44 protein-coding genes and 1 pseudogene (1 of these 45 running past the window's edge) are annotated in these 57,671 nt (G+C 73.1%); 20 read left to right on the forward strand and 25 right to left on the reverse strand.

The annotated features are described in order from the left end of the window. From V2J52_RS15030 to mtrA, 4 genes and pseudogenes are all read right to left on the reverse strand, one after another. Positions 1-377 (reverse strand): annotated as a pseudogene (locus V2J52_RS15030) (ComF family protein); the annotation flags it as partial. A gap of 124 nt (positions 378-501) precedes the next feature. Then, positions 502-2,214 (reverse strand): LpqB family beta-propeller domain-containing protein, encoded by a 1,713-nt coding sequence (locus V2J52_RS15035; protein ID WP_331228545.1) that lies wholly within the window; start codon positions 2,212-2,214, stop codon positions 502-504. Next, positions 2,211-3,830, reverse strand: coding sequence for an MtrAB system histidine kinase MtrB (gene mtrB / locus V2J52_RS15040; RefSeq protein ID WP_331228546.1), 1,620 nt, complete (start codon positions 3,828-3,830; stop codon positions 2,211-2,213). The genes V2J52_RS15035 and mtrB overlap by 4 nt, the downstream gene beginning before the upstream one ends. Positions 3,831-3,886: 56 nt before the next feature. After that, a complete protein-coding gene (mtrA, locus tag V2J52_RS15045; protein ID WP_331228547.1) occupies positions 3,887-4,570 on the reverse strand; it encodes an MtrAB system response regulator MtrA in 684 nt (227 codons plus the stop codon). Positions 4,571-4,694: 124 nt separating this feature from the next. Here mtrA and V2J52_RS15050 point away from each other — a divergent pair, with 124 nt between their 5' ends. The 6 genes from V2J52_RS15050 to V2J52_RS15075 all read left to right on the forward strand — a co-directional run bounded on the left by V2J52_RS15050 (position 4,695) and on the right by V2J52_RS15075 (position 10,718). Further along, on the forward strand, positions 4,695-5,876 hold the full coding sequence (locus V2J52_RS15050; protein WP_331228548.1) for a DUF7847 domain-containing protein: 1,182 nt from the start codon (positions 4,695-4,697) through the stop codon (positions 5,874-5,876). Then, entirely contained in the window at positions 5,873-6,550 is a 678-nt protein-coding gene (locus V2J52_RS15055) for a DUF4129 domain-containing protein (RefSeq protein ID WP_331228549.1), read from the forward strand. Before V2J52_RS15050 ends, V2J52_RS15055 begins: the two co-directional genes overlap by 4 nt. After that, entirely contained in the window at positions 6,547-7,779 is a 1,233-nt protein-coding gene (locus tag V2J52_RS15060) for a DUF4350 domain-containing protein (protein WP_331228550.1), read from the forward strand. The genes V2J52_RS15055 and V2J52_RS15060 overlap by 4 nt, the downstream gene beginning before the upstream one ends. Then, a complete protein-coding gene (locus V2J52_RS15065; RefSeq protein ID WP_331228551.1) occupies positions 7,776-8,879 on the forward strand; it encodes an AAA family ATPase in 1,104 nt (367 codons plus the stop codon). The genes V2J52_RS15060 and V2J52_RS15065 overlap by 4 nt, the downstream gene beginning before the upstream one ends. 222 nt (positions 8,880-9,101) lie before the next feature. Continuing rightward, entirely contained in the window at positions 9,102-10,394 is a 1,293-nt protein-coding gene (locus tag V2J52_RS15070) for a DUF58 domain-containing protein (RefSeq protein ID WP_331228552.1), read from the forward strand. Beyond that, positions 10,395-10,718, forward strand: coding sequence for a DMT family transporter (locus tag V2J52_RS15075; RefSeq protein WP_331228553.1), 324 nt, complete (start codon positions 10,395-10,397; stop codon positions 10,716-10,718). 80 nt (positions 10,719-10,798) lie between these two features. Here the strand turns inward: V2J52_RS15075 and V2J52_RS15080 are convergent, their stop codons facing one another. The 3 genes from V2J52_RS15080 to V2J52_RS15090 form a co-directional block, all read right to left on the reverse strand. After that, entirely contained in the window at positions 10,799-11,530 is a 732-nt protein-coding gene (locus V2J52_RS15080) for a hypothetical protein (RefSeq protein WP_331228554.1), read from the reverse strand. 98 nt (positions 11,531-11,628) lie between these two features. Further along, complete coding sequence (locus V2J52_RS15085; RefSeq protein WP_331228555.1) at positions 11,629-12,258, reverse strand: SatD family protein; 630 nt, start codon at positions 12,256-12,258, stop codon at positions 11,629-11,631. Positions 12,259-12,396: 138 nt separating this feature from the next. After that, positions 12,397-13,392 carry a stage II sporulation protein M gene (locus tag V2J52_RS15090; protein WP_331228556.1) on the reverse strand — a complete coding sequence of 332 codons (996 nt, stop codon included), beginning with the start codon at positions 13,390-13,392 and terminating at the stop codon, positions 12,397-12,399. A gap of 18 nt (positions 13,393-13,410) precedes the next feature. Between V2J52_RS15090 and V2J52_RS15095 the strand changes: the two genes are divergently transcribed. The 3 genes from V2J52_RS15095 (at position 13,411) to V2J52_RS15105 (ending at position 16,544) form a co-directional block, all read left to right on the forward strand. Then, complete coding sequence (locus V2J52_RS15095) at positions 13,411-14,274, forward strand: RDD family protein (protein ID WP_331228557.1); 864 nt, start codon at positions 13,411-13,413, stop codon at positions 14,272-14,274. A 308-nt stretch (positions 14,275-14,582) separates the two neighbouring features. Beyond that, positions 14,583-15,638 (forward strand): phosphotransferase, encoded by a 1,056-nt coding sequence (locus V2J52_RS15100; protein ID WP_331228558.1) that lies wholly within the window; start codon positions 14,583-14,585, stop codon positions 15,636-15,638. Positions 15,639-15,707: 69 nt separating this feature from the next. Next, complete coding sequence (locus V2J52_RS15105; protein ID WP_331228559.1) at positions 15,708-16,544, forward strand: carbohydrate deacetylase; 837 nt, start codon at positions 15,708-15,710, stop codon at positions 16,542-16,544. 4 nt (positions 16,545-16,548) lie between these two features. Here the strand turns inward: V2J52_RS15105 and V2J52_RS15110 are convergent, their stop codons facing one another. The 3 genes from V2J52_RS15110 to V2J52_RS15120 are packed head-to-tail and all read right to left on the reverse strand — an operon-like array spanning position 16,549 to position 21,258. Continuing rightward, positions 16,549-19,287 carry a multicopper oxidase domain-containing protein gene (locus tag V2J52_RS15110; RefSeq protein WP_331228560.1) on the reverse strand — a complete coding sequence of 913 codons (2,739 nt, stop codon included), beginning with the start codon at positions 19,285-19,287 and terminating at the stop codon, positions 16,549-16,551. Beyond that, complete coding sequence (locus V2J52_RS15115) at positions 19,284-20,483, reverse strand: DUF8744 domain-containing protein (RefSeq protein WP_331228561.1); 1,200 nt, start codon at positions 20,481-20,483, stop codon at positions 19,284-19,286. The genes V2J52_RS15110 and V2J52_RS15115 overlap by 4 nt, the downstream gene beginning before the upstream one ends. Continuing rightward, entirely contained in the window at positions 20,476-21,258 is a 783-nt protein-coding gene (locus tag V2J52_RS15120; protein WP_331228562.1) for a helix-turn-helix transcriptional regulator, read from the reverse strand. Before V2J52_RS15120 ends, V2J52_RS15115 begins: the two co-directional genes overlap by 8 nt. Positions 21,259-21,380: 122 nt before the next feature. On the opposite strand from V2J52_RS15120, the gene V2J52_RS15125 reads away from it, so the two are divergent. The 6 genes from V2J52_RS15125 to V2J52_RS15150 all read left to right on the forward strand — a co-directional run bounded on the left by V2J52_RS15125 (position 21,381) and on the right by V2J52_RS15150 (position 28,638). Then, complete coding sequence (locus V2J52_RS15125; RefSeq protein ID WP_331228563.1) at positions 21,381-21,860, forward strand: transporter substrate-binding domain-containing protein; 480 nt, start codon at positions 21,381-21,383, stop codon at positions 21,858-21,860. After that, the gene (locus V2J52_RS15130; RefSeq protein WP_331228564.1) at positions 21,857-22,861 is read left to right on the forward strand and encodes a cation efflux transmembrane domain-containing protein; all 1,005 of its coding nucleotides are present in this window, start codon (positions 21,857-21,859) and stop codon (positions 22,859-22,861) included. The genes V2J52_RS15125 and V2J52_RS15130 overlap by 4 nt, the downstream gene beginning before the upstream one ends. 85 nt (positions 22,862-22,946) lie before the next feature. Beyond that, positions 22,947-25,136: a glycoside hydrolase family 3 protein gene (locus tag V2J52_RS15135; RefSeq protein ID WP_331228565.1), complete on the forward strand. Its 2,190-nt coding sequence runs from the start codon at positions 22,947-22,949 to the stop codon at positions 25,134-25,136. A gap of 253 nt (positions 25,137-25,389) precedes the next feature. Then, positions 25,390-26,673, forward strand: a complete 1,284-nt coding sequence (locus V2J52_RS15140) for a quaternary amine ABC transporter ATP-binding protein (RefSeq protein WP_491062135.1) — start codon at positions 25,390-25,392, stop codon at positions 26,671-26,673. Then, on the forward strand, positions 26,670-27,677 hold the full coding sequence (locus tag V2J52_RS15145) for an ABC transporter permease (protein WP_331228567.1): 1,008 nt from the start codon (positions 26,670-26,672) through the stop codon (positions 27,675-27,677). Before V2J52_RS15140 ends, V2J52_RS15145 begins: the two co-directional genes overlap by 4 nt. A 46-nt stretch (positions 27,678-27,723) precedes the next feature. Beyond that, positions 27,724-28,638 (forward strand): glycine betaine ABC transporter substrate-binding protein, encoded by a 915-nt coding sequence (locus V2J52_RS15150; RefSeq protein ID WP_331228568.1) that lies wholly within the window; start codon positions 27,724-27,726, stop codon positions 28,636-28,638. Positions 28,639-28,760: 122 nt separating this feature from the next. On the opposite strand, the gene V2J52_RS15155 is transcribed toward V2J52_RS15150, so the two are convergent. From V2J52_RS15155 to V2J52_RS15170, 4 genes are all read right to left on the reverse strand, one after another. Further along, complete coding sequence (locus V2J52_RS15155) at positions 28,761-30,614, reverse strand: glycosyl hydrolase family 28-related protein (RefSeq protein ID WP_331228569.1); 1,854 nt, start codon at positions 30,612-30,614, stop codon at positions 28,761-28,763. Further along, positions 30,607-31,554, reverse strand: a complete 948-nt coding sequence (locus tag V2J52_RS15160; protein WP_331228570.1) for a cation diffusion facilitator family transporter — start codon at positions 31,552-31,554, stop codon at positions 30,607-30,609. The genes V2J52_RS15155 and V2J52_RS15160 overlap by 8 nt, the downstream gene beginning before the upstream one ends. 101 nt (positions 31,555-31,655) lie before the next feature. Then, positions 31,656-31,865: a Trm112 family protein gene (locus V2J52_RS15165; protein ID WP_331228571.1), complete on the reverse strand. Its 210-nt coding sequence runs from the start codon at positions 31,863-31,865 to the stop codon at positions 31,656-31,658. A gap of 109 nt (positions 31,866-31,974) precedes the next feature. Further along, positions 31,975-32,376 carry a DUF3499 domain-containing protein gene (locus V2J52_RS15170; RefSeq protein WP_331228572.1) on the reverse strand — a complete coding sequence of 134 codons (402 nt, stop codon included), beginning with the start codon at positions 32,374-32,376 and terminating at the stop codon, positions 31,975-31,977. An 80-nt stretch (positions 32,377-32,456) separates the two neighbouring features. Here V2J52_RS15170 and V2J52_RS15175 point away from each other — a divergent pair, with 80 nt between their 5' ends. Next, a complete protein-coding gene (locus tag V2J52_RS15175) occupies positions 32,457-32,891 on the forward strand; it encodes a metallopeptidase family protein (RefSeq protein WP_331228573.1) in 435 nt (144 codons plus the stop codon). Positions 32,892-32,926: 35 nt separating this feature from the next. Here V2J52_RS15175 and V2J52_RS15180 read toward each other — a convergent pair whose 3' ends face one another. The 6 genes from V2J52_RS15180 to V2J52_RS15205 form a co-directional block, all read right to left on the reverse strand. Continuing rightward, a complete protein-coding gene (locus V2J52_RS15180; RefSeq protein WP_331228574.1) occupies positions 32,927-34,507 on the reverse strand; it encodes a DUF5719 family protein in 1,581 nt (526 codons plus the stop codon). Next, positions 34,504-38,352, reverse strand: a complete 3,849-nt coding sequence (locus tag V2J52_RS15185) for a glycosyltransferase (RefSeq protein ID WP_331228575.1) — start codon at positions 38,350-38,352, stop codon at positions 34,504-34,506. The genes V2J52_RS15180 and V2J52_RS15185 overlap by 4 nt, the downstream gene beginning before the upstream one ends. Positions 38,353-38,364: 12 nt before the next feature. After that, a complete protein-coding gene (locus V2J52_RS15190; RefSeq protein WP_491062137.1) occupies positions 38,365-38,682 on the reverse strand; it encodes a WhiB family transcriptional regulator in 318 nt (105 codons plus the stop codon). Between the two features lie 180 nt (positions 38,683-38,862). Then, entirely contained in the window at positions 38,863-39,984 is a 1,122-nt protein-coding gene (locus V2J52_RS15195) for a COG1470 family protein (protein ID WP_331228577.1), read from the reverse strand. 87 nt (positions 39,985-40,071) lie between these two features. Continuing rightward, positions 40,072-41,673: a ThuA domain-containing protein gene (locus V2J52_RS15200; RefSeq protein ID WP_331228578.1), complete on the reverse strand. Its 1,602-nt coding sequence runs from the start codon at positions 41,671-41,673 to the stop codon at positions 40,072-40,074. 178 nt (positions 41,674-41,851) lie between these two features. Continuing rightward, positions 41,852-45,013, reverse strand: a complete 3,162-nt coding sequence (locus V2J52_RS15205) for a beta-glucosidase (RefSeq protein ID WP_331228579.1) — start codon at positions 45,011-45,013, stop codon at positions 41,852-41,854. Positions 45,014-45,439: 426 nt separating this feature from the next. On the opposite strand from V2J52_RS15205, the gene V2J52_RS15210 reads away from it, so the two are divergent. After that, complete coding sequence (locus tag V2J52_RS15210; RefSeq protein ID WP_331228580.1) at positions 45,440-46,288, forward strand: TIGR03089 family protein; 849 nt, start codon at positions 45,440-45,442, stop codon at positions 46,286-46,288. Positions 46,289-46,331: 43 nt separating this feature from the next. Then, positions 46,332-47,105, forward strand: coding sequence for a glycosyltransferase family 2 protein (locus tag V2J52_RS15215; protein ID WP_491062193.1), 774 nt, complete (start codon positions 46,332-46,334; stop codon positions 47,103-47,105). Here the strand turns inward: V2J52_RS15215 and V2J52_RS15220 are convergent. The 4 genes from V2J52_RS15220 to V2J52_RS15235 are packed head-to-tail and all read right to left on the reverse strand — an operon-like array spanning position 47,098 to position 51,398. Beyond that, positions 47,098-48,243: a glycosyltransferase gene (locus tag V2J52_RS15220; RefSeq protein ID WP_331228582.1), complete on the reverse strand. Its 1,146-nt coding sequence runs from the start codon at positions 48,241-48,243 to the stop codon at positions 47,098-47,100. The genes V2J52_RS15215 and V2J52_RS15220 overlap by 8 nt on opposite strands. Further along, positions 48,240-49,265, reverse strand: a complete 1,026-nt coding sequence (locus V2J52_RS15225) for an ABC transporter ATP-binding protein (protein ID WP_331228583.1) — start codon at positions 49,263-49,265, stop codon at positions 48,240-48,242. Before V2J52_RS15225 ends, V2J52_RS15220 begins: the two co-directional genes overlap by 4 nt. Continuing rightward, positions 49,252-50,139, reverse strand: coding sequence for an ABC transporter permease (locus V2J52_RS15230; RefSeq protein WP_331228584.1), 888 nt, complete (start codon positions 50,137-50,139; stop codon positions 49,252-49,254). The genes V2J52_RS15225 and V2J52_RS15230 overlap by 14 nt, the downstream gene beginning before the upstream one ends. After that, positions 50,136-51,398: a nucleotide sugar dehydrogenase gene (locus tag V2J52_RS15235; RefSeq protein ID WP_331228585.1), complete on the reverse strand. Its 1,263-nt coding sequence runs from the start codon at positions 51,396-51,398 to the stop codon at positions 50,136-50,138. The genes V2J52_RS15230 and V2J52_RS15235 overlap by 4 nt, the downstream gene beginning before the upstream one ends. Before the next feature lie 314 nt (positions 51,399-51,712). On the opposite strand from V2J52_RS15235, the gene V2J52_RS15240 reads away from it, so the two are divergent. Continuing rightward, a complete protein-coding gene (locus V2J52_RS15240) occupies positions 51,713-54,862 on the forward strand; it encodes a glycosyltransferase (protein WP_331228586.1) in 3,150 nt (1,049 codons plus the stop codon). Further along, positions 54,859-56,337: a glycosyltransferase family A protein gene (locus V2J52_RS15245; protein ID WP_331228587.1), complete on the forward strand. Its 1,479-nt coding sequence runs from the start codon at positions 54,859-54,861 to the stop codon at positions 56,335-56,337. The genes V2J52_RS15240 and V2J52_RS15245 overlap by 4 nt, the downstream gene beginning before the upstream one ends. A gap of 42 nt (positions 56,338-56,379) precedes the next feature. On the opposite strand, the gene V2J52_RS15250 is transcribed toward V2J52_RS15245, so the two are convergent. Then, positions 56,380-57,671, reverse strand: the 3' portion of a protein-coding gene (locus V2J52_RS15250; protein WP_331228619.1) for a glycosyltransferase family 2 protein. The gene runs 985 nt beyond the window's last position; the window shows 1,292 of its 2,277 coding nt (coding positions 986-2,277); its start codon lies off the right edge, out of view; it ends in the stop codon at positions 56,380-56,382.

The raw sequence follows: 57,671 nt of genomic DNA on the forward strand, positions 1-57,671 counted from the left end.
GACGGCGCCGGCACGACGAGCACCGCGCCGTCGCCGTCGAGGAGGAGCCCGGGGTCCTCGGCCCACCGCGCAGCCGCCAGCCGGGCGCGGTCGAGCACTGCCCGGGCGACCGCTGGCCGACCGGTGCGCTTCCAGGCGAGCACGATGCCGCGCACCGGGCCGGCGTAATCGGCGAGCGACCAGGCCGCCAGCAGCGGCCCGGCGTCCCCCGGCACCGTGAGCAGCGGGGCATCGGCGTCGCAGCGCACCGGTGTGGCCGAGATGAGCTCGCGGCACCGCGCGCAGACCGCGACGTCCCAGGCGCCGCAGCCGGCGCACTCGACCGGCAGCAGCAGGTCGGCGCCGTCGCGGCCCACCTCCCGCAGCAGGGTCCTCATCCCAGCAGCCTGACGCTCGAGGTGCGGCGCCACCGGCCCCGCGGCGGACGCTGGGGACGCCACCGGCGTCGCGTGGTGCTGTGGTGCGGCCCGGCCGGCTGCGGCCGTGCCGGGTCCGACCGGCTCAGCCGGGGAAGGCCGGGTCGCGGGCGCCGACGAGCGTCGGCGTCCAGCCCAGGCCGTTGCGGGCGAAGAGCTGGCCGTCCTCGGTGCCCAGCACCAGGCTACGGTCACCGGTGGCCGCGGTGATGGTCTGCGCACCCTCGACCGCCGGCAGGTCGGTGCTCGGCCCGCCGATGGTCACCAGGTGCACCGACGGCACGGGGTCGGTGCCGCTGGTGCCGAGGATCGCGACGGTCGTCTCGTCGACCCAGGTCACCACCGAGGCGCTGAGGAGCATGTCGCCGACGCCCACCGGCTCCCCGAGTGCCACCGGCGCCCCGCCGGCGTCGCGGACGACGGCCGTGACGTCCGCGCGGGAGACGCCGTCGGTCTCGGAGACGACGACGGCGCGCGCGCCGTCACGAGAGATGCGCATCGAGAGCACCGAGGCGTCGGTGAGCCAGCTGGCGGTGACGTCGACGGCGGTGCCGTTCGGCTGCAGCGCCCGCACCGTGCCGTCGCTGCGCCGCGGGGTGGTCCACACCCACCCGAGCCGGTCGATGGACGGCGCGACGAGGTCGGTGCCGGTGTCGAGCAGAACGGCCTCCTGCTGCGTGGTCGGCCGGGTGATGAGGCGGTCGGTGCCGTCGAGCAGCACGATCGACCCCGGGGTCTCGTCGTAGGGCAGCGCGGGCGAGCGGGGGTCGAAGCCCTCGAGCGCGACGCCGTCGGGCAGCGGCAGCAGCTCGGTGCCGTTGAAGCGCAGCAGCTCGTCGTCGGCGACCACCACCGGGTTGCCGGTGACGTAGAGCGGCCGCAGCGGGCCGGGGACGTCCTCGTCCTGCGGCAGCGGGTTGCCGCCGACGGTGATCCGCACGGTGTGCGCCATCCGCAGCGTCCGCAGCGACTCCTCCAGCTGGGCGCGGAACAGCGTCCGCGTCGCCGGGTCCATGCTCAGCACCTCGGGGCTGAGCTCCACGGTGGCCACGCCGTCGGCGAGCAGCACGGAGTCCCCGACGAGCTGGGTACCGGTGGGGGCCGCCGTGGTCACGCCACCGGCGAGCCACGGGGAGGGCCCCTCGAGCAGCTGCCGCACGATCTGGGTGGCGGCGCTGCGGTCGGGGAACCACCGGGTCTCGGGCACGAGCATCTCGCGGTCGGCGGTGAGGAAGTACAGCTGCTGGTCGGAGTACTGGGCGTCGAAGGCCACCGGGGCCAGGAGGATGCCGTCGTCCAGCGCGACGATCCGCCACTGGCCGTCGAGCCCGCGGGCCAGCGAGAAGTCCAGCTGCATGACCGAGTCCGCCGCGGCCTCGGTGTAGCGGCCCTCCGCATCGAGGCTGGCGGACGCCGGCACCGCCACCCGCACCGCACCCTCGGGGGTCTCGGAGTAGATCGGTTCGTCACGGGCCGAGTAGATGCGGACCTGGGCCCGAGGGTTCCAGGTCTGGGCGACCGGTCCCGCGAGGTACTCCCGCGCCACCGCGAAATCGTCCCCGCCACCGGCGGCCACCGCCCGCAGGAAGCCCTGGACGATCTGGTTCGCGGTGGCGTCGCGGCTCGGGCCGTCGGCGATCAAGGTCACCCGGACGTCGTCGGGCGGGACGATGTTCGCGGCGGTCACCGGCCCGGAGTCCGGCATGGCCGCGCAGCCCGCGAGCGCGAGGCCGACGGCGGCCAGCACCGCGAGCGCCCGGCGGCGGACGGGGCGGCGGCGGACGGGGCGGCGGCTCATCGGTCCCCCAGGTCGTCGAAGGCGGGCATGGCGGTGGGTCCGCTGCTCGCGTCGGTCAGCGCCTCGTCGCCACGCAGCGGCGCGGGCCACAGCTCGAGCGGTGGCTCGGCGATGACGACGCCGGCCCGGCGCGGCAGCATGAGCCGGAACGCGGCCCCCTCGCCCGGCCGGCCCCACGCCTCGAGCGTCCCACCGTGGAGACGCGCGTCCTCCAGCGAGATCGCCAGCCCCAGGCCGGTGCCGCCGGTGGTGCGGGCCCGTGCCGGGTCGGCCCGCCAGAAGCGGTCGAAGACCCGGCTGGCGTCCTGCGGGGTCATGCCCACGCCGTGGTCGCGGACCCTGATCGCGACCGCGGTGTCGTTGACGCCCACGGCGATGTCGATCGGCCCGCCGTCGCCGTGCTCGATGGCGTTGACGAGCAGGTTGCGCACGATCCGTTCCACCCGCCGAGGGTCGATGTCGGCCGGGCATGGACGGCCCGGCCCCTCGACGACGATCCGCGACCCGGCGCGCTCGGCGAGCGGCTCGGCCACCTCGACGGTGTGAAGCACGACGTCGTGCACGTCGCGCTCCTCGACGTCGAGCAGTGCCGCACCGGCGTCGAACCGGCTGATCTCCAGAAGGTCGGCGAGCATCGACTCGAAGCGGTCGAGCTGGGTGTGGAGCAGCTCGGCGGACCGCGCCATCGCGGGCTCGAACTCCTCGCGGTTGGCGTGCAGCACCTCGCTGGCCATCCGGATCGTCGTCAGCGGGGTGCGCAGCTCGTGGGAGACGTCGGAGACGAACCGCTGCTGCAGCCGCGACAGCTCGGCCATCCGCTCGATCTGGTCCTGCAGGCTCTCCGCCATCTCGTTGAACGACCGGGCGAGGGTGGCCAGCTCGTCGTTGCCGCGCACCCGCAGCCGCTCGTCGAGCAGCCCGTCGGCTAGCCGCTCGGCGATCCGCGCCGCCTCGCGCACCGGGCCGAGCACCCGCTTGGTCATCACCCAGGTCATCACGCCGAGCAGCAGCAGCAGCACGACGCCGCCCGCCCCGAGCACCCGCAGCACGAGCACGAGGGTGCTCTCCTCGGGGCCGAGGGTGTAGACGGTGTAGAGCTCGTGGCTGCCGACGACCGGCAGCGTCACCTCGGCTCCCACGATGATGCCCGGTGCCGCCCCCATCGAGACCGGCAGCGAGATCGACTGCCAGTACTGGCCGCCGTCGGCCACCGTCGCACGCAGCTCCGGGCTGACGACGTCGTCGTTGAAGAGCCGCTCGGGGATGACGGTGTCGTTGATGATCACCTGCGAGCTCTCGTCCGGCGAGCGCAGCAGCATGGTGCCGACCACCCCGCTGCCGCCGGTGTTGGTCGTGCTCCGCACGAGGTCCTCGGCCAGCGCCTGCACCTGCTGGCCGGTGTTGGCGGTGGCTCCGTCGAAGCGCTGCTGGGCGGACTGCACCCGCGCCGCGGCGTCCGCGAGGATCTCGTCGCGGCGGGACTCGAACAGGCCGTCGCGGATGGTCGAGGTGAGCACGACGGCGAGGATGCCGACGGCCGCGACCCCGACGATCACCGTGGTCAGCGCCACCCGCAGCCGCAGCGAGGAGCGCCAGGCGAGCACGAGTCGCGACATCCTCACGAAGGTCCGGTCCGCCGGACCCTCGCGAGGCGTGCCCCTGCCGGCGGTGCTCACCGCTGCGTGGTACCCGCCCGGTATCCGACGCCGCGAACGGTCACGACGACCTCCGGGTTCTCCGGGTCCTTCTCGATCTTGGCGCGCAGCCGCTGCACGTGGACGTTGACGAGCCTGGTGTCGGCCGAGTGGCGGTAGCCCCACACCTGCTCGAGCAGCACCTCGCGGCTGAACACCTGCCAGGGCTTGCGGGCGAGCGCGAGGAGCAGGTCGAACTCCAGCGGGGTGAGCGCAATGGTCTCCTCGCCGCGGGTCACCTGGTGACCGGCGACGTCGATGAGTAGGTCCCCGATGGCCAGCCGCTCGGTCTCCGGGCCGGTGGTGCGCCGCAGCCGGGTCCGCACCCGGGCGACGAGCTCCTTGGGCTTGAACGGCTTGGGGACGTAGTCGTCGGCGCCGGCCTCGAGCCCGATGACGACGTCGACGGTGTCGGACTTCGCGGTCAGCATGATGATGGGGACGTCGGACTCCGCACGGATGAGGCGGCACACCTCGATGCCGTCGAGCCCGGGCAGCATGAGGTCGAGGAGCACCAGGTCCGGCTGGGAGTCACGGAACCGGCCCAACGCCTGGGCGCCGTCGGGACACATGACGGTCTCGTAGCCCTCCCCCTCGAGCACGATGCCGATCATCTCGGCGAGCGCAATATCGTCGTCGACCACGAGGATCCGAGCATTCATGGCCCCATGGTCGCACTTTCCTCGTCCAGAACCGCCGAACCCGGCGCCATGTCGCGCCGCCAGCCGTCCCCGGCGCGGCGGGCATGGCACGATGACGGCTGTAACGAGCGGCGGCAGGAGTGGCATGAGCGAGCAGTCGGGTCCCGAGGACCCCAGGCACGGCCGCGGCGACGTGCCGCCCGGGCCGGTGCCGCCGCCCGGCTCGGTGCCGCCGCCCGACGCACCCGGTCAGTACGGCCAGTACGGCGGACCGAGCCAGTACGGCCAGTACGGCACCCAGCCGCCACCGCCGGGCGGCCCGCAGCCCCAGAACCAGTACGGCCAGTACGGCACCCCCGCCGACGGCGGTTACTACGGCGCCGGCTTCGTCCCGGTGCCGACCGCGTTCCAGCCCGGCATCATCCCGTTGCGGCCGCTGACGCTCGGCGAGATCTACGACGGCGCGTTCCGTGCCATCCGCACCAACCCGAAGGTGATGTTCGGCCTCGCCGCCCTGGTGATCGGCATCGCAGCGCTGCTCCAGGCGGTCTTCACCGCGCTGTTCTTCACCGAGCTGGACCAGGCGCTCAGCAGCGGCAGCCTCGACGTCAGCGTCGGTCAGACCGTGGCGCCGTTCCTCGGCATCCTCCTCACCAGCGTCGGCAGCGGGCTGGCGACCCTCGTCCTCGAAGGGCTGGCGATCGTCTCGGTGAGCGAGTCGGTCATCGGCCGGACCATCACGATCCGCGAGGTGTGGCAGCGCGCCAAGGGACGCCTCTGGCGGCTCCTCGGCCTCGCGGTGGTGCTGTGGCTCGCCGCGCTGGTCGCGTTCGTGCTGATCATCGTGGCCGTCGCGGTCCTCGTCGGCGGCACGATCCAGCTGCTTGACGACGGGGCGATCATCCTCCTCGTCCTCGTCCCGCTCGCGCTGCTCGCAGCCTTCGCGGTGTTCGCCTTCATCACGGTGCGCGTCATGCTCGCCACCTGCATCATCATGCTCGAGGGCACCGGCATCTTCGCCGCCATCGGCCGCTCCTGGCGGCTGACCAAGGGCCACTTCTGGCGGCTGTTCGGCATCATGCTGCTCACCGGCATCATCGTCAGCGTGCTCTCCGCGGTGCTGTCGGTGCCGTTCAGCATGATCGGCACGTTCGTCGCGATGGAGAGCCTCACGCTGTCGGTGGTGCTCAGCGCGCTCGGCCAGCTGGCCGGCTCGGCGCTGGCCATCCCGGTGCTGGCCGCGGTGCTGGCGCTGCTCTACGTCGACGTCCGGATGCGCACCGAGGGCCTGGACGTCGAGCTGGCGCGGGCCGCACAGGGGTCGTGAGCGCGCACGTGATCCTCGCCCACGGCGTCCCCGTGACGCCCGACTCCGAGGAGGCCCGTCGGTGGGCCGCCGACGAGCTGGCCCGGGACGTCTACAGCACCGAGCCGGGCCTGCTCGAGCGCGCGTGGAACTGGTTCGTCCGCCAGATCGAGCGCCTGCTGAGCTTCGAGGCCGCCGCGCCGCCCAACCTGGTGCCGATCATCGTCGTCATCGCGGTGGCCGCGCTGCTGTGCCTCGCGCTGTACCTCGCAGGCCCGGTCCGCCGGCGGCGGGCGGTCGCCGCCGAGCGGGCCTCCCACGCGGTGTTCGACGACGTCGACGCCACCAGCGACGACCTCACCCGGCAGGCCGACGACGCCGCCCGGCGCGGTGACTGGGACCGTGCGGTGCTCATGCGCTTCCGGGCGGTCGTCCGGTCCCTGGACGAGCGCGCCGTGCTCGACGACCGCCCCGGGCTGACCGCCCACGAGGCCAGCACCGCCGCCGCGGGGCGGCTCCCGGGCTGCGGCCCCGACCTCCTCTGGGCCGGGCGGCTGTTCGACGACGTCTGCTACGGCTCGGTCCGTGCCCGGGCCGAGCAGGACGCCCGGCTGCGCGACGTCGCCGGCGCCGTCGCCCGGGCCCGGCCGGAACGGGCGGTCGCGGCCGCCGGCTCCTGGGCGGCGCTGTCGTGACCGCGCCCACCGCACCCGTCGGCGCTCCGCCGCCCGACGTCGTCGCACCGGCGGCCGACGCGCCCGACGGCGCCGAGCAGCCGCCGCCCCGCCGTCGCCGCCGGCGGGTCTTCCCGGTGGTGGTCGCCCTCGTGCTGGTGCTCGCCGTCGTCGCCGTCGTGCTGGCACGCAGCTCGACGTCCTCGATCCCGCTCGCGCCGGACAACCCGCAGCCCGGTGGCGCCCAGGCCGCCGCAACGATCCTCGAGCGCGAAGGGGTCAGCGTCCGCACCGCGCACACCACCGCCGACGCCGTCGCCCTCGCCGGCCCGGGCACCACGCTCCTCGTCACCGACGGCCGCCGGCTCGACGACGCCCAGCTCGCGGCGGTGCGCGACACCGGCGCCGACCTCGTCCTCACGCAGGTGATGTTCCGCCCCGACCTCGAGCCGCTGACCAGCGACGTCGAACCGTCCTCCGTCGGCAGCCCCACGCCGGTCACCGCGCAGTGCAACGACACCGACGCGACCGCCGCCGGCGAGATCTCCCGCAGCACCGGTGGCGTACAGGTGCTGGGCGGCGACGTCGAGCTGTGCTTCCCCACCGGCGACGGCACCGGCGCGTTCGCCACCTGGCGAGCCGACGACCGGCAGGTCTCGGTGCTCGCCGACGGCGGCCTGCTGAGCAACGACAACCTCGCCGAGGCCGGCAACGCCGCTCTGGTGCTGCGGGTGCTCGGTCGCCACGAGGAGCTCGTCTGGTACCTGCCAAGCATCGACGACACCTTCAGCGACGGCGACGGCGGCGGCGAGGCTGGTGGCGACGGCGCCACCGGGCAGCTGCTGCCGCCCGAGGCCACCGTGATCGGCTGGCAGCTGGTGGTGCTCGCCGCCGTCGGTCTGCTGTGGGCGGCGCGCCGGCTGGGACCAGTGGTCACCGAGGCGATGCCGGTCGTCGTCCGCTCCGCGGAGACCACGCTGGGCCGCGGCCGGCTCTACCGTCGCGGCCGCGCGCACGTCCATGCCGCGGCCGGGCTGCGCGCCGGCTTCGCCGCCCGCACCGGCCGGGCGCTCGGGCTGCCGCACGCCGCCCCGCCAGGCACCCTCGTCACCGCGGTGGCTGCCGCCACCGGGCGTGACGAGGTCCTCGTCGGCCGGCTCCTCTACGGGCCACCACCGACCACCGACGACCAGCTCATCACCCTCACCCGCGAGCTCGACATCCTGGAAAGCGAGGTCCACCGAACGTGACCACTCCCCCCGCGAGCGAGCCCCAGTCCTGGCCGCCCCGTACCGACGTCCCCGCGCCCGGCGCCCCCGCCGCCCCGCCGAGCGCGCCACCGGCAGCGCCGAGCGCGACTCCCGCGCCGAGCGCGCCCGCCGCGCCGGCGCCGGCAGCGGCGGCCACCCCTCGCGGCCGCCTCACCGCGCTGCGCGCGGAGATCGCGAAGTCGGTCGTCGGGCAGGAGGCCGCCGTCACCGGGCTCGTCATCGCGCTGCTGTGCCGCGGCCACGTCCTGCTCGAGGGGGTGCCCGGGGTGGCCAAGACGCTCCTCGTGCGCACGCTGGCCGCCAGCCTCGACATGGGCACCAAGCGGGTCCAGTTCACCCCCGACCTCATGCCCGGTGATGTCACCGGCTCGCTGGTCTACGACGCCCGCAGCGCGGAGTTCTCCTTCCGCGAGGGCCCGGTGTTCACCAACCTCATGCTCGCCGACGAGATCAACCGCACGCCGCCCAAGACGCAGGCCTCGCTGCTCGAGGCGATGGAGGAGCGCCAGGTGACCGTCGACGGCGAGCCGCGGCCGCTGCCCGACCCGTTCATGGTCATCGCCACCCAGAACCCGGTGGAGTACGAGGGCACCTACCCGCTGCCGGAGGCCCAGCTCGACCGGTTCCTGCTCAAGCTGCTCATGCCGCTGCCGGAGCGTGCCGACGAGATCCAGGTGGTCTACCGCCACGCCCACGATTTCGACCCCCGCGACCTCGGCAAGGCCGGCGTGCGCGCCGTCGCCGGGCCGGCGGACCTTGCCGCCGCCCGTCGCGAGGTCGCCCAGGTGCAGGTGTCGCCCGAGGTGCTGGGCTACATCGTTGACATCTGCCGGGCCACCCGGACCTCGCCGTCGCTGTCCCTCGGCGTCTCGCCCCGGGGCGCGACCGCGCTGCTGGCGACGTCGCGCGCCTGGGCCTGGCTCACCGGCCGGGACTACGTCACGCCCGACGACGTCAAGTCCCTCGCCCACGCCACGCTGCGCCACCGCGTGCAGCTGCGGGCGGAGGCCGAGCTCGAGGGCGTCACCGCCGAGACCGTGCTCGACGGCGTGCTGCGCACCGTTCCCGTCCCCCGCTGACCCTCCCCCCTTGCCACCGACAGCGGGATTGTCACCCACAGCAGACTTGCCACCGACAGCAGGATTGTCACCCACAGCAGACTTGCCACCGACAGCGGGATTCTCACCCACAGCAGACTTGCCGCCGACAGCAGGATTGTCACCCACAGCAGGATTGTCACCGACAGCGGGATTGTCACCGACAGCAGGATTACCAACCGCCGACCGCCCCGGGAGGACCACGTGGCACTGACCAGCCGAGCGGTGCTCGTGGCCGCCGTCGGGCTGCTGCCGGTGCTCCTCGTGCCGCGGCTCTCGACGGTCGTGGCGTGGGCGCTGCTGCTCCTCCTCGGCTGCGCCGTCGACCTCGCGCTCGCCGCGTCGCCCACGCAGCTGACGCCGGTGCGGCAGGTCCCCCACTCAACCCGGCTGGGCGAGCCGGTGCTCGCCACCGTGACGGTCACCAACGAGGGCGGGCGCACCGCCCGCCTCCTCGTGCGGGACGCGTGGCCGCCGTCGGCCGGTACGGGCAAGAACCGGCACCGGATGACCGTCCCCGGCGGGCAGGCACGGCGCGCCCGGACCACTCTGCGCCCCCACCGCCGCGGCGACCGGCACGCCGACCTCGTGACGCTCCGCTCGACCGGTCCGCTTGGGCTCGCCGCCCGGCAACGCTCGGTCCAGGCCCCCGCCCGGCTGCGCGTGCTGCCTGCCTTCACCTCCCGGCGCCACCTGCCGTCCCGGCTCGCCCGGCTGCGGGAGATGGACGGGCGCGCCGCGGTGCAGACCCGCGGCGAGGGGACCGAGTTCGACTCGCTGCGTGAGTACGTCATCGGCGACGACGTCCGGGCCATCGACTGGCGCGCCACCGCCCGCCGCGGTGACGTCGTCGTGCGCACCTGGCGCCCGGAGCGCGACCGCCGGGTGCTCATCGTCATCGACTCCTCGCGGCTGGCTGCCGCCCGGCTGGGCGAGGAGCCCCGGCTGGAGGCGCAGATCGAGGCCGCGCTGCTGCTCGCTGCGCTCGCTTCACGGGCCGGGGACCGGGTGAGCGTCGTCGCCGTCGACTCGGTGGTCCGGGCCCGGGTGGCCGGCGTGCAGGGACCGCGCCTGATGTCGGCGCTGGCGGAGGGCCTGAGCCAGGTCGAGGCGTCGCTCGTGGCGATGAGCTGGACGCAGGTGACGCAGGCGGTGCGCGACTCGCTGTCGCAGCGCTCGCTCGTCGTCCTGCTCTCCGCGCTCGACCCGTCCACGGTGACCTCCGGGCTGCTGCCGGTGGTCGGTGCGCTCACCCGCGACCACCAGGTCGTGCTCGCCTCGGCGAGCGACCCGCAGGCCGAGGAGATCCGCACCGACCGCCGCTCGGCGGAGAGTATCTTCGACGCCGCGGCGGCCGAGCGCGGCGCCCTCGAGCGGCTGGCGGTCGCCGGCCGGCTGCGCCGCCAGGGCGTAGAGGTCGTCGAGGGAGCGCCCGAGGACCTGCCGCCGGCGCTGGCCGACGTCTACCTCGCCCTCAAGTCCGCCGGAAGGCTCTGAATGCCCTACCTCATCCTGCTCGGCGCCATCGGGTTCGAGGTGCTGGGCACCAGCATGCTCAAGAGCACCGAGGGCTTCACCCGGCTGTGGCACACCGTGGCCTGCCTGGCGGCCTACGCCGCGTCCTTCGTGCTCCTCGCCCAGGCGGTGCGGTCGATCCCGGTGAGCGTGGCCTACGCGATGTGGTCGGGGCTCGGCACGGCGACGATCGTCGGGATCGGCGCGATGTTCCTCGGTGAGCCGATCACCGTGACGAAGGTGCTGGGGATCGGGCTCATCGTCGCCGGCGTCGTCGTGCTCAACCTCGGCGGCGGCGCTCACTGAGCTGACCGGCCGGGCGGGTCAGCCGGCCTGCGCGAGGGACCGATGGTGATCTTCAGCCAGGTCGGCAGCGACAACGCTGCCTAACTCGCGTGCAGGACCTTGAGGTACACGACGCTGGCGGCGGCCATGCCCCAGCTCGTGAGGCTTCCCACGAGGAACTCTTCCGCCTTCGAGCCGGACTCTCGGTCCGCCGAGATCTCCGGGAAGCGCACGATTCCCTTGGCGGCGAGCAGGGCGGCGATGATGCCGTCGGCACCGCCGGTGGCCAGGACCACGATGAGCAGCCGTTCCAGCGGCCCGATCCACCGCCCGCCCCGGAGCGCATGGCCACTCTCGCCCGAAGGGACGGCTGTCGTCCCAGCGCCGGCTGGCGTTCCAACGGCTCGTCCGAAGGACCTCTCCAGCAGGCCTACGAATCGTCGTCGCTGCCCGACGGCGTAGTTCACGGTGTGCGCGTCCTCCAGGTGGGCACGGCCGAGCGTCGCCCGCGCCACAAGGTTGCCGCTGGCCATCAGGAATGTGGCGACGGCGACTGCGCCGACTGCCGTCGCGAGCGACACCTCGGCCATCGCACCGAGCGAGATCCGGGAGTAGGCGTCCACGACAAAGCCCGTCGTCCCAGTGACGGCGGGACCGAATGCCGTAAGCGTGCCGACAACGAGCAGAAGGAGTGCCACCGGCCAGACCTGTCGGGGTCGTTGTTCATCGGCGATGGGCAGGCTGAGCATCCAGCCGCAGGTGAGCGCCACACAACCGGCCATGGCCAGCCACCACACCCCCAGCCCCGCCACAGCGACGACCGCGACCACCACCCAGGCAGTGACAGTCCAGGTGATCGCCGCACGCCGGGATCGGGCGCCACGTGCGACATCGGTCAGTCCGATGAGCAGCAGGAGGACCGAGGCGACGATCACGGCATCACGTCTTCCAGCACCTGATGAGCCGCGAGGAGCGCCCCTCCACCCGACCGCTGCAGATTCTGCGAGACCGCCGACTGTGTGATGCCCTCCTGCTCAGCCACCTCGGATTGCGAGCGCCCCTGGAGCACGCCAGCAGTGAGCCGTCGCTCGCGCGGTCGCATGGCACTGATCGCGTGGTCACATAACAAGAGGTAGGCGTTGACCACGGCGGCAGGACCACCCGACGGCTGGTCCGAGACGAACCACGTGCGCAGGTAGGGGTTCGTCCGGTTCTCGCGCCGCTGTGCCTCGTTGATCGCTTCCCGCGCCGCCCACCAGGCGCTGCCGTCCTGGATCGATCTGGTCGCCCCCTCTCCCACCTGCTCGACGTCCCCCTCGCCGATGCCGAATCGGCAGTCCATACCCGGGGGAAGTAGCAGCCTGGCGATCGCAACTGCCCGCACCGCACTGCTGATGTCTGTAGAGACGGCCTGGAACTCGTCACCAACGGTGGGCCACAGTGACTGTACGAACAACCCAGCCACCCGGTCGAAGACTCGCAGGATCTCCTGCTGAGCACGTTTCCGGTCGGCCAGATCGCGCGACTTCACGATGTCGACAATGATTGCCACCGCTCGCATGAGATTAGCCTAGCACTAATACTCGACGAAGTATTAGGTGCCGGCTAATGACGTCCACAGTCGGCGAACACCGAACCTCTCGGGGGCATAAGCGTATAGCTGATATCTTCGGAGATATTAGCCGACCGGTCGGGCGGGTCAGCCGGCCTGCGCGAGGGTGTGGCCGGCGAGGTCCGCCTCGAGGTCGCCGGTCTCCCCCGCCGCGACCGCCCGGCGGCCGAGCACGATCGTGTAGACCCAGTAGGCCGCCAGCACCACGGCGCCGATGGTGATCTTCAGCCAGCCGGGCAGCGACGACGGCGTCACGAAGCCCTCGACGACGCCGGAGACCGCAAGCACGATCACCAGCCCGATCGCCACCGTGAACAACGACCGGCCCTCCTGCGCGAGCGCGCGGCTGCGGGTCCGTGGCCCGGGCGCCACCCATGCCCAGAACAGTTTGAGCCCGGCGCCCGCGGCGATGAAGATCGCGGTCAGCTCCATGAGGCCGTGGGGCAGGATGAGGCCGAAGAACACGTGGAGGAGGTCGTGGTCGGCCATGATCCCGGCCGATGTCCCGACCCCGACGGCGTTCTGCACGATGACGTACGCCGGGAAGAGCCCGGTGATACCTAGCGCGATGCACTGCGCGGCGATCCACGCATTGTTCGTCCAGACCTGACCGGCGAAGTCCCCGGCGGGGGAGTCCGAGTAGTAGGCCGCGAAGGCGTTCTCGGCGTACTCCTCCAGCTCGGTAGGGCTGCCGAGCTGGGCCATCGCGGCCGGGTTGGTCACCACCCACCACGCGCTGACCGCGCCGAGCAGCACGAAGACGGCGCCGACAGCCAGCGTCCACCACCGCACCCGGTAGAAGGCAGCCGGCAGCGAGACGAGGAAGAACCGGGAGACGTCGGACAGCCGCGCCTCGTGCGCGCCGGCGATCCGGCCGCGGGCGGTCGCCAGGAGGGTCGACAGCTCGGAGACGAGGACCGGGTCCGGCGCGCTCGTCCGTACCGACGACAGGTGGCCGGCCGCCGTCTGGTAGAGCGTGACGAGCTCGTCGGCCTCGGGCCCGCTGAGACGTGGCCGGGCGGTCAGCTCACGCAGCCGGTCCCACTCGGGGCGGTGCACCGCGGCGAAGGCATCGACGTCCACCCGGGTACCCTGCCACACATGGTCGATCACGGGGCGGGGACCACCGCCCGGCTGCTGCGCGTGGCCCGGCTGCCCGAGGACCTCATCATCACCGGTGAGGCGGTCGCGCTGGAGGTCCGGCCGGCGTCGTTCATGCTGCGCCTCGTCGGGTCGCTGCTCGACGCGATCTGCTACGTCGCCGTCATCGGCGCGATCGCGGTCGGGGTGCTCAGCACGCTCGACTACGTCAACGACGCTCGGTTCATGACCGCCTACATCATCACGCTGGCCGCCGTCATGGTCATCGCGCCGACGGTCGTCGAGACCCTCACGCGTGGTCGCTCGCTCGGCAAGCTGGCCACCGGCATCCGGATCGTGCGCGACGACGGCGGCCCGATCCGGCTGCGCCACGCCTTCATCCGCGCACTGACCGGGCTGGGCGAGCTCTGGCTGACCCTCGGCTCGGTCGCCGTCATCACCGCGGTGCTCAACCCGCGCGGCAAGCGCCTGGGCGACCTGCTCGCCGGCACCTACGCCGCCCGCGTCCGGGGCGCCGAGCGCAGCCCGCCGCCGTTGCTCATGCCGCCCGAGCTGGCCGCGTGGGCGCACAGCGCGGACATCCGTGCCATGCCCGACGGCGTCGCGCTGGCGGCCCGCCGGTTCCTCGACCGCACCGGTGACCTCGCGCCCGGGCCGCGGGCGGCGCTCGGGCAGCAGCTCGCGGCGATGGTCGAGCCGCTCGTCGCGCCACCGGCCCCCTGGGGCACCCACCCCGAGCGGTTCCTCGCCGCGGTGCTCGTTGCGCGCCGCGACCGGGAGTACGAGGTGGGGGTCCGCGCCCGCGACGCCGCCGCGGCCGCCGCCGCCGAGATCCGCCGCCTGCCCCACCACATCCCCGGCTGACGTCGCGGCCCTCACCCGCGCCAGCAGGCTTGTCGCCGACAGCAGGCTTAGCCGCGACAGCAGAGTTGTCCACGGCGAAACTGCTCGTGGACAAGTCAGCTCTCGGCAACAAGTCAGCTCTCGCGGACAAGTCAGCTGTCGGCAACAAGTCAGCTCTCGCGGACAAGTCGGCTGTCGGTGACAAGTCGGCTCTCGCGGACAAGTCGGCTGTCGGTGATGGGGAGGGGAGGGATGGGGAGGGGCGATTCTCATCCCTGCCTCATCGCCGCCACGTAACGTGGCCCCGACGGCAGGAGAAGAACGACAGCATGTATGAACGACCAGGACGGCGGTGGGCCCAGGCGTTGGCGACCCTCGCGCTCGTCGAACGGCGTAGCACCGCGCTGACGACGGCGGCCCGCTGGCGGCAGGTCGTCACCGCCGGCCCCGACGCCTACCTCCTCCCGGGCGCGGAGGCCCTGCCGCCGTCGCTGGCGCCGAGCGGCTCACCAACCCGCCGCCCGCTGCGCGCCCCGGTGAGCGCCGACCTCGTCCAGCTCGGCAAGTTCGATCGCGGCCGGCAGGTGCGGATGCGCGCCTTCTACGGCGCGGCAGGTATCAGCGTCCGGGTCCAGGCCGCTTCGCGTGATGCCGCGGTCCGGCACGGGGTGGCGCGCAGCGTCACCGCCGCTCAGGTGGTCGCCGCCCACCGCCCCGACCTCATGCCGCGGATGGTCGACCACGGCACGGTGCTGCGGGGCCGCACCGCCTACCTGACCGAGGAGACCGTCACCGGCCGGATGCCGCAGGACCCCGCCGAGGTCGCCGTCGCGATGACCGGGGTGGCGCGCGAGCTCGGCGCCGTCCAGCGTGCGGTCGGCATCACGGCTCGGCCGCTCGGCGCGGTCGCGCACCCGCGGTTCGCCGAGCGCTGGCGGGCGGTGGTCGCCGGCGGTCACCTCAGCCCGGCGCTCGGCGCCGAGGTGGAGCGGCTCATCGCCCGCGACGCCCGGCTCGAGGTGAGCTTCACGCACGGGGACCTCGTCTCCTCCAACGTGTTCCTCGACGACGACAGGATCGTCCTCATCGACTGGGAGTACGCCGGCGAGCAGCCGATCGCCTTCGACCTGGCCAAGATGCACATCAACGCCGGTCCGGCCGGGCCCGCCACCGACGCCCTCGACGGCGCGCTCGAGCAGACCGTCGGCCACGACCGCGGCCACTACACGCTCGTCGAGCAGCTCGCCCTCGCGCACGCCGTCGTGCTCTCGCGGCTCGAGGCCCGGCTGGTGAGGGCGCGGCAGGCCGGCCGGCTCGGACCGCTCGAGCGGCAGACCCGCAAGCGCGCCCTTGCGCTGCGCGAGCTGCTGGCGATGCGCGGCTGACCGGCGTCCGCGAGCCGCCGGCGAGCGACGAGCCTACGCTGGGACGACCGACGGTCTCAGGGGGTGGGGATGGGGCGCACGCTCGTCATCACCGCGGACGACCTCGGCATCGATCCTCGCACCAACGCCACGATCGTCGCGCTGCTGCGCGAGGGTCGGCTGTCGGCCACCACGCTGATCCCGGTCGCCGCCGCCGCTGACGACGCCGTCCGTCGGATCACCGCCGCCGGGCTGCAGCCGCCCCACCTGCACTTCACCATCTCCAGCGGTCGCGGGCACGCGCCGTGGCGGCCGCTTGCCGAGGACGTACCCAGCCTTGTCGACGGGACGGGTCACCTGCCGGTCGATGCCCGGACCGCCGAACGGTCCGCGACGGTGCCCGACGTCCAGCGAGAGCTGCACGCGCAGCTGGCCTGGATGCGCGCCGCCGGGATGCCGCCGAGGGTACTCGACTCCCACTCGGGCACCCTTTACGGCATGCACGGGCGGTCGCTGGCGGACGTCGCGGTGGACTTCTGCGCGGAGCACCAGCTCGCTTTCCGTCTCCCCCGACGGCTGGGCCGGCTCCTCGCGGTCGGGGTGCCGGGCCTGCGCCGTGCCCACGACCTCGCGGTGCCGCAGGCCGACCGGCTCGGGGTGCGGCTGCCGCAGTCGCTGGTGAGCGCCTGGCTGCCGGGCCGGTTCATCGCCCGCTACGCCCAGCTGCGCGCCGAGGTGCTGTGGCAGCTGCGCCGGCTGCCGCCGGGCACCTCCGAGCTCATGGTCCACCCCTCGCCGCCGTCGGCCGCCCAGGCCATGCCGCCCACCGAGGGCCGCAAGCGGGTGTGGGAGCTGCGGCTGCTGCGCGACCCGGTCTTCACCCGCACCCTGCAGGAGGAGGAGATCACGGTCGTGCCGGCGTGGTGACCGGTCACCCGCCGACCCGGAACACCCCGTGCGCGCCGCGCTCGGCGTCGACCATCGCGTGAGAGACGAACGGGTAGCTGCCGGCCTCGGGGAACTCGAGCTCGACGAACCCGCCCTGCGCGGCGACGAGCGGCAGCACCTGGCCGCCGCCCGTCGGCCCGCCGATCTCCTCCGGCCCGCCCAGTCGGTAGGCGCCCTCGTTGTAGACGGTGTCGAACTGGCCGCCGACCACGTGGAACGCCGAGCCGCGTGAGGGCCCGGCCGCCAGCACCCACACCCGCACCCGCTCGCCGACGTCGGCCACGAGCGGCTCGTGGTCGTACTGGTTGGGGTAGCCGTTGAACACCACGAGGTCGGGCGCCTCGGCGGCGATGGCGGCGGCGTCCGCGGTCCCGCCCTGCGGCCCGAGGTACATCTCGGACTGCACGAGCACGTACTCACGGTCCACCGGCTCGAGCTCCGGCGGGTCGATGATGACGGCGCCGAACATGCCCTGGGCGATGTGCATGGACATCGGCATCGTCGAGCAGTGGTACATCCAGATCCCGGAACGCTCGGCCGTGAACCGGTAGAGGAGCGACTCCCCCGGCGCGATCGTGCGCATCGGCTCGTCCGGCGCCAGCGCCCCGGCGTGGAAGTCGATCGAGTGGCCGATCGTGCCGTCGTTGACGAGGGTGATCTCGAAGACGTCGCCGACCTTGCCGCGCAGGGTCGGCCCCGGCGCGGTGCCGTTGAAGGTCCACCGCTCCTGGACGACGCCGGGAGCCACCTCCCCGGTCAGCTCGCCCACCGTGAAGGTCACCTCGTGCAGGTCGCCCGCCGGCGCGGGCGGGAGCTCGGCCGGGTGGGCGGTGAAGTCGTCGCCGGGCGCCGCCATGAGGTCGAGGTCCTCGCGGGCGGAGGGCCCCTCGGCCACGTCGTCGCCGCCGGCCCCGTTCGCGCCGCCGGCCCCGCCTGCGCCGTCAGACCCGCCCGCGCCGTCAGCACCGGCCCCACCCTCGCCGTCGTCCCCGACAGCAACGCCCACGCCGACGGCGACCACCTCGAGGGTCATCCCCATCTGCCGGTGGCCGGCCACCGAGCACCAGCCGTCGAGGTCACGCCCGACGATGCCGAGGTCGATCTCCGTGGCGTCCCCGGAGGACAGCCGGCCGGAGCTCGCGCCGGTCTCCATGACAAGGTCGTGGACGTCGGAGTCGGTGTTGACCAGCTCGATCACCAGCCGGTCCCCGACCGGGACCTCGATGACGCCGGGGACGAAGCGCATCTCGACGGCCTCGACCCGCACCGTCGTCGTGCTGCCGGTGGCGGTGACGTCCCCGGCGGCGGACGACCCGGTGAGCCCGGCCGAGGCCGGGTCCCCCGCGACGCCGAGCACGACGGCGAGCGCCACCGCGCCCACGCCGTAGAGCGCACCGAGCCGGCGGGGCACCGGTGGCGGCCCGGTGGCGATCGATGCGGCAATGACCGAGCCGGACGTCTCCCGGTCCGCCCGGCGGCGCACGAGCAGCGCCCGCGCGAGCAGCACGAGGAACGCCGACAGCCCGGCCAGCCCGAGCAGCGACGTGGTGACCTTCACCAGGCTGGGGACCGGCAGCAGGAAGATCGCCAGGCTGAGGTTGACGATGACGATGCGCGCGCCAGCGGCGCGGTTCATCTCGTGGTCCACCCGCCGCACCACCCGCGGCCCGCCGCCGAGCATGACCGGCGCGAGGTAGCTGAGCGCACCGAGGAGGATCTGGCCGGCGAACCCGGCGGCGTAGGGGGTGGCGAGCACGCCGAGGTTCTCGCGCAGCACCGCCCAGTCCCCCGACGTGACACCGAGCACGCCGAGGACGACGACGCAGATCACCAGCCAGGTCACCGCGGCCATCGCGCTGTAGGTGGCGTAGCCCTGCGGCCGCTTCTTCCGCGCGACCTGCACCATCGGGCGGACGACCAGGGCGACGCCGGCGAGGTATACCGCGGCGGCCACCGTGACGAGCACCGGCACGTCGATCGCGGCGGCCAGCCAGATGACGACCAGCCCGCCGAGCAGCACGTACATCGCACGGTGGGCGGCCAGCGGCGCGCCCTCGGCCATCTTGGTGCGCAGCATCGTGGGCCACAGCACGACGAGCGTGCCGAGCACGGTGAGGCCGACCCAGCCGAGCAGCATCGTCGTCGTGTGGGCGGTGTAGAGACGTCCCTCGACGAGCGCCGACGGCGTCGTGCGGGCGAGCAGCACCCCCATCGCGACGCCGACGACGAGGCACACCCCGGCGCTGACGTAGAACAGTGCGAGGCCGCCGAAGCGCGCCATGAGGGCGCCGCGGCGCTGGAGCAGGATGACGACGACGTGGGTGATCGCGACGACGGTCACCCCGGCGCCGCCGACGACGACCAGCGGCCACCGCCCGGTGGCGACGCCGACGATCACCAGGATCGTCGAGACGGTGTGCAGGCCCAGCCGGACGAACATCAGCCCCTGCCCGCCCGGTGCCGGGCGGCCCAGCAGGGTGTCGCTGAAGTGGCCGGACCAGATGAGGATGGCGGTGCTCACCGCGCCGAGCAGCATGAAGTGCACGAGGAGGTAGCCGGACTCCGGGATCCACCGGTGCGCGACGGCGACGACGAAGGCCGCGACGAACCACCCGACGACGAGCGCGTTGACCCGCACGTGCCACGGCCGGCGGGCCATCGGCGGGCGGCTGCCGCGCCCGGGTCCCGGGCTGCGCCGGGCGGGACGGTCGGACGCGCTCATGACGCTCCCTGGCTGGTCGTGATGGCGGCTGGGGCGGGCTGGGTGGCCGGGGTGGGCTGATTGGCCGGCTGCACCGGTCGCGGCTGGGTGCGGCCGGGGCGCTGCGGGCGCAGGACGGACCAGCCGGCGAGGACGACGAACAGCAGCACCGCGACGATGTTGCCGACCCCACCGGCCTGGACCGCCCAGCCGAGGTCGCGGGCATCGCCCACGGCGAGCCGTAGCAGCAGCGTGGCCTGCAGCAGCACCGCCGGGACGATGAGCACCGAGTGGTACGGCAACGGGCGGCGCAGCACCGCGGGCATGATCACCGGGGCGTGCGCCATGATCATCGAGATGACGAAGCCGAGGAAGACGGCGTGGGTGGCGGCGTCGTAGCCGCGGCCGTCGACCTGCCCACCGAGCAGCCAGATCGCCCCGGCGACGGCGAGCCACCCGTAGCTCGCCAGCAGGCAGCCCGCGATGTACCGCGGCAGGCCCGTGGCGTGGATGGTGCGCCGGGCGACGTCCTTGGCCACCAGCCAGCCGGCGGCGGCCAGCAGCGCCAGGCCGAGCAGCACGAAGCCGGCCTCCGGCGCCAGCAGCGCGGTCATCGCCGCGACCACGAAGGCCGCTGCCACCAGCTGGGCGACGGCGGCGTCCCGCGGGGACAGCGACTCGATCCGTGCCAGCTCGAGGCGCTCGCCGAAGATCGTCAGCACGAGGTAGCCGACCAGCCACGGCAGCAGGCCGGGCACCGGCACACCGGCGAGCCAGAGCACCGCGGCGCCCAGCGCCATCAGCGAGCCGAGGATCTGGACCGCGACGGCCGCCATCGGCTGTCGCGCGTACAGCGAGCGGTAGACCAGCAGCGCGAAGAGCTGCGCAGCGACCAGCAGGCCGGCGCCCACCTCGAACGGCAGCACCGAGACGACGGCGAGCGCACCCAGCCCGTTGAGCGCCGGCGCGAGGTAGCCCCAGGCGCGGCCGAGCGCCACCGACCGTTCAAGGCTGATGACGGTGCCGACGAAGCCGAGCACCATGAGGGGGCCGTGGACGTCGGCGAGCCGGGCACCGACGAGCACGTGCGGCAGGCCGAGCAGTGCGAGCGCGGCATCCAGGCCGGCGAGGAGCGCCAGCCCGCCGGGGATCAGGAACGGGACGCGGAACGCGGTGCGGGTGAGCGGTCCTCGGGAGGAGTGCCGGGTGTCAGCCATCGGTGCTGCGCTGGTCGGCGGGCGGCGCGACGCGCAGCAGGCAGGCGCCCGGCTCGGCGAAGGCCTCGAGGCTGACGCGTGCCGGGTCGATGCCCTCGTGGCCGAGGACCTCCTGGGCCATGCCGAGGTGGCCGGTGCACACCAGCTCGGGATAGTCCTTGGCCAGCGCCAGCACCGGGCAGCGACGCAGCCGCTGGGTACGCGCGCCGTCGGGGTCGGTGACGGTCTCGGGGCCGAAGCCGGCGCGCTCGAACATCTGACCGAGGCGTTCGACGGAGTCCACCCAGTCCGCCGCGCCGGCCGTGGCCGACGTGCCGGTCGAAGCCTCGTCACCGGCGTCGGGGGCGCGCCGCAGCGGCGGCCCGTCGACGAGGTGGCGTTCGCGCATCGCGCGGCCCCAGTCGCGGCCGGCCGCGAGCGCGTGCTCCTCGAGCACCGCCGCCGGCACCGTGCGCGCCAGGTAGCCGACGAGCGCCTCCGCCAGCACGGCGTACTCGGGGCCCGCCGGGGTCGCCGCAAGAGTGGCGCGGTAGAGCGCCGCGGGCCGCCCCCGGCCGGCGGAGTGGCGCAGCGTCCGCGCGACCAGCTCGGTGGCGACAAGCGACTCCAGGTGCTCGCGCACCGTGTTGGGGTGCTGGCCGAGCTGTGCGGCGAGCTCGACGACGGTGCGACGGCCACCGAGCTCGATGAGGGTGTCGAGCACGGCCCGCCGCGCGGGGGACAGCTCTTCGCGTGCGAGACCTCGAGCGGGGAGGGGACCCAACCTGTTATCCACGGTCCCAACCGTACTATTCACGCGGCGCCGCTTACCACCCTTTCGTCCCAGGTGAGACGCGAGGTGATGTGATTTTACGCGCACGACGTGCGGCGCCGTCGTTGTGCGGCTTGACTTGCGCTGTGACGAAGCTTCTCGGTGCGGTGGCGGCACTCCTCCTCGGGGTGACCGCCTGCTCGGTGACGATCCCGACCGACCCGGACGGCACCCTGGACCGGGTCCGCGGCGGCACGCTGCGGGTCGGGGTCTCACCGAACCCGCCGTGGACCGACCTGCCCACGGGCCTCGAGGGCGAGCCGGCTGGCTCCGAGGTCGCGCTGGTCGAGGACTTCGCCCGCTCGATCGACGCCGAGATCGTCTGGGTCCCCGGCGGCGAGGAGGACCTCGTCGGCCGCCTCGAGCACGACGAGCTCGACCTGCTCATCGGCGGCCTCACGGCGCAGTCCCCCTGGGCCGACACGGTCGCGCTGACCTACCGCTACACCGTCACCGTCGACTCCCGCGGCGAGGAAGCGCTCCATGTGATGGCGGCGCCCATCGGCGAGAACGCGTTCCTCGTCACGCTCGAGCGCTTCCTGCTGGACCAGGACCTGCCGACATGACCGCGCGCTTCGGTCACACCGAGCTGCCGGCGGAGCAGGAGAAGCAGCTGCGCCGCGCGGTCCGGCTGGCGTGGCTGACCATCGCGTTCCTCGTCACTGCCGTCACCGCCGTCTACCTCACCATGGGCAGCTCGCAGGCGATGAAGGCCGCCTGGATGGAGGACATGCTCTCCTTCATCCCGCCCATCGCCTTCCTCGTGGCCGTCCACCGGACCAAGCGTCGGCCCACCCCGGAGCACCCCTACGGCTACCACCGGGCGGTCGGCGTCGGGCACCTCGTCGCGGCGACCGCCCTGCTCGCCATGGGCGCGTTCATGGTGTGGGACTCCGGGTCAGGCCTCATCAAGGCCGAGCACCCGCCGGTCGGCCTGATGGAGCTCGGCGACCAACCGATCTGGTCCGGCTGGCTGATGATCGCCGCGCTGGCCTACACCGCGGTGCCACCGGTGCTGCTGGGGCGCGCGAAGATGCCGCTGGCCGAGTCACTGCACGACCGGGTGCTGTACGCGGACGCCGACATGAACAGGGCCGACTGGATGACCGCCGTCGGCGGCATCCTCGGCATCCTCGGCATCGGGCTCGGCCTGTGGTGGGCGGACGCCGCGGCCGCGCTGTTCATCTCGGGCAGCATCCTCCACGACGGCGTCCGCAACCTGCGGGTCGCGGTGGGCGCTCTGATGGACGCCCGCGCCGAGACCTACGACGGCCAGGATCCTCATCCGCTCGTCCAGCAGATCGACGAGCACCTCGCTGGTCTGCCGTGGGCAGCCGAGGCGCGCTCCAGGGTTCGCGACCAGGGCCACGTGTTCCACGTCGAGTCCTTCGTCGTGCCGGTCGCCGGCTACACCCCCACCCTGGAGGACCTGCGCCTGGCGCGTGAGGGTGCGATCGAGCTGGACTGGAAGGTCGATGACATGGTCGTCATCGCGGTCGAGGCGCTTCCGGAGCAGATGCTGCCGGGCCTGGCCGGCGAGGCGGGCACGCACGACGCCGGAGCCTAGGCGACCGCTGAGCGCCACCTTGGCAGTCGCAAGGTGGCGTACCGTGACCGCGTCCTGCGCCGACACCCACCGGGAGAGGTACCGCATGCGACCCACCTCGAGGCCCCGCCCCAGCCGTGCGCCGCGGCGGGCGCTCCGGGCGGCGGCGACCACGTCTGCCGTCACGGCCCTTCTCACCGCAGCCGCGGTCGGGACGCCGGCCACCGCAGCTGACGAGATCACGAGCATCGTCGACGGCATGAGCGTCGACGAGCTCATCGGGCAGATGACCTGGACCCACGTCCACGGCGCCACCGCCGACGAGGACTCCGGGGAGAACCGGTCGCGCTACGGCGTCGGCACCCCGGCCGAGGTCGTCGAGACGTACCACCTCGGCGGTGTCCTCTACTTCGCGTGGGCCGGCAACACCGAGGATCCCGCGCAGGTGGCCGAGCTCTCGGCAGGTCTGCAGCAGGCCGCCCAGTCCACCGGCACCGGCATCCCGCTCGCGGTGACGGTGGACCAGGAGGGCGGCACGGTCAGCCGGATCGGGCCGCCGGCGACGGCGCTGCCCGGTGGCATGGCGCTGGGCGCCACCGCGGACACCGGCCTCGCCCGCGCACAGGGCGACGTCCTCGGCAGCGAGCTCGCGGCGATGGGGATCAACGTCGACTTCGCCCCGGTGGTGGACCTCAACACCAACCCGGCGAACCCGGTCATCGGGCTGCGGTCGATGGGCGAGGACGCCGCACTGGTCGGGCAGCTGAGCGCCGCCCAGATCGAGGGGCTGCAGTCCCAGCACGTGGCGGCCGCCGCCAAGCACTTCCCCGGCCACGGCGACACCGACGTCGACTCCCACACCGGCCTGCCGGTGATCGCCGGGGACCCGGAGTCTCTCGAGCGGCACCTCGAGCCGTTCCGGGCCGCGGTCGACGCCGGGGTCGACATCATCATGTCGGCGCACATCGTCGTGGAGTCCATCGACCCGGAGCTGCCCGGCACGCTGTCACCGGCGGTACTCACCGACCTGCTGCGGGGCGAGCTCGGCTACGACGGCCTGGTCACCACCGACGCGCTCGACATGGACGCGCTCAAGCAGCTGCCGGGCAACCCGCTCGACGACGCCGATATCGCGGCCCTCGCGGTGCAGGCCGGCTCGGACATCCTCCTCGAGCCCCCGGACCTCGACGCGGCGTTCGCCGGCATCCACGCCGCGCTCGACGCCGGCGACCTCACCCGCGAGCGCCTCGAGGAGTCCGTCACGCGGATCCTCGAGTGGAAGGTGGAGCGCGGCATCTGGCAGCCGGGGGCGGGCGCGCCGGAGCGGCCGCCGCTGGACGTCGTCGGCAGCGACGAGCACCGTGCGACGGCGACCACCATCGCCGAGCGCGCCACCACCCTGCTGCGCAACGAGGGCGGCATCGTGCCGCTCGACCCGGCCGGGACGTCGCTGCTCGTCGCCGGGGCCGGCTCCGCCTGGCCCGAGCGGCTCACCCCGCTGCTGCGGGAGCAGGGCTTCACCGTCGAGGAGCGGCTGGAGAGCGGCGACTCCCCCACCGCCGGCTACCGGTCCGCCGTCGCCGCCGCCGCGGGTGAGACGGACGCCGTCGTGGTCGTCGTCGACGACGCTCGCGGCACCACCGCCCAGCAGCAGCTCGTCGCGGAGGTCGCCGCCGGGCCGACGCCGGTCGTCGTCGTCCTCGCCGGCACGCCCTACGACCTCGCCGCGACCGACGACGACGCCGCAGCGGTCGTCGCTTCCTACGGCTCGGCGAGCGTCAACTTCGAGGGCATTGCCGCGGTCCTCGGCGGCGCCGTCGCCCCGACCGGGCAGCTGCCGGTGAGCGTCCCGGGCCCGGACGGCAGCACGCTGGCCGAGGCGGGCTTCGGGCTGCGCACCACCACCGAGGTCACGCCGGCGGCGGTGGAGTTCACCGACGAGCCGGGCGCCGGTGCCGACACCCTCACGGTGCCGGCCGTCGACGGCGTCAGTTACCTGCTCGACGGCAGCCCCGTCGAGCCCGGCACCCACCCGGCGACCGGTGCGGTGGCCGTCACCGCCGAGGCTGACGACGGCTTCCACCTCGCCGCCGGCGCGACCGTCGAGTGGTCGCACGACTTCGGCCCGAGCACGAGCGCCACCCCGGCCCCCGACGACGGCAGCGCCGCGGACGACGCGGCAGCCGGCTGGCTCCTCGCGGGGGCCGCCGTCGTCCTCGTGGCGGCGGCCGGTGCGGTCGTCGTCCTGCGGCGCCGACCGTCGCAGGGCGGCGGGCAGGCTCGCGACCACGGCTAATCGATGTCGGTGCTTTGACCCGCGCGCGGCAGTGAGGCTCCTTACCCCCATAACATCTCCGTAACGATTCATAATCAGGTAAAGCCGCAGGTCAACGCAAGTTTCTGCGGCGGTTTCTCGGGTGCGAACGGGGCCATTCCTCACATCTGTCACTAGCCGGACAGCCCCTGAGGTGGCATGGTGGCTAGTCGCCCGAACAATCGCTGCGTTTACGCTGCCCATTTCTTGGGGTGCCGTGAGCCATCCCGGCAGTATGCCGGGCCAATCCCGCGAGGTGATCGTGAGCGCCCTACGCGCTGAGAACGTCTACAAGGTCTTCGGTCGGCGGTCCCAGGACGCTGTCCGCAGGCTCCAGGCCGGCGCCAGCCGGGACTCCGTCAAGTCCATGGGGACGGCCGCCGTCATCGACGCCTCCTTCGAGGTGAAGAAGGGCGAGACCTTCGTCGTCATGGGCCTGTCCGGCTCCGGCAAGTCGACCCTCATCCGCATGCTCAACGGGCTGCTGACCCCCACCGCCGGCAGGGTGCTCATCGGGGAGGACAACGTCACCGACGTCTCCCCCGCCGAGCTCCGCAAGATCCGCCGCGAAAAGATCTCCATGGTCTTCCAGCACTTCGCACTGCTGCCGCACCGCACCGTCCTCGACAACGTCGCCTACCCGTTGGAGATCAACGGCATGGGCCTCGCAGAGCGCCGTGAGCGGGCCGCGCAGACCGTCGCACTGACCGGTCTGGCCGGCTGGGAAGACTCCCTGCCCGCGCAGCTGTCGGGCGGCATGCGCCAGCGGGTGGGCCTGGCCCGTGCGCTGGCCGCCGACACCGACATCCTGCTCATGGACGAGGCGTTCTCGGCGCTCGACCCCCTCATCCGTCGTGACATGCAGGAGCAGCTCGTCGAGCTGCAGGCCACGCTCGGCAAGACGATCGTGTTCATCACCCACGACCTCAACGAGGCGATGTTCCTCGGCGACCGCATCGCCGTCATGCGCGACGGGCAGATCGTCCAGATCGACACCGCCGAGAAGATCCTCTCCGACCCGGCCGACGAGTACGTCGCGAAGTTCATCGCCGACGTCGACCGTTCCCGCATCATCACCGCCGGTGCCCTCATGCGCCGCCCGCAGTCGGTCGTCCAGATCGGCGGCGGCCCCGGCGTGGCGCTGCTCGAGATCGAGAAGACCCAGGGCTCCGCCGCCTACGTCGTCGACCGGCAGCGGGTGCTCCAGGGCACGGTCTACGACGACGACCTCCTCGCGGCGCAGCGCAAGGGCGCGAACGACCTGCGCAGCGTGGTCAAGCCGGACACCTCAGCCGTGCGGCCCGAGACCCCGCTCGCCGACCTGTTCGCCTCGGCCGCCGAGGCGCACCTCCCGCTCGCCGTGACCGACGACGGCGGCCGCCTCGTCGGCGTCGTGCCGCGCGTCCGGATCCTCCAGGCGATGGCCCGACCCAACGGCGACGAGAACGGCAACGGCAACGGCACTGTCCTGGCAGCCGCCGTCAATGGCGCCACCACGAATGAAGGGAGTCAGTCATGACCGACTTCCGCATCCCCCTCGGCGACTGGGCCAAGAGCGGCATCGACTGGCTCACCGCCACGTTCGCTGCGGTCTTCAGCGCCATCCGCACCATCCTCGACTGGCTGTACGACTTCGTGGAGACGCTCGTCACCTCGCCGGACGTGTGGTGGGTAGGCATCCTGCTGACCGTCATCGTCGCGTCCGCCGCCTACGTGCTGCGCGACTGGAAGTGGGGCCTCGGCGCGCTCGTCGCCCTGGTCGCCTACTGGCTGCTGACCCAGCTGTTGCTGCCCGAGCCCAACTTCTTCTTCGTCGTCGTCGTCCTCGCCCTCGTGGGCTTCCTCGCCAAGGGCTGGCGGCTGGGCGTCGGCACCCTGCTGGGGTTCACCTTCATCCTCGCCCTCAATCAGTGGGACAACGCGCTGCAGACCCTGGCGCTCGTGCTCGTCGCCTCGATGTTCGCGGTCCTCCTCGCGGTCCCGCTCGGGATCTGGACGGCCCGGAACGCCACCGTCTCGACCATCGTCCGGCCGGTGCTCGACTTCATGCAGACGATGCCCGCGTTCGTCTACCTCATCCCGGCCATCGTGCTGTTCCGCACCGGCGTGGTTCCCGGCATCATCGCCTCCATCGTCTTCGCCATGGCGCCCGGGGTGCGGTTCACCGAGCTGGGCATCCGGCAGGTCGACCGGGAGGTCGTCGAGGCTGGGCACGCCTTCGGCGCGACCCCCAGGCGCATCCTGCGCCAGATCCAGCTGCCGCTCGCGCTGCCGACGATCATGGCCGGCATCAACCAGGTCATCATGCTGTCGCTGTCGATGGTCGTCATCGCGGCCATGGTCGGCGCCCCCGGCCTCGGGCAGGACATCGTGGCAGCCCTCACCGGGCTGCAGGTCGGGCTGGGCGTCGAGGCCGGCCTCGCCGTCGTCATCCTGGCGATCTACCTCGACCGCGTCACCGCGGCACTCGGCGACCGCGCCCCGGTCGCGCGCGCACTGAAGATCCGCGCCTCCGACGACTGAATCACTCGTCCCCGAAAGCTCAACACACCGAACAGGAAGAGAACAGATGAAGATCACGCGACGTCACGTCACTACACTTGCAGCCACCACCGCGGTCGCACTCACCCTCGCCGCTTGCGGCTCCGACACCACCGAGCCCGGCGACGGTGGCGACGACGAGGCCACGGCCTCGTCCGAGCCCATCACCATCGGCGTCCACGGTGGCTGGGAGGAGGGCATCGCCGCCTCCCACCTGTGGAAGCACATCCTCGAGGAGCAGGGCTACGAGGTCGAGATGCAGACCGCCGACGCGGGCGTCATCTTCACGGGCATGGCCCAGGGCGACTACGACGTCAACTTCGACACCTGGCTGCCGCTGACCCACGGCCACTACCTCGACGAGTACAGCGAGGACCTCGAGGAGCTCGGCATGTGGCTGCCCGAGGCACCGCTGACCATCGCGGTCAACGAGGACGCCCCCATCACCTCCCTCGCGGAGCTCGCGGACCACGCGGACGAGTTCGGCAACCGGCTCGTCGGGATCGACGCCGGTGCCGGCCTGACGAAGATCACCAACGAAGAGGTCATCCCGACCTACGGCCTCGAGGGGATGGACTACATCATCTCCTCGACCCCCGCGATGCTCGCCGAGCTCGGCGCGGCGATCGACGCCGGGGAGAACGTCGTCGTCACCCTGTGGAAGCCGCACTGGGCCTACGACGAGTTCCCCATCCGTGACCTCGAGGACCCGGAGGGTGCGCTCGGTGAGCCGGACGACATCTTCGCCTACGGCCACGCCGGCTTCTCCGAGGAGTACCCGGAGGTCGCCGAGTGGATCGGCAACTTCGAGATGACCGAGGACCAGCTGCACGAGCTCGAGAACATCATGTTCAACGAGCTCGCTGGCGAGGACAATGACGCCGCGGTTGACCAGTGGCTCGAGGCCAACCCGGACTTCGTCGCCGGCATCATCGGCGAGTGACCCACCACGTCGGAGCGGCCTGAGGCCACACCGACGGCTCCGACGGCCCCGTCACCCGAGAGGGAGGCGGGGCCGTTTGCCGTCCCCTGCGGCACCGCGCGCACCGCGCGCACCGGCCGCGGCTACTGCCGGCGTCGGCGGACCAGCGCCACCGCGCCCGCGCCGGCCGCGCCCAGCAGCAGCACCCCGGCAGCGACGAGGGTGGGCGCCCAGGCGTCCCCACCCTCAAGCAGCGGACCAGGGGCGGCAGTGGTGGCTGTGGTCGGCACCTCGCTCGGCACCTCGGTCACCGGTCCGAACGGCACCTCACCGCGGGCCGTTCGGCGGTCGAGCTGATCGAGGTAGAGCGAGCGTGGCTCGAGCCGCTCGCCGTCGCCGATGTGCTCGAGCCAGTCACGTGGCTCGGTGCCGTCGCCACCAGGGTTCTCCACCACCGCGCAGTCCCCGCGGCCGGTGGTGCCGACGACGTACCCCCAGCCGAGCTGCTGGCTGATCGCGAGCCGGTCGCGGGTGCAGTTCTCGCCCGAGACGTTCCACATCACGCTCTCGGTTGCGCTGTGAGCGTGGGTGCTCGCGGTCCGGTACCTCATCTCGAGGGTGTCGCCGTCGACCCGCACGTTGTCGAACAAGTTCGCCGCGCTCAGGTGGCGGTGCAGCTCGGTGGCCCGCTCGCCGTCGACGGCGAGACTGTCGAGGAGGACGTTGCCGGTCGCCTGGACCGCCTGCACGAGGTAGTTGTGCCGCCCACCCTCGGCGCGTGCGTCGCGCACGAGCGTGTCGCTGCCCATGAGGTGGTAGAGGTAGCCGTTGCCGCCGGCGCCGCGGTACTGCGGGTGGCGCAGGTCGGTGCCGGCGATGGTGATGTTGCGCGCGTACCGCACGTAGACGCCGACGGACAGCAGGTGGACGTCGTCGTCGTTGGCCGCCGGGCGGAAGGAGCTGACGCCGCTGACCCAGCCGTCGACCGCGTCGTTGAACGCGATCGCCGAGGCCTGGTGGGCCTGGTGCCCCTGGGTGCCGTCGCGGTCGTGGTCGTCCTCGTCGTCGTCGCTGCGCGGCAGGTCGCTCTGCCGCATGCCGATCGTCAGGTCCGCCACCCCGCTGCCGGTGACCGGGTCGGGGGCGGGATGCAGCCGCGCCCCGTCGCGCACGAGGATCGGGTACCGGGTGGGGATGTCGATCGTCACGGTGCCGGCGGCCGCATCGACCGCGGTGATCCGCCGGTGGTAGACGAGCGCGTCGAGGGTCTCCGGCTGCCACCGCTGATCCTTGGCGACCGGGTGCGCGGCGAGCCACTCCTCGGTGGTGTCGGCCTTGAGCACCACCCAGTCGCCGGCACCGAACGGGCTCACGTCCTCGACGTGGAGGGTGCGTGCGGGCCCGGTGACGTCCTCGGTGAGCGGGACGACGACGTCACTGCCGTCCTCGACGTCGTGCCAGCTGTGCCAGTCGGACCGGTCCGGCCCGATGAGCACGACGGCGGTCTGCCGCATGTCCTCGGCGGTGGCGTTGTAGACGCGGGTGCGCCCGGCCCCGTCGCCGCGGAGCAGGACGTCGTCGGCGAGGATGTGCAGCACGGCGCGGGAGTCGTCCGGCGGCTCGACCCGGTAGGTCCCCGCCGGCAGGTGGACGGTACCGCCACCGTCGGCCCCGACGTCGTCGATGGCGGCCTGGATCGCGGCGGTCGCGTCGTCGCCGCCGGTCGGGTCGGCCTCGTACGGCGGCCGGGTGACGTCGACGACGGGCCCGTCCACCGTGCGAGGCGGGTCGCTGCCGTACCGGTACCCGGCGTAGGAGAAGTCGTGGAGGAACCGGCCCTCGCCGTCGGGCGTCGCCGGCTGCCAGTCCACCGGGTAGAGCTCGCTGCGCAGGCTCGGCGCACCCTCACCAGCCCCGACGGCAGCCGACGAGGCCGCCAGCAGCACGCCGGCTGCGAGCCCGGCCAGCCGCCGCCGCCGCGCCGCGCTCCTACTCACCGCCCACCGCGCGGCCCGCCCCGGGGCCGGCGGACCGCCGGAGATCGGGCTCGAGGTAGATCTGGGTACGCAGTGTCACAGCATCGCGGACCCGCTGCTCGGCGTCGTCGATGGCGGTGGCGACCTCCTCGGCGGTGTCGGTCCGGGTGACCTCGATCTTGGCGGCCACCAGGATCTCGTCAGGCCCGAGGTGTAGCGTGCGCAGGTGGATGACCGACTCGACGCCGTCGCCGAGGAGCGCCTGCTCGATCGCGCCGTGCTGCTCGGGCAGCGCCCCCTCCCCCAGCAGCATCGATCCCATCTCGATGGCGAGGAAGATCGCGATGACGACGAGCAGCACGCCGATCGCGGCAGTGCCCGCGGCGTCCCACCGGCCGTCCCCAGTGACCAGGGTCAGGCTGACGCCGGCCATCGCGAAGACCAGCCCGAGCAGCGCGCCGGTGTCCTCCAGCAGGATCACCGGCAGCTCCGGCGACCGAGTCTTGCGGACGTACTGCAGCCACGGCTGCTTGCCACGGACCGCGTTGGCCTCCTTGACAGCGGTGTGCAGCGCGTAGGCCTCCATGACCATCGCCAGCGCGAGCACGGTGGGTGGCACCCACTGCCAGGCGGTGATCGGTTCCGGGTGGGACCACTTGTGGTAGCCCTCGTAGAGCGCGAACAGCCCGCCCAGGCTGAACAGCACGATGGAGACGATGAAGGCGTACAGGTACCTGGCGCGGCCGTAGCCGAACTGGTGGGTGGTGTTCGCCACCCGCCGGGCGCGCCTGCCGCCGAGGAGCAGCAGCGCCTGATTGCTGGAGTCCGCGACCGAGTGCACGCCCTCGGCGAGCATCGAGCTCGACCCGGTGAGCAGCCAGGCGGTGAACTTGGTGACCGCGATCCCCAGGTTCGCCGCCAGCGCAGTGACGACCGCCTTCGTGCTGCCCTCTGTCGCCATCCCCGGTCCCGCCTCTCGTCCGACCGGCGCACGCCGGCTCGGGTCGAAGCGTAGCGAGGCGCCGGTGCGCTTGCTCGGTGACCGGGCGGCGCGTCGCCCGGCTAGAGCGCGCGCGCCTCGTCGGCGAGCAGGATCGGGATCCCGTCGCGCACCGGGTACGCGAGGCGGTTGGTCGCTGCGGTCGAGACGAGCTCCGGGCTGCCGTCGGGCGCGGTGCCGTCGACCAGCTCGGCGCCGGTCACGGGGCAGCGCAGCACCTGCCGGACCCACGGCTCGACGCCGCTGGTCGTTGCCTGGTGGTCGTCGCTCATGTCACTCCGCTCCGCCGTCGCCCGGTGCGCCGGCCGGCCCCAGCCTAACGACCCGCGGGCCGGGCACGTGCGTGGGGCGGGCGTGCGGGACCGGTCGGCAGGGCCGCTGTCAGTCGGCGTCGCCGCGTAGGACGCGCAGGTGGCCCCGGCGGCCGATCTCCGGCTCGGGGAGCCGGTGGGTCACCGGAGCGGGCATCGCCGAGCCGGGACGGGCGGCCGGCAGCGCCGGGCCGGGCCGGGCGTGCGACGCCTCCCGGACGGCGTCGGCGAGCGCCGCGATGTCGTCCTCGCTCGGCGGGGCGGGGACGAACTCGGACGCGAGCCGGACCACCTCCCAGCCACGCGGTGCGGTGAGCCGGCCGGCGTGCGGCTCGCAGAGGTCGTAGGAGTGCGGCTCCGCCTGGCTGGAGAGCGGCCCCAGGACGGCCGTCGAGTCGGCGTAGACGTACGTCAACGTCGCCACGGCGGGCTGACCGCACGTGGCACGCGTGCAGTGCCGGGAGCTTCTCACGGGGTCGACCGTACAACCTTCGGCGCTCCGACGGCGCCCGGCCACGCCGTCCGGGGCCGCGGTCGGGCTACGCTGACGGGGTGAGCGAGCACCTCCTGCCGGCCATCCCGCCCCGGCGCCGGGCCCGCCGCCGCGACCGGCGAGGCCGCGGCCTGCGCGGCCCGCTCATCCCGCCGACGCTTCCCGGGTGGCGCACCCGCAGCGACGAGTTCGACGACGCGCTGCTGGCCGCCGTCGAGCAGCTGGAAAAGGGCTGGTCGCGCGAGCTGTCCGCGGTCGAGTTCGGGGTCGAGGAGGTCCCGCCGTCCGACCCGAGCCCCTGGGAGCGCGACTCGGTGGCGCTGGGCCGCTACTTCCCGGCCGACCCCGCCGCCGGGCTGAGCGACCGCGTCGTCCTGTACCGGCGCCCCATCCAGTCGCGCTGCGAGTCCTCGGCGGACGTCGCCGAGCTCGTGCACCTCGTGCTCGTGGAGCAGGTGGCACACCTGCTCGGCAAGGATCCCGAGGACCTGTAGCGAGAACGCGTCCGGGCGGTCGCTGCTCTGGATCGTCAGCCGAGCGTCCGGGGCGTCGGAGCGATGGCCACCGACCGGGCGGACTGGGTGTCCTGCGGTACCGGCACCACCGCGAGCAGGGCGCCGTCCGGTGCCGCGGCGGTGAGGTGGACGGCGGCGTGCAGCGTCGCGGCGTCGTCGGTCTGCACCTGGACGGCGGCCACCGGCTCGGCGGCGAGAGTCGTGAGGTCGGTGTCAGCGCTGCCGCCGGCGGGCACGTCGAGCCGGGTGGGCTCACCGGTGGTGCCGTCGCCGAGCACCGGTGTCACCGTCGCGCTCACCGGCTCGTCGGCCGGGTTGGCCATCACCAGGCGCGCCGTCGCGAGGTCGTCGGCGAGGCCCGGCAGGGCGACGAGGCCGGTCTCCAGGGCGGCGGTGGCCGGTACCCAGGCGCGGTCGACCGGCGGGGTGTCGGGATCGGCCTCGGTCGGCTCACCGGTGCTCGTGAGCATGGCGGCCGCCGCGACGGGGGCGTCCGCCGTCACCCGCGCCGACCAGGCCCCGGCGGGCAGGCCCGCGAGGGAGACGTCGATGACGACGCCAGGATCGAGCACGAGGTCCTCGGCGCCCGGGACCGGCGTGACGCCGTCGGCGCCGAGCAGCTCGACGCTCGCGCCCACCTCCTCCTCCCCGGGGTTGACGATCCGCAGCACCGACGGGTCGGCGTCGTCGGCGGCGGTCTCGCCCAGCACGATCCCGGGGATCACGAGCTCGTCGGTCGGGGGCGGCCCGGGGTAGACGAGGTCGGTGCCGGCCGGTACCAGGCCGCGCAGCCGGCTGTCCTGCAGGGTGGCGGCCACCTCACCGCCGGTGACATCGAGCTGGAGGGCCAGCCGCTCCTCGCCGGCGACGACCGCCTCGAGGAGTACGACCTGCTGCCCGTTCGGCGGCACGAGCACGCTGCCCGCCGCCGACATGTCGAGCGGCCCGGTGCTGCCCCAGCCAGTCATCGTCACGGTGGCCGGGGTGTCACCGGGGTTGCTGAGCACGAGCTGGGCGCTGCTGCCCGGCTCGGTGCTGCCGCCTACGAGCCAGGCACCGGCGGCCGGCGGCTGGCAGGCGGTCGCCGTCAGCCCGCGCAGGTCACCGGCGGCAGTCGTTGCCAGGCTGGTGCCGGTGGCCAGTGCGCTGCGGTCGCCCATCGGCTCGGCGCGCAGCACCATCGCCTCGCCGGCGCTCTCGACCGTCGCCACCCGCGCCTCGCCCTCGAACGGGAGGTCCACCGGCGTGGTGCCCGCGAGGTCGGCGAGCTGCGTTGCGCCGGGTGAGCTGTCGGCGACGGCGAGGCTCAGCGCACCGAGCAGCGTGGTGGTGCCCGACCCCTCGGGGTCGAACTCGTCGTAGGCGAGGTCCTCGCCGGCGGCTGCGGTGGCGAGCCGTGGTGGGCCGGCGCAGACCTGCACGCTGGTGGTCGCCGGCACGTCGACGGTCGTCGCGGCCACCGGGGTGGCGTCGGTCGGCAGCTCGCCGCCGGCGACGAGGACGCCCCCGGCGGCCGCGAGCAGCACGGCGCCGCTGGCGGCGGTGACGGTGGTGCGCAGCAGCCGCCGCCGGCGCGTCGTGGGGTTGTCGGTCATGGCTGGACCACCTCTCGACGGCGGCGCACCGGGATGGCGAGCAGGAGCACGAGCCCCAGGCCCACGCCCTGCGCGACCCGCCACGGCAGCTGCCACCCGGGCTCGTACTCGATGACCAGCTCCCCGGTGTGGGCGGGCAGCTCGAACGCCTGGCGCCAGCCGTCGCTCGTCGCGCGCAGCGATCGGCCGTTGTACGTGGCCTGCCAGCCGCTGTCGGCGCGCTCGGCGAGGACGACGGTGCGTCCCTCGTCACCGCCGGGGACGGTGGCACGGACGTCGACGTCGCCGGCGGGGACGGCGTCGAGCACGGTGCCGTCCGCGGCGACCAGCTGGGCGCGAGCCACCGAGGCCGCCGCGGCGGTGGCGGTGGTGGACTGCGAGACGCGCCAGATCACCCCGGACTCGTTCTCGGTCACCCGCTCGAGGCCGGCGGTGGAGTCGAGCCGGGAGATCAGCGACTGGCGGGCGACCGGGTCGGTGCCGGTGGCCGCGGGTGGCACGACCACGACGCCGACCGCGAGCCGGCCGAGCTCACTGCCGGCGGCCCCGGTGGTGCCGGCGGCGAGCTGGGCGACCAGCACCGTCAGCTCCTCGCTGGCCGGGTCCGCGGGGGACGGCTGCGCGCCGGTGCCGACGCCGGTGACCGCGCGGGCCGCCACCAGGCTGGACGTCTCGATGAGCTGGTGGCCGGCGCGGCGCCAGATCTCGGCTCGCAGGCCGTCCTCCTGGGCGTCCAGCGCCAGCACCCGGGACCGTTCCGGCCCGTGCTGCAGGTCGATCGCCAGCGCGGGTACCGGCGGTACCTCGCGGCCGCGGACCGCGTCGAGCTCGGTGACCGAGCCGCGCTGGCTCAGCACCGTCGCCAGCCAGGCGGTCGTGGTGGCCAGCGGCCCGAGGACCATGGTGGCCACGACGAGCACGGCAGCGACCTGGCGCCAGCCGAATGCGCGGACGGCCAGCGAGGAGGTCATCCCGTCAGCAGCGCTGACGGCCGCGACGAGCAGCCCGAGGGTGGCCAGCGAGAGACCGGCACCGGACCAGCCGTGGACGAGCTGCCACTGGCCCTCGAGGTCGGCGCCGGCGGCGACCGGGGTGCGGCTGGCCACGACGGCGGCGCCGAGCCCGATCACCGCGGCGATCCAGCCGGCCCGGACCGCGCGGGCCCGGCCGGTGCCGCGCAGCAGGGCGAGCACGGCCACGAGGAGGAGCGCGCCACCGCCGGCGACGGCGGCCACCAGCGGCCAGGGCGAGGCCGCGAGGCCTGGGAGCGCGACATCCGGCGGGTCCTGCGGCCAGCCGAGGCCGGCGAGCCACGCCGCGCCGGGCGAGACCTCGAAGGCAGCACCGGGACCGGCGAGCAGCACCCGCCAGGACCCGTCGGCGACGTCGGCGCGGGCCGCCATGAGCAACGGACCGAAGACGAGGAGCGACGGCAGCCCGACGAGCGCGAGCAGCCGGCGGCGACGCGGTACGACGACGGCGAGCAGCACCAGCGTGAGCAAGCCGGCCGGCAGCAGCACCGGCGCGCCGGCGGTGACGGCCGCCAGCGCCAGCCCGGCGCCCGCCGCCGCAGCGATAGACCCGGCGGCCCGGCCCCCCCGCGGATCCCCCACCCCCGCGCCGTCCACCCCCGCGGCGTCCACCCCCGCGCCGTCCACCCCGGCGCCGACAGCAGGATTGTCCACCGCCCCCGCGGCCGATTTCGTGCCGAGAGCAGAGTTGTCCACGACCCCCGCGCCCGACTCCACGCCGACAGCGGGATTGTCCACGGCGGCCGCGCCCTCCCCCGCGCCCGCCCCCGCGCCCGCCCCCGCGCCGACAGCGGGATTGTCCACGGCGGCCGCGCCCTCCCCCGCGCCTGCCCCCGCGCCCGCCCCCGCGTCGGCAGCGGGATTGTCCACGGCGGCCGCGCCCGATTCCGCGCCGACAGCAGAGGTGTCCACGACACTCGTGCCGTCAGCGTCGGCCGCCAGGGCGCCTGAGTCCGGTGCCGCCGTGTCTGCGCCATCGCCGACGACCGCGGTGCCCACGTCGTCGGCGATGCCCGCGTCGTCGGGAGCCGGACGGCCCGCCGGGTCGGCCGGCCGGCCGACCCGCTTCGCCCCGACCATCCCCGACAGCACGACGTCGCGCCGCTCCACGCCGACCGCCCGGGCGATCCCCATCGCGACCCACGGCAGCAGCAGGTGGGCGACGACGGCGCCGAGGCGCCCCTGGCCGGTAGCCAGCAGCAACGCGGGCGCCACCGCCCAGACAGCCGCTGCCCAGGCACGCAGCAGCACCGACCGGGTGGCCGCCCCGGCCGCGAACCACGCCCCGATGCCAGCGAGCGGCACCGCGAGGACGAGTACCGCAGTGGTCAGCAGACTCGCGTCGCCCCCGAACGGTGCCAGCGGCAGCGCGGCGATCGCGAGCACGGCGAGGAACGGGTCGCCCGGGCCGGCGTGGCCGAGCCCAGCAGCGACCCACGCGGAGGTGGCCGCACCCCACAGCTCACCGGCGGTGGACTCCACGGCGGCGAGGGCACCACCCACGAGCGGGCCGCCGGTCAGCCACGGCCCGAGGGCGGCCAGCCCGATGCCGCTGAGCGCCACGGTGAGGATCCAGAACGCGGTGCGCCGACGGCGGGCCAGCGCCGCGTGCTCGGCGATCTCCAGCTCGCTGGGGGCCCTGCGCCGTGAGCGCGCCGCAGCGAGCGAGCGTCGTTCGTCGCGCTTGGCGCGGGCAACATCAGCCCCGCTCGCCCGCAGCGGCCGGAGGTAGCGGCTGGGGACCCGGGCGGTCCGTCGGTGCCGACGGCGGGCTCGCAGGATCGACGCCGGCCGGGCGAGGACCTCGGCGGCAGCACGCATCTCCGCGCCGACGAGACCGAGCTCCTTGGTGGCCAGCCGCCACAGCGCACGCAGCGGCGCCAGCACGAGGATGGCGACCACCACGAGCGGCAGCCACGGGGCACGCACCGACAGCAGCCAGATGAACAGCTGGGCGCGACGTCGCGCGACGAAGGAGCGGCGGGGGTCGGGCACGGTGGCCGGCTCGGCACGCCGGGTGGAGAGGTCTCGCAGCCCGTGGAAGGACGCGCGGGCGTGGTGGACGACGGCGCCGGGCACGAGCACCACCCGGTGGCCGGCGCGCCAGACCCGCAGCGAGAGCTCGAGACCGTCGCTGAACGGGCCGAGCGCCGGGTCGGGACCGCCGAGCTCGTCCCACACCTCTCGCCGGACGAGGGCCCCGGCGGTGCCGACCGCCAGCACGTCCTCGCGAGAGTCGTGCTGGCCCTGGTCGATCTCGCCGCTCTCGATGTCCGGCACCCGGCGGCCGGAGACGGTGGCGCGCAGCCCGGCCTCGAGGAGGAGGTCGGGCCGCTCCCAGTCCCGCTGCTTGGCACCGGCGACGGCGATCGACGGTCCGCTCTCGATGGTGCGCACGAGCTCACCGAGAGTTGCCGGCTCCGGCGCGGAGTCATCGTGCAACAGCCAGAGCCACGGCGGGACCGAGGGTTCGGGTGCTTCCGGGTCGCGGTGGCGGGCCTCGCGCAGCTCGTGCTCGCCGTGCTCCCGCAGCGCGGCGCGGACCGCCGCGCCGAACGTCCTGGCAGCCGGGACCCGGACGATCCGGGTGCGGCTGACGTCATCGAGCCCGACGGCGTCGACGACGTCGGCGATCGGGACCCCGGTGCCGACCTCACGGTCCGGCGCACTGGTGTCGACGACGAGGACGGTGCCAGCGGGGATGTCCTGCTCGGCGACGCCGCGCAGGGTGCGGTAGAGGTACGCGGAGACGCCAGGGGTCACCACGACGGCGAGCGTCGCGGCGTCGCCGAGCCTCCGGTCAGCGTCCGCCATCAGTCATTGACGTCAGACCACTCGTCGCTTGAGCTTGCGGCGCTCGCGCTCCGACAGGCCGCCCCAGATCCCGAAGCGCTCGTCGTTGGCCAGCGCGTACTCCAGGCACTCCGAGCGGACCTCGCACGAGGTGCACACCCGCTTCGCCTCTCGGGTGGAGCCGCCCTTCTCCGGGAAGAACGCCTCCGGGTCGGTCTGGGCGCACAGCGCCCGGTCCTGCCAGCTAAGGACGCCTTCGTCAGCGAACTCGTCCAGGACGTAGAGCCCCTGCTGCCCCGTGTCTGCCGTGACTCCGGTGCTCAGCGGACCATCACCAAGTATGTTCCACACAGTTGTTCCCATCGTCGTCGCCACCTTCTCCCCCTGAATTACACGCGTGTCATCCGCAGGAGTCAAGCGGAAGGTGGTATCGGGGTGCGACACGCCGACGGCGCGCCGGAGCACCACGAGGCGTGAGAACCGGTGGGCCTGCGGGTATGCGCCGCGCGACCGGTGCGGTGAGGCCCGCGGCTACCGCGGGTCGGCCACGTCCGCTGCGGGCTCGGCCGGCGCGTCCGTGTCGGCGGCCGACGGGGCGGCGGCCGCCGCGACGGCGGCGTCGATCCGCGCCTGGACCTTGGCGGCCGACCGCTTGCGCGCCTTGACGATCAGCAGCGGCGCGGCGACCAGCAGTGCCAGCAGGATGAGCTGCGACCACGGCACCATCCACACAGTGAACGCCGCGGAGCTCGCCATGAGCTCGTCGGGGACCTGGTCCTCGCCGACGCCCATCGGCACGGCGGTCACGTCCCCGCGCCCGAGGAACAGCGGCCACGCCTCGAACTGCCCGGCGTCGGCAGTGGACTGGCCGGGCAGGATCTCCCGGTGCTCGGACGACGTCTCACCGCCGCCGATGCCGAACGGGCCCGCGACGGAGGCGTCGACGTCCGCGCCGACCCGGATGTTGCCGACGTTGTTGAGCGAGTACTCGAGGGTGACGGTGCCTGGCGCGAACGGGTTCCATGACGGTGAGTACGTCGCGGTGATGTCCTGGGGCTGCACCTGGGCCACGATCTCCCCCGGAACCCGCAGGTGCAGCCGGACGCCCACCCGCGAGCTCATCTGCACCGAGGTGTCGTCGCCCTGCACCAGCTCCGCGACGACCCCCGCGGGGTGGTCGCCGGGTGTCGCGTTCGCCGGGACGGTGATCTCGACGGGGATGACCGTGCTGGAGGACGCCGGCGCCTCGAGCACGATGCCGCCGCCGTCGCGCGGCGTCGCACCGTCGACGTCCCCGATCTCCACCCATGCCCCGCCGTCCACCGGTTCGGTGTCCGCGGGGAGGAGGTCGAAGTTGCCGTCGGCGTTGACCACACCGTCGCTGGCGTAGACCGCGAAGGTCGCGGGACGCTCACCGAAGTTCGTGACGACGACGAAGTCGCTGACGGCTGCGCCGCTCTCGACGTCGTGCCGGAGCGACACCCGGCCGTCGGGCCCGTCCGCGTCCGAGGGCTCCACCGCCCAGGTGGTGCCCGTGCCCGCGCCGGGATCGGCATCGTCCGAGGATGTCGCTGCCAGCGCCGACGACGCCGGGATGGTCGACGCGCTGAGCACCAGCGCGGCGGCGGCCAACGACCTCAGGAGACGGAGCACGGTGATCCTCACGCAACGATCGACGTCATGGGCGGTGGTGGCACAGGTGGGTGGGGCCGGCGCGCCNCCCCACCCACCTTGACTCGGTCAGTCCACCGGGAACAGTGAGACTGTCACACGTGCAGAGTAGTCCCCCTCAGCGGTCCCGATCGGAGCGTCGAGGACGAGCCGGGCGTCGAGCTCGGCAATACCGCGCCGGCCCTCCGCCGTGGCCGCCGCGAGCTGGGCCGGTGCCGAGAGGCCCGGGCCGCCGTCCAGCGCGGTCAACGGCGCGGGACCAGCCGCGACGCCGTCGCGCGGAGTGAGGACACGCGGCACCCAGCCGAGGTGGTCGGCCGTGATGTCGCCTGCCGCGGAGGTGAACGCCGAGGACTGCCCGGAGGCCGCCCAACCGCCACCCGCCGCCTGCTCGGCGTTGCGCGAGTCGGCGACGGTGACCGTCGGCAGCTCGCCGGTGTAGCGCCAGCGGTCGGGGCGCTCGCCGTCGGCCGCCAGCTCGACGCCGGACCCGTACTCCTCGACCGTGAGGGTGAGCGCGCCGGGCTTCTCCACGATCGAGACGTCGACCGGGATGCCGTCGGCGTCGGTGGGGCCGCCGTCCTCGGAGAGGGCGCGCTGCCACACGAGGAGGTCGGCGATCTTGCCGTCGAGACCGGCGATGCCGAGGTCAGCGGCCCGGTTCGCGGCCTGCAGCAGCGAGGCCACCGCACCGTCGTGGTTGCCCGCGTCAGCGGCGGCCTTCGCCGCTGCGAGCAGCGCGGACACCGCCGCCTTGCCGTCCGGGTCGCCGGTCGTGGCATCCGCGAGGATCCCCTCGACCTCGGGGAAGGTCACGCAGTCCCCGCCGCCGGAGACGAGACCGGCGGTCCACTCGATACCGGCGAGCACGTGACCGAGGTAGAGCGGGTCGGCCCAGGACTCGTCGGTGTGGCCGGCGCCGCTGTACCAGGAGCGCCCGCCCTCGAAGTTGTGGCACCAGGCCAGCGGGTGGTCCTCACCCATCGCGCCGCCGCCCGGGTTGTAGGTCGACTCGTCCAGGGTCATGAGGACGTGGACGTCCTCACGGGGGTTGGTCGTGTAGTTGTACCACTCGTCGAACCGGGGCCATTCCAGGGGGAGCATGGCGGTCGACGGGTGGGCAGGGTTCTCGACGTGCATCGTCGCCTGCTGCTGCTGGGGGTGGTTGCGGAACCGCGCGCCGCCGCCGGTGAGCTCGCTGTACCAGGGCACGGTGTGCATGGTGTCGGTCGCGGCATGGATGCCGACGTAGCCACCGCCGTCGTGGATGTAGCCCTGGAAGGCGCCCAGCTCGGCGTCGTCGAGCAGCCGCGGGCGGGCGGGGTCCATGTTGTTGGTGCCGTCGACCGGGGACACGAAGAGGATCGTGGCGTACTTGGACAGGTCGTCGGCCGAGGTGAAGGGCGTCGACCCGAGGGTGAGGTCCGGCTGGGCGGGGTCCCAGACGTCGACGTCGAAGCCGTGCTCCTCTCCCAGGTCGATCACCGCGTTGGTCGTCGTCGGGATGTGCGAGTGGCGGAAGCCGAGGGTCTTGCCGACCACCAGCACCTGGTAGTCATCGGTCTCGTCCACCTCGTCGGCGACTGCCGACGGTGCGGTGACGAGCCCCAGCCCCAGGGTGACGCCGGCGGCGAGGACCGCGGCCCCTGTTCGTGCGACTTGCTGCTTCATTGCAGGCCTTTCCGTGGATTCGGAGGAGCCGAGACGCGAGACACTTCATTATGTTTCACGTAACGACTTATTACGCCACCATGCTACCGACGGCCGGTCGAGAGTGTCAACGACGGCGCAGCGAGGGGCCGGGTCGGTGCCTGGCTGGCACCGTCCCGGCCCCTCGGGTCAGCAGCTGCTAGTCAGCGGTCGGTGCGCGCCGCACCCCCAGGGTGTCGCGCCCGTCGCCGTTCCAGTCACCGACGTAGACCTCGTCGTCAGCCCGCCCGTAGTTCACCTCGAACTCCGCCGGCCCACCGGCCAGCGAGTTCTTCACGTGATACACCGAACCACGACGCACCGCGAACGTGTCGCGCCCATCACCGTCCCAGTCACCAGCCAACGTGATGTCAGCCTCCCGACCGTAGGCGAACACCCGATCAGCATCACCACCGGCAATCCGGTTCTTCACGTGATAGACCGCCCCACGACGCACCGCGAACGTATCGGTCCCGTTCCCGTCCCAGTCACCGACCATCACCGCATCATCGGCACGGCCATAACGGACCACCACATCAGCATCCCCGCCACGCAACGAGTTCTTCACGTGATACTCGTTCCCGCGACGCACCGCCAACGTATCCACCCCGTCACCGTCCCAGTCACCCACCAGCACCACATCACCGGGCCGGCCATAAGTGAACACCGAATCAGCCGGACCGCCCCTGGGCGCATTGTTCACATGGAACCTGTTCTCCCGACGCACCGTGATCGAGTCAGCACCGTCCTGGTCCCAATCACCGATCAACACCTCATCGGACCAACGCCCGTACTTGAACGCATAATCCGCATTCCCACCCTGCCAACCATTGGCCAGGAAGAACCCGTACCGCAGGTACGGCGGCTCCGGCTCCTCGACCTCGAGGGTGAGGTCCGCTTCCAGCGGCGTGTCCGCCGAGGACCCACCGACGTGCACCGTGAACGTTCCAGGCGGAGTCACCCAGTCACCCTCGGCCCACTGCGCGAGGTCGTCCTCGTTGTCCGGCGCGAAGTACTCGAGCGGGTGGCTGGCGGACCCCTCGGTCAGGGTTGCCGACACCTGCGCCGACTCCCCCGGCTCCAGGTACGGCTTGTCAAAGGCGACGAGCCGCTTGGACGGCTCACCCGCCTCGTCCGGCAGCGTCAGGTACACCTGCGCGACCTCCGCACCTGCGACGTCACCGGTGTTGGTGACGGTGAAGTCGACCTGGATGGCGGGCTCGCCACCCTCCCCCGCCACGGCCGAGGCCGTGAGGTCTGAGTACCCGAAGGTGGTGTAGGACAGACCGTGCCCGAAGGCGAAGGTCGGCTCGACATCGTTGGCCTCGTACCAGCGGTAGCCCATCTCGAGGTCCTCCAGGTAGCGCACCACCCGCTGCGGCGCCGGCCCCGAGTCTTCGCAAGGCGGGGCCTCGTCCGTGTCGTTGCACAGCGGGTCGCGACCGATACCACCGGGGACCCCGGTGTCCTCGAGCTGCCCCGGGTACTGCTGCTCGGTGGCAAAGGCCGCCTCCCGGTCCGTGGTCCCGATGGTCAGCGGCAGCTTCCCGGAGAAGTTGGTGACGCCGAACAGCGCCTCGGCGACGACGGCGCCGTCCTCCTGTCCCGGGTACCAGGCCTGCACCATGGTGTGCATGTCGTCCACCCGTGGCAGGTTCACCTGGCCCTGGGTCTTCATGACGACGATGGTGTTGGGGTTGGCGTCCAGGACCCGCGGGATCAACAGCTGCTGGTTGGTGCCGTTGACCGACGGCAGGTCGAGGTCGGGGATCTCGTTGCCCGCCCCGCTGGCGCCGCCACCGGGGTTCTCCTCGCGCCAGTTGCTGTTCTTGTCCCAGGTCTCCCGGGCCACGTCGCCGACCATGAGGATCGTGATGTCCGAGTCCTCGGCGATCGCCACTGCCTCTGCGGTGGAGTCGCCGTCGTTGTAGGTGACCGTCGCGTCGGAGTCCAGGCTCGTGAGGACGTCCTCCAGGCCCTCCTGGGGCGTGATCTGGTACGGCTCGATGACCGAGATATTCGCTGCCCGGTTCCCGCTGCGCGGCGGCAAGGTCGCCTCCCCGGCGAACCAGTCGGCCCCGATCAGCGCGATGGAGTCCAGCTCCGCAGCGTCGAGGGGCAGCAGGTCGTTGTCGTTACGGAGCAGCACGAGGCTCTCCGCGGCCGCCTCCTTGGCGAAGTCGGCGTGGGCGCCACCGGGCTCGATCAGCGGGTCGAGCTCGTCCCAGAGGAACTCGGTGTGCGGGTCGTCGAAGTCGCCGTACTCGAACATCTTGATATAGCGCGGGCGCAGCAGGTCGTCGATGTGCGCCTCGGTGATCTGACCACGCGCGATGGCGGCCATCACCAGCTCCGGGGTGTACCACTCCGGCTCCTCATCGAGCTCGACGCTCACACCGGCGAGGATCGAGGGCACCGTGCTCTGCTGGGCACGCCGATCGGAGTACACGTATCCGTCGAAGCCCCAGCGCTCACGCAGGGTGTCCTGCAGCAGCGGCGAGCTGTCGCAGGTGTAGCTGTGGTTCACGTGCGGGTAGGCGCACATCACCGAGGCGACGTCCGCGTCCTTGACCGCCATCTCGAACGGCAGCAGGTAGAGCTCGTGCATCGCGCGGGACGGGACCATGTTGGCCGCGGTCCAGCGCTCGAACTGGTACTCCGACTCGTTGGCCGCGAAGTGCTTGGCCGTCACGTGGCTCACGCCGCGGGCCTGGACCCCGCTGATGATCTCGGAGGACATCACGCCGGTCAGATAGGGGTCCTCGCTGAAGTACTCGCTGTTGCGACCGCCGTACGGGGTGCGGATGAGGTTCATCCCCGGACCCCACAGGGCGTGGTGGGCCCACGCCCGGAGCTCGACGTCGAGCACCTCACCCCACCGGTAGGCGAGGTCCGAGTTGAACGTGGCAGCCGAGGCGACCTGGGCCGGGAGCGCGGTCGCGATCGGCTCCGGGAGGCAGTCGCCGCCGCGGATACCGGTGCCGCCGTTGGCCTGCCGGAAGTCGGGGATGGCCAGCTCCGGAATCCCCTCGATGTGACGCCCGACCTGGGTGAGATCGCAGTCCCACCGGGTGCGGCTATCGGTATCGGGGTTGCCGTCCACGTCGAGGTCCTCGTTGTAGACCGGCTCGTTGGAGATCTGCTGGATCTTCTGGTCCAGCGTCATGGCGTCGATCAACAGCTCGGCCCGCTCCTCGGCGGGGAGGCTGGTGTCCATCCAGGGATGGTCCTGGGCCGCGACGGGCGGCCCGGCGAGGCCCATGACGACGGCGGCGCCGACGGCACCCACCGCCGCCCGGTGCGTTCTGCTTCGATGTCTCATGCTTGGCTCTCCAAGTCTCACGAAGGTGGGCGCGGTCTCGCCGCGCCCATTGATCCGACAGGTATGGCCAGCTCCCTTCGATCGCGCAACGGCACCCGAGGCCCGGGCGCTAGACACCGTGGGGCCAAGGGAAGGCCCGCCGGACGGCAGCCTGAGCGGTTGTACCCGCATCGAGACGCTCGGCGGCGCCGGTCGCCCCGTAGCACCGACCGACATCTTCGGCCGACGGACCCAACGGCTCGCCCGACGACCGGAATCCCCCCGGATTCCCCCATAACACCGAACTGTAGTGACCTGAGTCACAACCGCAACACCTGCGGAAGGCGGACCGTCCTGGTAGGGGCGGCATGGCGACGGTGACGCGATCTACGCCTGCCTGCGATCGGCGCACGAGGGACATCGGGGCTGGGCGGCTAGGCTCCTGGTATGAGCATCGCGACCCGGGTGCTGGAGCTGCTCCTCGGCCAGGACCCCGCCCAGCCCCGCCTCACCTGGTACGGCGCCGACGACGAGCGCGTGGAGCTGTCCGGCCGGGTCCTGGCCAACTGGGTGACCAAGGCGACCAACCTCCTCGTCGAGGAGGGAGAGGTCGAGCCCGGCACCCGGGTGCTCCTCGACGTCCCGGTCCACTGGCGCGGCCTGGTGTGGGCACTGGCGACGTGGGCGGCAGGCGGACACCTCGTGCTCCCCGGCGAGGCCGATGACGAGACCGACGACGAGGCGTACGAGCCCGACGACGAGGACGACGACGCACCCGAGACCACCGAGGACGATGACGACTCGGAGTTCGTCGCCGACGCCGGCGAGGACGAGCCCGATGTCGTCGTCACGTCCCGGACGACCGCTGTCCCGGCCGCCGGCCTGCAGCTCGTCATCGCGCTGCCCGCGCTGGCGATGCGCGTGACCCAGCCGATCCCGGCCGGCGCGATGGACGCGGCGGCAGCGCTGATGAGCTACGGGGACCACGTCGGCTACGTCGAGGAGCCCGACGACGCCGACCTCGCGCTCACCGGCCCCGACGTCGATGGCTCCGGCCCGGGTGGCGCCGTCACCTACGGCGAGCTCGCCGGCTGGGCGGTGCGCCAGACGCCGGCCTCCCACCGTGACGAGCCGGGCGCCCGGGTGCTGTGCAGCCCGCGCAGCCTCACCGAGATGATCGCGCACGGCATCGCGGCCTGGCGCACCGGCGGCTCGCTGGTGCTGCTCGGCGACGAGGTGCCGCGCGCCCGCTTCGACGAGATTGCGGCGGCCGAGCGCGCCACGGTTCGGTGCTGAGCGGCTCGTGAGGCCCCCGATGAGCACGACGCCGGGCAGCGGCGTGCCCGCGGTGTCGGTGATCATGCCGATGCACAACTCGGCAGCCTTCGTTGCGGCGTCCATCCGCTCGGTGCAGGCCCAGACGTTCAGCTCGTGGGAGCTGCTCGTCGTCGACGACTCCTCGACGGACGCCTCCGCCGCGGTCGTCGCACCGATGGCGGCCGCCGACCCCCGGATCCGGCTGCTCGTCAACAGCGGGCCGCGAGGAGCCGCCGGCGCCCGCAACATTGCGATCGCCGCGGCACGCGGTCGATATCACGCGTTCCTCGACAGCGACGACCTGTGGCTGCCGGCGAAGCTGGAACGTCAGCTCGAGCTGATGGCGCGGACCGCGACCCCACTGACCTACAGCGCGTACTACAAGGTCGACGCCGACTCCGCGGTCGAGGCGGTCGACTTCACCCCGTCCACCCGGGTGGTCCGAGCGCCGCTGCGGCTGGAGTACCACCACATGCTCCGCCAGGACTACATCGGCTTCCTCACCTTCGTCTACGATGCCGAGCAGCTCGGCCGTCGCTTCCTGCCGCCGCTCGAGCGCCGGCAGGACTACGCGCTCAAGCTGTCGATCCTGCGCGAGGGGCATGTCGCGCTCGGGCTCGCCGACCCACTGGCGCTGTACCGGGCCGGCCGTCGCGGGTCACTGTCGTCGAACAAGCTCGTGGCCGCGACGTACAACTGGCAGATCTACCGCCATGTCGAGGCGCTGCCGCTACCGCGCGCGATCTTCGCGTTCGGCAACTACGCGGTGCGGTCGGGCCTGAAATACCTCATCTGACCGCGGTGGCGCCGCCTGCCCGACGGGCCGGATCGGCGAGCGTCGCCATCGTGGCGACGAACTGCTCGCCGGCCGAGGACCAGTCGTAGTCACGCAGGACGGCCGCGTGGCCGGCCCGTCCCAGGCGGGCCGCCCGCGACGGATCCGCCCGCAGTGCGAGCACCGCCGCGGCGGCGGCGTCCGGGTCGGCGAACGGCACGAGGACGCCGCACCCCGAGCGCTCGACGACGTCCCTCGCCACCGGCAGCGGAGTGGTGACGACCGGTACGCCGTGAGCCATGTACTCCAGGACCTTCGTCGGCATGCTGTGGCGGTAGTTGGGGACGTCACGCAGCAGCGAGAGGCCGGCGAGCGCGCCGTCGAGCATGGTGAGCGCCTCCTCGTTGGGCACGAAACCGTGCCACTGCAGGACCCCCTCGTCATGAGCCGCGGCGATGAGCGCCTCGGCGGCGCCGTGGGCCGGGCCGATGACGTGGGTCTGCAGCTCGCCTGCCGTCCGGTCGGTGAGGGTGCGGGCCAGCGCGACGACGTCCTCAGCGCCGCGCTCGAGGGTGATGCTGCCGAGGTAGACGACCCGGTCGGCGCCCGGGGGCGGCATTGCCCGCGGGACGGACACGACGTTGGGCACCACCGGGTGTCGGCGGCGGAACCGCTCCTGGTAGGCGTACTCCGCGAGGAGCAGGGGCATTCGTCGCTCCGCCCACCGCTCGACCGACCGGAGGACCGCGGCAGCCGCCCGCTGCACGGCGCGCGGCAGCCACTCCTTTGCCCCGACGGCGGCGGCGGTGTCCTCGTGCACGTCCCACACCACGTTGCGCTGCCGGCCAGTGGCCAGCAGCAGCTCGGGGTCGTGGATGAGGACGACGTCGTTCCGGGGCCCGAGCTCGCGGATCGTGCGGCGGGCGTGGCCCAGCGCCCGCAGCCGCCGGCGGCCCGCCGAGCGCGGCAGGTCCACGCAGCGGAGCCCGCCTTCCGGCTCGGGCACGGCCAGCCCGTGACCACTGAACGGCGCGGCGTACGTGACACGCCAGCCCGCCCGCAGCAGGGCGTCGATCTCGCGGTGCCGGATCCGGGCGTCCTGCGGGTGGTGGACCACCGTGACGACGAGGATGCTGCGCTGCGGACCGGGCGACGTCATGTCCGGTCAGTCTCCCCCGCAGTCTCCTCGCCGACAGCCGACTTGTCCGCGACAGCAGACTTGTCCCCCACAGCCGACTTGTCGCCGACAGCCGATTTGTCGCCGACAGCAGGATTGTCCTCGACAGCCGACTTGTCGCCGACAGCAGGATTGTCCACCGGCTTCTTCGCTGGCGGCTTCTTCGCCACCGGCTTCTTGGCCACCGGCTTCTTCGCCGCGGCCTTCTTGTGCGTGCGCTGGTAGGCCTCGGTCACCTCGCCCGCCGGGCCGTCCATCACGAGCTCGCCGCGCTCGAGCCAGAGCGCACGGTCGCACATGGCGCGGATGGTGGCGTCGCTGTGGCTCACCAGGAAGACGGTGCCGGCGGCCTCCCGGATCTCGGTGACCCGCTGGCGGCTCCGGTTCTGGAAGTCCTGGTCCCCGGTCGCCAGCGCCTCGTCGATCATGAGGATGTCGGGCACCGTGGCAGTGGAGATGGCGAACCGGAGCCGGGCGGCCATCCCCGACGAGTACGCCTTCATCGGCAGGTCGATGAACTCCCCGACACCGGAGAACTCGACGATGTCCGGCATCTTCTCGCGGACCTCACGCGCGCTCAGGCCCATCGCCTGCCCGCCGATCATGATGTTGCGCTCGCCGCTGAGCCCGCTCATGAGTACCGCGTTGACGCCCAGCAGGGCGGGGGTGCCGGCGGTGTAGATCTCACCGGCCGAGGGGGGGATGAGCCCGGCCAGCGCGCGCAGCAGCGTGCTCTTGCCCGAGCCGTTACGGCCGATGATGCCGATCGACTCGCCGTGGTGCGCCACGAAGGAGACGTCCTTGACGGCCTCGACCTCGCGTACTGCGGCGACCGAGCTGGACGCCGCCCGGCTGCGGAACAGGCCCCCGACCCGGGTGCCGCCGGGCGCGCCGGTGACGGTGCCGACCTTCTTGGCACCGAACACCCGGTAGGTGACGTCGACGTGGGAGGCGATCAGCGAGGGCGGCGCCCCGGTCGCCCCGCTGTGGTCAGTTACGGCCATAGGTTGCCTCTGCCCGCCAGAAGAAGATCATCCCGACGACGGGGAGAACGATCGCCCACCCGGCCGCCACCAGCCAGCTGGTGAGGTTGAGCTCGAACTCACCGAGCAGGGTCTGGCGGGCGATGTCGAGCACCAGCGCGAAGGGCTGGTACTGCATGACGATGCCGAGCACTCCCTGCCCGGCGTAGGCCTCGATGCTGAAGAACACCCCGGAGATGTAGCGCAGCAGCCGCACCGCGAGCGGCACGAGGTTGCGCAGGTCGCGCGAGCTGTGGACCACGCGGGCGACGATGAGCGCGAGGCCTGCATTGATGAGCAGCGTGAGCCCGATGGCCACCGGGAACAGCAACCAGGACACCGTGATCGCCTCGCCGGTGGCGATGACGAGCACGAGGATGACGGCAAGGGTTGGCAGCACCGCGATGAACTCGGTGAGCGCCACCGACAGCGGCAGCACGCAGCGCGGGAACCGCAACGACCGGACGAGGTTGAGGTTGCCGGAGACCGCCTTCGCCGACGACGTCATCGTCGAGGCGCTGTAGATGAACAGCAGCAGCCCGATGACGAGGAAGCCGACGTAGTTCACGGTGCCGTCCCGGGTGTTCAGCAGCAGCCCGAAGATCGCGTAGTAGGCACCGGCCAGCAGGAGCGGGTTGAGGACCGCCCACAGCTGCCCGAGGTAGTTGTCCTGGTTGCGCGCGTAGGACTGCGCGGAGGACAGCGTCCACATGAAGCTGCGCTTGCGCCAGGTCTCCTTGAGGTACTGCCCCAGCCGGGGACGGACGCCGCTGCGCTCCAGGCCGTGGCGGGCGGCGAGCGCCGCCGCCTCGGCCGAGCTCAGCGACGCCCGTCCCTCAGCTGCCGGGCTGGTCACAGATGCTGCACCGTAGGTCCGTCGGCCGCCGCACCACGGGTGTCGAAGAACCGCGTGGACTTGCCGGCCAGGTCGTCGACGTCGTACTCACGGTGCTGCTGGAGCAGCATGACGACGTCGGCCTCGGCGATCGCCGCGTCGAGGTCGGCCACACGCTGCTGCTCGGTGCCGTGGTGCTTCCAGATCGCCACGTGCGGGTCGTGGAAGGCCACCGTGGCGCCCTTGTCGATCAGCCGGCCGGCGACCGGGACGGCCGGCGACTCGCGCTGGTCGGCGATGTTCGGCTTGTAGGTGACGCCGAGGAGGAGGACGTTGGCGCCCTGCAGCGACTTGCCGTCCTCGTTGAGGATGTCCTGGACCCGCTGCGCGACGTAGGTCGGCATCGTCGCGTTGATCTCCTGCGCGAGCTCGACGAACCGGAACGGGTACCCGAGCTTCGAGCGCACGTTGTAGGACAGGTAGTTCGGGTCGATCGGGATGCAGTGCCCACCGACGCCGGGGCCGGGGTAGAACGCCTGGAAGCCGAACGGCTTGGAGGCCGCGGCGTTGATGACGTCCCACAGGTCGATGTCCAGCTCGTGGCAGAACCGGGCCATCTCGTTGACCAGCGCGATGTTGATGTGGCGGTAGGTGTTCTCCAGCAGCTTGGCCATCTCGGCCTCGCGGGTGCCCTTGGTGCGCACGACGGTGTCGATGAACTGCTCGTAGAAGGCCGCAGCCTTCTCGGCGCAGGCCGGGGTGTGACCGCCGACGACCTTCGGGGTGTTCTTCGCACCGAACTTCTCGTTGCCCGGGTCGATCCGCTCCGGGGAGAACGCCAGGTGGAAGTCCTCACCGGCGACCAGGCCGCCGGCCTCGAGGGCGGGGCGCACGATCTCGTCGGTGGTGCCCGGGTAGGTGGTGGACTCCAGCACGACGAGCGTGCCGGCGCGCAGCTGGCTGGCGACGTCGGCCACCGCGGACTTCACAGCGCCGAGGTCGGGGCCGCCGTCGTCGGAGAGCGGCGTCGGCACGCAGATGACGATGGTGGCCGCGTCCTGGAGCACCGTGCGGTCGGTCGAGGCGCGGAATCCCGCGGCGACCAGCTCGGCGACGTCGGAGTCCTTGAGGTCGTCGACGTGGGACGTCCCCTGGTTGAGGCCGTCGACCACACCGTGGTTGACGTCGTACCCGACGACCCGCAGGCCTGCGTGGATCGCCTCCTGCACCAGAGGGAGCCCGACGTAGCCGAGCCCGATGACAGCGAGGTCAACGGTCATGTACTGCTCCTTACGATTCTCCGCGTGTACGGATCGGATCAATGTAGCCCCCGTCGCCACACCGATCGTGCCCTGATGCCGCAGGCTGAGCCGCCATGAATGCTACCGGAGCAGCCCCGAACCACAGTTGACACCAAGGTCCCACGGGCCACGGCCCGCCCGCCTGCTCCGTGAAGTGGAGATCGTCACACCCGTGGCGCGTGCGGCCGGCGGCGTGCCGGCGCACGGCGTCCGGCCGAGGGCGGTGACGGACGTGCCCGGTACAGTCGTCCGCAGCGTCACGCCCGTCGTTCGTCACTCCCGGAGGTCCCCACGTGCGGCTCAAGAGTCTGGTTCGCCGGATACCACCCATCGCCCGGCGCGACGCCCAGCTCAAGAAGCTCAAGCAGCAGGCACGCACGCTGGAGCGGGAGGTGTCCCGGCTCGGCGGGCAGGCACCGAAGGTGGGCAACCCGACCCCGGACGACGTCGATTACGGCACCGCTGCCGCGCAGGCCGAGCTGGTGCGCGCCAGCGGGCTGTTCGACGACGCGTGGTACCGCGAGCAGGTGCCCGCCGCAGCGGACCCGCTGGTCGACTACCTCACCGACGGCTACCGCCAGTCACGGTCCCCCCACCCGGGCTTCGACGCCGAGTGGTACGTCGAGCAGCCGCAGACCCCCGACGTCCTCCAGGGCCCGGCGCTGGTCCACTACCTGCGCGCGGGGGCCGCGAACCGGGTCTCCCCGCACCCGGGCTTCCGGGCGGACCACTACGCCAAGGCGCACCGGGAGAGCCTGCGTCATCCCGGCGGGCCGCTCGGGCACTTCCTCGCGGGTCACGAGGCGCCGCCGTCGGCCGTGCCCGACCTGCCCGACCTCACCTCGCCGTCCGTCTTCCTCGAGGCGGCGCGGGCGACCGCCCGCAGCCTGCTCGAAACTCGGGGGTACGAGCACCTCACCCGGGAGAGCGGGCGCTTCGACGACGAGGCGGAACGCTCCTTCAAGGCATCGCTGGCGCCACTGAGCACCACCGACCAGCCGCTCGTCAGCGTGATCCTGCCGACCAAGGACCGCGCCGGCGTCCTGCCGGTCTCGGTGCAGTCGGTGCTCGACCAGACCTACGAGCGGTGGGAGCTCGTCATCGTCGACGACGGCAGCTCCGACGGGACGGCCGAGGTGCTGGCCCCCTACCTGCGCGACCCGCGGGTGCGCCTGGTGAGCCATGAGACCAACCGTGGGGTCGCGGCGGCCCGCAACACCGGCCTGGCAGCGGCGACCGGCGACTATGTGGCTTTCCTCGACTCCGACAACACGTGGGAGCCGGACTTCCTCGAGGTCATGGTGCGCTTCGTGCGCAGCGGCGACCACCGGATCGCCTACGCGATGTCGGCGCTGGAGGAGCAGGGCGGCAAGAACCGGCGCCGGTTCCGCGGCATGCCCTACTCCCGCGAGGCGCTGCTCGAGCGCAACTACATCGACTGCATCGTCATCCTCCACGAGCGCTCCCTGCTGACGGAGGCCGGCGGTTTCGACGAGTCGCTGCGCCGGAACGTCGACTGGGACTACCTCATCCGGCTCGCCGGCATCGCCGACTTCGCCTTCGCGCCGTTCATCGCGACCCGCTACGACCTGTGGGAGACCGGCACCGACCGCATCACCACCGACGAGCTCGCCAGCTACCGCTACCTCATCCGGCAGCGCAGCCTTGTCGACTGGGACGCCGCCCGCGCCACCGAGCGCGACCCGGGGCTCACCTCGGCGGTCGTCGTCGCCAACGAGGACCTCAAGACCATCGTGACCACGGTCCGTCGGCTGCTGCGCGCCGCCGAGGGGGACGTCCAGGTCGTCGTCGTCGACAGCAGGCTCGAGCCGGCCGACGCCACCCGGTTGCAGCTGACCTTCTGGACCGACTCCCGCGTCCGCGTCACCCGGCTGAGCCAGGAGCTGCCGATGGAGGTCGCGCGCAACGTGGGTGCCTGCGCCACCGACGGGGCGGTGCTGGTGTTCCTGCCCGAGGCGCTGTGGCCGGAGCCGGCGTGGGACGCGGCCCTCCCCGGTGCGCTCACCGAGTTCAGCGCGGTGCAGCCGCTCGTGCTCGACCGGCCGGGCACGGTGTGGTCCGCCGGGGCGCTCCGCACCCGCGAGGGTGGCGCGGTCCCGATGCTCGCCGGCCTCGCCGGTGACGCCCCGGAGCTGCGGCAGACCCGGGCGGTTCCCGGCGTCACCCCGCTGGCGGTGGCCGTCCGGGCCACCGACTTCCTCGCCGTTGAGGGGTTCGACCCGCTGTTCGTCCAGGACCACGTCGGCCCCGACCTCGCGGTACGGCTGTCCCAGCAGACCGGTCGGCCGAGCGGGCTCGTCGGGCAGAGCGTCGTCGCGCTGACCGCCGACGAGCTGCCGCGCACCCGCGCCTCACGGTGGGTCTCCACCGCCGACAACGAGCACCGCCTGGCCCAGCGGTGGGACACCGCGCCGGCCGTCGACCTCGCCGGGTACGACGTCGCCGGTTTCTCCCGCGACGGCGACGAGCGGCTCCGCGCGCTGCTCGCCCACGCCCGTGCCGACCGGCCGCTGCGGTGGGCGATCAAGATCGGCGCCCCGGACGTACCCAGGCGCGCCCGGTGGGGCGACTGGCACTTCGCCGTCGCCCTGCGCGACTCGCTCGAGCGGCTCGGCCACGAGGTCACCATCGACTGCCGCGACGCCTGGTACCGCCCCACCGCCCACCTCGACGACGTCGCGCTCGTGCTGCGCGGCCGTGGCCCCTACCGGGTGAACCCGGCGCACGTGAACCTCATGTGGGTGATCAGCCACCCGGACGAGGTCACCACCTCCGAGCTGCTCGAGTACGACGCCGTCTTCGGCGCCTCGCCGCGGTGGTGCGAACGGGTGAGCCGGCGGCTGCCGCGCCCGGCGCTGCCGCTGCTGCAGTGCACCGACCACCGGCGGTTCATGCCCGGTCCCCCGGACCCCGAGCGGGTGCACGAGGTGCTCGCGGTGGCGAACGCGCGCGGGCCCCGGCCCGCCGTCGCGGCCGCTCTCGACGGCGGGATCGTCCCGGCGGTCTACGGCTACCGCTGGCAGGGGCTGCTGCCGGCCGGCGCGTGGCAGGGCGAGAACGTGCCGAACGACGAGCTGCCGGGCGTGTACCGCGCGGCCGGCGTCGTCCTCAACGACCACTGGGAGGACATGCGGCGCGACGGCCTGCTGTCCAACCGGTTGTTCGACCTCGCGGCCTGCGAGGCCCGCATGGTCAGCGACCACCTGCCCGAGATCGCGGCCGTCTTCGGCGACGCGGTTCCCACCTACGAGGACCCGGCCGAGCTGCCGGCCCTCGTCCGCGACGTGCTCGCCGACAGCCCCGAGCGGCAGCAGGCCCGCCGGGAGCTCGGTGAGCTCGTCCGTCGTGAACACACCTTCGACGCCCGCGCCCGGCAAATCTCCGCGCGGGTCGCCGAGCTGCGCAAGGAGCAGGTCGTATGAAGCAGCACACCGTCACAGGCCAGCAGTGGCGTGACCTCCCGGTCCCCGCTCTCGGGGAGTGGGAGCCGACGCTGCGGCTGTGCGTCGTCATCCCGGCCCGGGACTGCCAGGGCGACCTCGACCGGACGCTGGCGGCGCTGAGCCGGCAGAGCTACCCCGCCGGGCTGACCGAGGTCCTCGTCGTCGACGACGCCTCCTCCCCGCCACTCACCGTGCCGGCCACCGCCCCGGCGGGCACCCGGGTGCTGCGCGTCGACGAGGCGCAGCAGCACGGCTCCGGCCGCGCCCGGGACCGTGGCGCCCGGAGCACCGAGGCCGACATCGTCCTGTTCCTCGACGCCGACATGGTGGTCAGCGCCACGCACCTGGAGTCGCACGCCCGGTGGCACCACCTGACACCGCACGCCGTCGTCCTCGGCCGCAAGCGGTTCGTCGACTTCGACGGCATCACGTCCGACGACGTGGCCCGGGCGGTGGCCGAGGACTCGCTGCCCGCGCTGCTCGACGGCCGCGACAGCAAGCGGCACAGCTGGCAGGAGGCTTTCGTCAAGGAGCGCAGCCGGCTGACGCGCGACGTCGAGGACGCCTTCGTCGCCGTCGTCGGCGCCGACGTGTCCGTGAGCCGTGAGCTCTACCAGCGCGCGGGGGGATTCGCGTCCCTCGGCCTGCGCGGCATCGTTGACACCGAGTTCGGCTACCGCGCCTTCACGTCGGGCGGGCTCATCATCCCGGACTGGGAGACGAACGCCTATCACCAGGGAGCCCGGAACTTCACCACCCGCGGCGACGAGATCAAGCGCGAGCGCACCGGGCTGGCGGCCAACCTGCTGCCCATCCCGCTCTTCCGGCCGCAGAACTCCGGTCGGCAGTGGACGGTGCCCGGCGTGCACGTCGTCCTCGGCACGGCCGGGGCGACGCCGGAGGACGTGCTCATCACGCTCGACAGCGTCCTCGGCTCCGAGCACACCGACCTCACGGTGACGGTGCCCGGCGGCGACGGCCTGCCGCAGTGGCTGCGGGACTACGTCGCGGCCGACGCCCGCGTCAGCGTCGTCGACCAGGCTCCGGTCTCCGGCTACCCCTCGCCCGTCACCGCCCACGTCACGGCGGGCGTGCTGCTCGACCGGGCGAGCGTCGGCCGGGCGCTGGACCTGCTGCGCGAGGGCGGCGGGGTCCGCGCGGAGCTCGCCCCGGGGCAGGCCGTCACGGTCGAGACCACGCGGTCGGTCCTCCGCCGCGCGCACTCGGCCGAGCCTGACGCGGTCGCCGGTCCGGCGGAGGTCACCCCCGAGCAGCTCGGGATCCGGCCGGCCATGTACTACGTGACGGCGCAGGGCATGCTCGCCGCCGGCGAGCGTCCGACGCCGTCGGCCACGCCGCCCCGCGCGACACCGAAGCCCGTGCCGGCGAGCCGTCGGGTGCGGCGGTTCCTCGGGCGGGTCAAGCGCCGGCTGCGTCGCGCGGTCGGTCGCTGAGGAGCGGGCCGCCCCGCGCGGCACGCAGCCGCTGCGCGGGCGCTACCGCGCGGGCACCGGCCCGCGCACGAGCTCGGTCCCGTGCCACCGGAGCAGCTCGGGGGTGGCGTCGCCGCCCCCGGTGAGCCGGATGCTGCCGTCCTCCTCGAGGACCGCATCCACGCCCCCGGCCACCACGAGCCGGCCACGGGTGACGGTCGAGGCGGCCACCGCCCAGACATCGGGCGACCGGTCCAGCCAGTCGGCCGCGCGGACCTCCCAGGGCTCGCCGCCAGCCGCCCATGCGTCGCTCAGCTCCCGGAGCTCCGCCCGGCCGGTGCCAGTGCCGGTACCGGCGCCTGAGCGCAGCACCACGCTGAGGCGCGCGCCCCGCTCGCCGTCGGCGGGCTCCCGGAGCAGCCAGCTCTCGACGACGACGTCGCCGGTGGCGGTGGGCTGGTCGAGCGCCACGACCCGCAGGGTCCCGGTGCCGTGCGCCACGTCGGGCGACCGCTCGGGCGCGGTCGGTGCTGCCGGCCACGTGCCGTCGCGCCACTGCGGATCGGTACCGAGGAGCTCGCGCACCTGGTGCGTCACGTCGGCGCGGGCGTACTGCGAGCCCTCCGCGTCGGGGTCGGCGATGACGTCCACCCGGGCACTGACGAGCTGGGGGGCGACGAGCGGCGGGAACTGCATCACGCGCGGGTCGGCGACGACGGTGAGCGCGCTCTCGCGGGCGTCGTCGAGGTAGACCCGCTCGACCTCACCGCGGCGGATCAGCTCGCGGACCGGCGGGGCGATCGGCCGTTCCGTCGCTCGTGCGTCGACGAGCGACTCGAGGTGGACGATGCCCACCCGGCGGCCGTCCGCGACGAGCTCGCCCAGCTGCTCCAGCGTCTCGGTGCGCAGGCGGTCCTCGCGCCAGTCCGCGACCACGACGACGTCGAGGGCGGCGCCGGGCTCGCCGTCGACCGGGTGGCGCTCCCACCGGCGAGGGGCGGGGAAGGCCCGGGGGCCGTGCGGGGGCAGGAACATCGCCGCCTGGCGCCACTGCACCCGCTTGTGCCAGGTGGAGTACGACTCGAGGTACTCCGCCCGGGCCGGGTGGCGCCAGCCCGAGGAGTAGTCGGAGGCCGACAGCGAGGCGGCGTCGGCGAGGAGCACCGTCAGCGCGTGCCTCGGCACGTCGACCACCCGGCCGTCGAAGGCCGCCTCGACGCGCAGCGCGTACTCGTTGTCGGCGGCCTTGCGCACGGGGTCGAAGAACCCGACCCGGCTGACCACCGGGAAGGTGCGCACCATGAGTGAGGATGCCGCCTTGAAGCGGCCGCCGTAGCCGACCCGGCCCAGCTCCA

The sequence above is a fragment of the Georgenia sunbinii genome (assembly GCF_036421875.1).
GTDB classification, from domain to species: domain Bacteria; phylum Actinomycetota; class Actinomycetes; order Actinomycetales; family Actinomycetaceae; genus Georgenia_B; species Georgenia_B sunbinii.

Bases quoted from the DNA above. Each gene is read 5' to 3' on its own strand.
- V2J52_RS15110 (WP_331228560.1), bottom strand. From the start codon at position 19,287: ATGAGCGCGTCCGACCGTCCCGCCCGGCGCAGCCCGGGACCCGGGCGC.
- V2J52_RS15095 (WP_331228557.1), top strand. From the start codon at position 13,411: ATGGTCGATCACGGGGCGGGGACCACCGCCCGGCTGCTGCGCGTGGCC.
- V2J52_RS15245 (WP_331228587.1), top strand. From the start codon at position 54,859: ATGAAGCAGCACACCGTCACAGGCCAGCAGTGGCGTGACCTCCCGGTC.
- V2J52_RS15115 (WP_331228561.1), bottom strand. From the start codon at position 20,483: ATGGCTGACACCCGGCACTCCTCCCGAGGACCGCTCACCCGCACCGCG.
- V2J52_RS15225 (WP_331228583.1), bottom strand. From the start codon at position 49,265: ATGGCCGTAACTGACCACAGCGGGGCGACCGGGGCGCCGCCCTCGCTG.
- V2J52_RS15050 (WP_331228548.1), top strand. From the start codon at position 4,695: ATGAGCGAGCAGTCGGGTCCCGAGGACCCCAGGCACGGCCGCGGCGAC.
- V2J52_RS15205 (WP_331228579.1), bottom strand. From the start codon at position 45,013: ATGAGACATCGAAGCAGAACGCACCGGGCGGCGGTGGGTGCCGTCGGC.
- V2J52_RS15130 (WP_331228564.1), top strand. From the start codon at position 21,857: ATGACCGCGCGCTTCGGTCACACCGAGCTGCCGGCGGAGCAGGAGAAG.
- V2J52_RS15200 (WP_331228578.1), bottom strand. From the start codon at position 41,673: ATGAAGCAGCAAGTCGCACGAACAGGGGCCGCGGTCCTCGCCGCCGGC.
- V2J52_RS15220 (WP_331228582.1), bottom strand. From the start codon at position 48,243: ATGACGTCGCCCGGTCCGCAGCGCAGCATCCTCGTCGTCACGGTGGTC.
- V2J52_RS15210 (WP_331228580.1), top strand. From the start codon at position 45,440: ATGAGCATCGCGACCCGGGTGCTGGAGCTGCTCCTCGGCCAGGACCCC.
- mtrA (WP_331228547.1), bottom strand. From the start codon at position 4,570: ATGAATGCTCGGATCCTCGTGGTCGACGACGATATTGCGCTCGCCGAG.
- V2J52_RS15185 (WP_331228575.1), bottom strand. From the start codon at position 38,352: ATGGCGGACGCTGACCGGAGGCTCGGCGACGCCGCGACGCTCGCCGTC.
- V2J52_RS15100 (WP_331228558.1), top strand. From the start codon at position 14,583: ATGTATGAACGACCAGGACGGCGGTGGGCCCAGGCGTTGGCGACCCTC.
- V2J52_RS15135 (WP_331228565.1), top strand. From the start codon at position 22,947: ATGCGACCCACCTCGAGGCCCCGCCCCAGCCGTGCGCCGCGGCGGGCG.
- V2J52_RS15105 (WP_331228559.1), top strand. From the start codon at position 15,708: ATGGGGCGCACGCTCGTCATCACCGCGGACGACCTCGGCATCGATCCT.
- V2J52_RS15140 (WP_491062135.1), top strand. From the start codon at position 25,390: ATGCCGGGCCAATCCCGCGAGGTGATCGTGAGCGCCCTACGCGCTGAG.
- V2J52_RS15085 (WP_331228555.1), bottom strand. From the start codon at position 12,258: ATGCGAGCGGTGGCAATCATTGTCGACATCGTGAAGTCGCGCGATCTG.
- V2J52_RS15180 (WP_331228574.1), bottom strand. From the start codon at position 34,507: ATGACCGACAACCCCACGACGCGCCGGCGGCGGCTGCTGCGCACCACC.
- V2J52_RS15075 (WP_331228553.1), top strand. From the start codon at position 10,395: ATGCCCTACCTCATCCTGCTCGGCGCCATCGGGTTCGAGGTGCTGGGC.
- V2J52_RS15235 (WP_331228585.1), bottom strand. From the start codon at position 51,398: ATGACCGTTGACCTCGCTGTCATCGGGCTCGGCTACGTCGGGCTCCCT.
- V2J52_RS15150 (WP_331228568.1), top strand. From the start codon at position 27,724: ATGAAGATCACGCGACGTCACGTCACTACACTTGCAGCCACCACCGCG.
- V2J52_RS15165 (WP_331228571.1), bottom strand. From the start codon at position 31,865: ATGAGCGACGACCACCAGGCAACGACCAGCGGCGTCGAGCCGTGGGTC.
- V2J52_RS15145 (WP_331228567.1), top strand. From the start codon at position 26,670: ATGACCGACTTCCGCATCCCCCTCGGCGACTGGGCCAAGAGCGGCATC.
- V2J52_RS15160 (WP_331228570.1), bottom strand. From the start codon at position 31,554: ATGGCGACAGAGGGCAGCACGAAGGCGGTCGTCACTGCGCTGGCGGCG.
- mtrB (WP_331228546.1), bottom strand. From the start codon at position 3,830: ATGTCGCGACTCGTGCTCGCCTGGCGCTCCTCGCTGCGGCTGCGGGTG.
- V2J52_RS15035 (WP_331228545.1), bottom strand. From the start codon at position 2,214: ATGAGCCGCCGCCCCGTCCGCCGCCGCCCCGTCCGCCGCCGGGCGCTC.